The sequence below is a fragment of the Sphingobacterium litopenaei genome (assembly GCF_014692495.1).
Classification (GTDB): Bacteria; Bacteroidota; Bacteroidia; order Sphingobacteriales; family Sphingobacteriaceae; genus Sphingobacterium; species Sphingobacterium litopenaei.
In genome coordinates, this window is record NZ_JACOIJ010000009.1 from 57,672 (window position 1) to 111,345 (window position 53,674).

Genomic DNA, 53,674 nt, shown 5'->3' on the forward strand with positions numbered 1-53,674 from the left:
TAAATCAAGAAGTTGCAAATTTGACCGCTAGATACAAAACTTTGGCAATTTCTCCAGAGCATCAAAATGATTCTACTATCCGAGAAGCTTTCTCCGCTACAAATATCATTCACATCGCTGCGCATACGATATTGGATAGTATTGAAGCGCCATATTTATATTTACATCAGGCCATATCGACCAATCAACTGCGTTTCTTTGAAATCAAAACACCTTTAGTATTTCTTTCGGCTTGTAATACGGGCAATGGAGTTGCATTACCATCAGAAGGAACGGAAAGTATTCAGCGTGTTTTCTTGAGTAAAAATGTACCTTCTGTAATTTCTACGTATTGGTTTGCAAATGATGAGGTGATGCTTCAACTTACATCCGGTTTTTATGAAGAGCTTCAAAATTCTGAAAGTCCAATGCTTGCCTTAGCTCAAGCTAAGCGAAAATTTCTAAATCAAGCTTCCATATTGCAACAGAATCCCTGGTTTTGGGCAAATATAAATTATACAGGGATTGGAAACGAAGTAGGCTTGAAAAAATCTTCAAACCTACTCTTTATATTGATTGGATCAGTGCTATTGGCTTTGATTGTTTATCTGACTCGAAAAATCTATCTGGGTCGAATAAAAAATTGAAATAAATACACAAAATAGCCCTTTAGAAATTGTATTAAAGTCATGTCTTTCAAATCTTCATCCTCCAATTCAGGAGTAACTTTAGGTGATGTTTTCATAATATTTTGTTATTAATTGTATTCTAATACTTTAATTTCAGTTCTGCGATTTTCTTGATGCTGCTCTTCCGAACAATCTATACCATTTCCACAGTTATTGACCAAACGGCTTTCCCCATAACCTTTAGCTACCAAACGCGAGCGGTTAATACCTTTAGAAACGATATAAGCTACTGCTGCGTCTGCTCTGCGTTGCGATAATTTCATGTTATAATCGTCATTACCTCGACTATCAGTGTGTGATGAAAGCTCTATTTTCAACGTAGGATTTTGCTTCATAATAGAAACCACATTATCTAATACCAAAGCAGCGTCAGGACGAATGTTGCTTTTATCAAAATCATATAGAATATTTTTCAACACAAAAGCTGCATTATTTTGTAAATCACAAACGCCTAATTTCAATGTCACATACAATGTTTTGCTTCGATCTAATCCTTTTGTCGAAACCAGTTCGGTTTGAGAATATCGGCCTTGTTGATTAGCCACAACTGTAAAATCACTTTGAGCATTCAGTTGATAGATGAATTTTCCTTCTGTGTCTGAAATCTGACTCATATTTTCTCTGGTTTCTGAATTAGTAAGAACAGTATTTATACCCGAAAGGTTGCGTTCAATGTTACAATCGTATGTTTCGCCAATCAAAGTGAATCTTGGATCATCGTGATAAATCTCTCTGAAAATAACTTTCGAATTACCTTTGAAATCTATTTCACTCAGATGAAGAATAGGAGTTTTAACACCATTTTTCTCACCTACGACAGTGTAATTGCCTGGTTTGATATTTTCTAATTTAGAAGCTTGTCCATTAGCATCTGAAATAGAGCGTTCTTCTACCTCTTGACCTTCTATACTTACAGTAACACCACTTAAGGCCATATTTGTCTGCTTATCTTTCACTACAATCTGTAAATCTTTTGCGTCTACTTTGGTGTTTATAATCTCATCATATTTTGGAGACACTGGCTTGTCAGTAACTTTAGATGTTTTTTTTCCAAACACATATTTTATTCCCAAACCTGTATTTAATGTTTGATGTACGGTATATTCAATAGTTTTTGCCTCCGTTCTATAATGATCAGCATAATCTTTAACTGTAGTCGTAGATTCAATAGGATTAGCATTTATTTCTTCTAATCTTTCAGAAACAAAACGACTAGGTTTATTGCCAAACTTAGTGCCTAATGATTGTACATAATCTATATGCGCAAAAGCTCCGAAATTAGGGGTAAACATATAATTGAAGCGGAAACCGCCTAATACAACCCAAGAATTAGCTTTGTTAGAAGGATCATTTATTGTTTTCTCAATAGCGTGTGTGGTTTCGCCTCGTGCATCGCGATAAGTAATAGATGATACATATTCTGGAAAAGACTGCATCATTATACCTCCACGCAAATACGCCTCTAATTGGAATTTATTATTACTGTATTTATAAGAAGGTCCCAAGGTGAAAACCAAATCTTGAAATCTAGCTTTATTTAAATAATCTGTTGACAAATAACCATTTTCAAAATGGAATGTATCACGTTTTGCGATTGCGTTGAACATATAACGGGCGTCAATTCCTATGCCCCACGTATTGCTAGAGAAATATTTATCCATAAATAGTCCGCCATGGTAGCCTATTTGCGTATCCGTGTAGCTTTTGTACTTATTCAACGGTGTACTTGCACCTCCGAAGATTCCTATTTGAAAATCTCCGTGCTCCTTTTGTTGTGCCTGTGCTAAAAATGTAAATCCAATTAACATTAATGCGAGTAAAAGTCTTTTCATAATCTGATTATTTAGTTTTTTAGTTTTTCATTGTTTCCTTTATATCAATAAAAAACTCGCATTGTTACCCCTCTATTTAAAAAATAAGTAAGAAGCTCTAAATCTTTTTTTTTAACTTGCATTCCAACTAAAATATATAAGTGAAAATGAGCGCGACAGAACAAATTTCATTTCGCGTAGAGCCAACAAATTCATCAAGACTCTCGCAAGTAGACTTCAACAATCTTAAGTTTGGACAAATCATGTCAGACCACATGCTGGTCGCTGAATATAACAACGGTAAGTGGGAAGACGTCAGCATCGTCCCTTATGGCGATTTAACTATTAGTCCATCTATGTCTGCTTTGCATTATGGTCAAGCAATTTTTGAAGGAATCAAAGCCTACAAATTTGAAGATGGAACGGTAAGTATTTTCAGACCAGACAAAAACTGGGAACGTTTCAACAAATCAGCTTCTCGCTTACAAATGCCAGAAGTACCCGAAGAAATTTTCTTAGGAGGTTTGAAACAATTATTAGATATCGATCGTGAATGGGTGCCATCGAAAGAAGGTACGTCTTTATATATCCGTCCATTTATGTTCGCTACGGAATCAGCATTGGGTGTACACCCTTCGATTTCATACAAATTCGTAGTAATCACTTGTCCTGTTGGGGCTTATTATAGCAAACCTATCTCTCTAAAAGTGGAGACACACTATACTCGTGCTGCAGAAGGCGGTGTAGGTTTCTCTAAAAATGCAGGTAATTATGCTTTATCATTATACCCTACACAATTAGCAAATGATGAAGGTTACGATCAAATTATGTGGACAGATGCTTTAGAACATAAATACATCGAAGAAGCAGGTACTGCAAACTTAATATTCCGTATTGGTGATACGATTATCACACCGCATGGAGATACTATTCTACACGGCGTAACTAGACGTACCATCATGCAATTAGCCGAAGAATGGGGTTACAGAGCAGAGCAACGTCGAGTTTCCGTTCAGGAATTAATCGATGGAATCAAAGCTGGCCAAGTTTCTGAAGCTTTTGCTGCAGGTACAGCTGCTACGATTACTCATATTGATAGAATTGGGTTTGAAGGAACAGACTATACTTTACCTCCAGTAGAAGGCCGAGAGTTTTCTAATAAGGTTTTAGATTATTTAAATCAATTACGTTACGGTAAGGTAGAAGATCCTTTTGGATGGAACTTTATCGTATAAATTGATTTTAAATCATACAGAAAGGTCTAGGCATTATGTCTAGACCTTTTTTATTTATAGACTACCCTCGATAAAAATTCTCACCGAGAAATCCCAGAATTTCACCGACTTTCCTCTTTCATTGGTCTAAATCCCATTCTTGAACATACCTTTTCGCAATACCTTTGAGATATCAAAAGAAAATTAAGAAACTAAAACATAAACAGCCATGAAAAGAAATTTAACAACAATCGCAACAGTAGTAATGATGGTTTTATCATTAAGTTCATTCGCTAACGAGAAAGTTAGCCCGATGAAAGACTACGCAACCCGTAACATCGTATCAAACTATATTGATGCTTCGCTATTAGGAAAACAAAGTTTTGTAAAAGAGATGTTAACTGATAATTTTGAATTTGTTAATGCAGCAACTAATTCAAAAGCAACTAAAAAAGAGTACGGAAAGTTCTTAGAAAATACCAATAACCTAACTTACAGCTGTACCAGTTCATATGAAATTTTGGATCAATCAGGAGATATAGCAGTAGCTAAAGTCACTATGAAATTTGAGAATTTCACTCGTGTAGACATCGTGAATATGTCAAATACAGCCGATGGTTGGAAAATCAACAGAGTAATTAGCAACTTTTTATAATTCACAACATAATCGTTTAAAACAAGGCTTCTCCAAGATGGAGAAGCTTTTTGATTGTATTATAAAAAACTATGGCTTCTGATTGATAATTATTCTGGTAGGAATTGGCCCTGCCACTCCTTCTTTATCAAATGCTTTTTTAACAAGTTCTTGCGCGCCGAAATACACATCCCAATAATCTGCTTGTGTGGTATAAGGACGAATAGCAAGTGTAGTCATACCATTTCCCACCTCCAGTACATTTACTTCAGGAGAAGGAGTATGTAAAACTTTGGGATGTTTTAGCATCGCTTGGATGGCTATTTCTCTTTCACGATCAATATCCACATCCAGTGCTATACCTATTTTCAAATCCACACGCAGATTACCATGCGTGTTGAAGTTGGTTATCACTCCAGTTGATAAAGCGCCATTCGGAAGAATAATAGTTTTATTCTCAGGCGATAGAATTGTAGTACAGAAAATCCCTATCTCTGTTACCACTCCTGCTACACCTTGAGCATCTATAATATCACCTACTTTGAAAGGTTTAAAAATCATCAACATTACTCCACCTGCAAGATTACCTAACGATCTATTCAACGCTGCACCTATTGCCAAACCAGCACCGGCTAATAACGCGGCAAAACTTGTGATATTAACCCCAAGCATGCCTACTATCGCCAGGAACATCATGACTGTCAGCCCAACCTTAATCAAGGAAATAAGAAAGGTTTGAAGAGATACATCAAATTTGCGATGAATCATCATCTTACTACTTACATTAGCTATTCTTCCTATTATCCAACTTCCTATAAGATATACTAATATAGCACCTAGTATTTTTGGTGCATAATCCAAAGCCATATCTTTTATTTTTAATGCGTAAAGTTGGCTGCTATCGAGGATTTGATTTGCCTTTGGAAGATTTGTTTCGATTTGAAATAATTTCATAATTAAAAAGTTTAGTTTTTAATTATGAAATTATCAAATTTTAATCCAAAACGGACGGATTTCTATTCTCAATTCAGAAGCGTCCTGTTAATAAATAAACAAAAAGCTATCTGTATCTTATCCAACAAAAAAAATCATAAGAAATTAAAAAAACAGCATCTTACAATAAGATTACACTATTAGATTGGGAAATATATAATTTGATTTCTGTAGGAAATACTCTACAAAGAATTGATAATAAAATGTATTATCTCTTCAGTTTGATAAGGTTCAAACCAAGTCGTATTGCCGTATTTTTTAAACCAAGTAATTTGGCGCTTGGCATAGCGACGAGAATTTTGTTTGATTTTGCCAACAGCATCTTGTAGGGATACAGTACCATCCAGATAATCAAATATTTCTGAATAACCCACAGTGAGCATTGCAGGTTTTTGACGGTAGGCTGCTAAAGATTTTACTTCTTCTAATAACCCAGCTTCCATCATTTTGTCTACACGTAGATTAATACGTTCATAGAGCTTCTCCCTCTCCATATTCAATCCAATGGTCACAATAGTAAAAGGACGTTGTACTAAATCTTTCTTTTGGTAGAAAGAAATAGGATTACCTGTTGCTTCGTAAACTTCCAGAGCACGGATGACACGTTGCGGATTGTCAATATCCGCCACAGCATAATAAGCAGGATCAATTTCTTTGAGACGAGATTTTAGTGGTTCTAAACCCTGTACTTCAAAAGATTTATTCAAAGCTTCTCGAACACCCTCTGGAGCTTTAGGTAAATCATCCAAACCTTCACACACCGCTCGAACAAATAAACCTGACCCTCCTACCATAACAACGATGTCTTTGGTTAGAAACAATTCATCCAGTAATTTTAAAGCATCACGCTCAAAATCGCCTGCCGAATATTCTTCTTTGATAGAATGGGAATTGATAAAATGATGTGGAGCTGCAGCTAATTCATCTGCGTCGGGTTTTGCTGTACCAATAGTCATTTCACGATAAAATTGACGAGAATCAGCCGAGATGATTTCGGTATTGAAATGTTGTGCCAATAAAATAGCCGTAGCTGTTTTACCTACTGCTGTAGGACCAACGACTACGACTAAAGTTTTTTTATTTCTTTGTGTTGAAGACATCAATTAATAATCGTCCTCACCGCCACCGAACTCTTCTTTTTCACCCTCTTCGCCTTCTTCCTCTTCATCATCCAACAAATCGAAGTCATCTTCTTCATCTACACCATATTCTTCGGTTGCAGTTTCTTCAATAAAATCATCGTCTTCATCGTCATCCGTAGAAACAGGAAAATTAGCAGCAGCTATTAATTTTGGTGCCTGACCAACAGCTTTAAACAATGAAGGGTATTCTTTACCGTCTTCTTCCTTCAAGATTTTTATCAATTCCACATGAAAATCATATGGTCTATCAAAATTATAGATGTAATAAAATTTTTGATGTGGGTCATCGATAAACTTACTTAAACGAATATCTTCCATAATTAACACGCCTGTATCTTTCTTGCGGGGATTTGGAAGATGCGCTATTTCAGTACCTTTTTTCCACTGATCATTACTTACATAAAACGAAGATGAAACCTCAGCATTATAGCCCGTGCTTTTATGTATCTCATGATGTAATTCTAAAAATGTACCTTTTGAAGGCATATCTATATCGCGATACACATCTTCATAATCTTCGAAAGTAACTCTAAATCTATAAACTGCCATATATCTATAACACTAAGTGATGCTTAGTTTCTAATTATAAAATTATAAATTATTTTGTTGTCTCTAAAGACAATATTTGCTTTGGCTCTAAATTCAAGGATTTTGCCTTTTCGAGCATAAAATTATAAGCTGCCATACGTTCGTTAGGTATATCACCTTCCAATATAGCTTCGCGAATCGCATTTTTAATAATACCCACCTGCTTGCTAGGTCCTAAGCCAAAAACATGCATGATATCCTCTCCTGTTACTGGTGGCTGCCAATTGCGTAGATGATCGCGCTCTTCTACATCTTTCAGTTTTTGTTTTACCAACTCAAAATTGTCACGGTATTTCTTCTTTTTGAATTCGTTTTTGGTGGTCACGTCAGCATGGCACAATAACATCAACGCATCAATATCATCTCCAGCTTCAAACAACAAACGACGCACAGCCGAATCCGTCACAATATCCTGAGCGAGAACAATAGGTCTTAAATGTAGTTGAACCAATTTTTGAACAAATTTCATTTTTTCGTTCAAAGGCAACTTCATCTCCGCGAACAATTTCGGCACCATTCGTGCTCCTCTATCTTCGTGACCATGAAAAGTCCAACCGATACGCTTATCAAAACGTTTAGTAGCTGGTTTCGCAATATCGTGCATAATAGCCGCCCAACGTAACCATAAGTCGTCCGACATTTCCGCTACATTGTCCAACACTTCTAAAGTATGGTAAAAATTGTCTTTATGGCCTTTACCATCTACATATTCTACACCATACAGATTTGCCATCGCTGGGAATACCAATTCCAACAAACCTGTATCAAACAAATATTTGAATCCAATAGAAGGCTTTTTAGACAAAATGATTTTATTTATCTCGTCTGTAATACGTTCTCTGGATATAATTTTTATACGATCTTTTGTTTCGACAATCGCTTCTAAAGCTGATACATCAATTTTAAAATTTAATTGTGTTGCGAAACGTATTGCCCGCATCATACGCAACGGATCGTCAGAAAATGTTTCTTTTGGTTCTAGTGGCGTACGAATAACGCGGTTTTCAATATCTGCTAATCCATTAAAAGGATCTAGCAATTGACCGTACGTTGCACTATTCAACGAATAAGCCATTGCGTTTATTGTAAAATCGCGACGATTTTGATCGTCCTGCAAAGTACCATCTTCTACAATAGGCTTGCGTGAATCACGACGGTAGGATTCTTTACGAGCCCCAACAAACTCCACGTCCAGCCCGTCGTATACCAACATCGCTGTACCGAAAGATTTGTAAACCGCAACTTTGGTATGTAGAAAATCACCCAACTTAGTTGCGAAATCAATTCCCGAACCAATAACCAATATATCCACATCATTTTTGAAAGGACGACCCATTATTCGATCCCGCACATAGCCTCCAATCACATACACTTCAGTGCCTGTTTTGTCAGCTAAATCTTTGATAATAGAAAATATTGGATGTTGTAAGTCTTCAGTCATAGCGCACATATCATAGACCCTGCCGATCTATTTAGTTGGCAAAAATACTTAAATAAAAAGAAAAATGAGTCAAAAATATAAGGTAATCTCCCGATTTGACTAATCTCTGTCTTTTGAAAGTTTACGGAATGCTAGTGGATTTTCGGACAGTTCAGCTTGCTCGCGACGATTATTGACGATATGCACTGCCGTAAAAATTGCCTCTAAGAAAGACTCATGTGAAGCTAAATTTTTCCCTGCAATATCATAACCTGTGCCATGATCTGGAGAAGTACGAACAATAGGAAGACCAGCTGTATAATTTACACCTTTACGACTAGCAATATGTTTGAAAGGAATTAAGCCTTGATCGTGGTACATAGCTAATACCCCATCGAATTTTTTGTAAGCATCACCTGCAAAAAAACCATCTGCTGGGTAAGGACCAAAACAGAAAATTCCTTCTTGGTTAGCTTTTTCTAAAGTTGGAGCAATAATCGCATCGTCCTCTGTACCAATCACGCCATTGTCGCCAGCGTGTGGATTTAATCCCAGCACAGCAATTTTTGGTTTTTGAATCCAGAAATCCCTTTTCAAAGATTCATTCATCATGCGCAATTTTTTCAAAATTGCCTCTTCTGTAATTTTACCAGCTACCTCGTTCAATGGAATGTGTCCTGTAACGACTCCAATTTTTAGTTCATCACAAACCATAAACATCAATACATCTTCTGCATTGGTTTTGCTTTGTAAATATTCGGTATGTCCTGGGAAGTTGAAATTTTCGCTTTGAATATTGTGTTTGTTGATTGGCGCAGTTACTAATGCATCTAGTTTTCCAGCTATTAAATCTTCCGTAGCACGTTCCAACGAAATAAAAGCGTATTTACCACCAATTTCGTTTTCCTCGCCCAAAGTGATTTTAACATCTTCTTGCCAACAGTTTATTAAATTGGGGCGTTTGGGATTTGCTTGATCAACATCATTAATAACATTAAAACTAAAGTCATTGATGTTGTTCGCTTTACGATGAAATGAAGCATTCTTGGTATTACCGTATACAATTGGCGTAAAGAAATCCAATACACGATTGTCTAACAGCGATTTGATAATCACTTCCAAACCTATACCATTAATGTCCCCAATACTAATACCAACTTTTAATTTATCACTCATCGTTTTTAGCGTTTTTCAAATCAAAAATAGGAAAAAAATAAGAAAGAAGAAGGTAATTCCGAATTCTATCGTGCATTCAATCTCCACAATTAACGAAATCTTTTTACCACAATCTGCCATATACTTAGTAATTTTGTTGTTTAAGATAAAATATGGGTACGGTACGCGCTAAAAAACACTTAGGACAACACTTTTTGAATGATAAAAATGCAGCACAACGCATTGCCGATGCACTGGATACTTCTTTAGGCTTCACCCAAGTTTTGGAAGTAGGTCCTGGTATGGGCGTATTGTCAGATTTTTTATTGCAAAAAGAAGAATACGAGACCTTTTTGATTGATGTAGACGACGAATCCATTGAATATCTTGCAGACAAGTACCCACAATTAGGCGACAGATTAATTCACGGAGACTTTTTGCAATTGGATTTCAGCCAATATTTTGGAGACAAAATGGCTGTGATCGGTAACTATCCTTACAATATTTCTTCACAAATCTTATTTAAGGTTTTGGAAGAAAGAGACCGCGTGGTTCAAATGGCAGGCATGTTTCAAAAAGAAGTAGCCGAGCGTTGTGTAGCCAAACCAGGCAGCAAAGAATACGGTATTATCTCCGTTTTCTTGCAGGCTTATTACGATGTCGAATATTTGTTTACCGTAAAAGCAGGTGCTTTCAACCCTCCACCAAAAGTTCTTTCGGGCGTAATGCGAATGACGCGTAATAAAGTAACGGATTTGGGTTGCGATGAAGATTTATTTTGGAAAGTTGTAAAAGCAGGATTTAATCAACGTCGTAAAACTTTACGTAATTCGCTTTCTGGGGTAATTGCAAAAGACAAAATGAGCGACAACCCACTTTACGACTTACGTGCAGAAAGATTAACAGTTGCTGATTTCGTCGCGTTGACAAACGAAATTTCCGAATCTATATGATATGAACATTGAAACGGAATTTGCGATAATAGGTGGAGGCGTAGCGGGATTGACCGCTGCGATTGGTCTTCAACAATTGGGTCGTGAATTCGTCGTTTTCGAAAAGACAAAAGAACTCAAAGGTATTGGTGCTGGATTTGGCTTGGCAGCGAATGCCATGCAAGCTTTAGATTTACTAGGTCTAAAAAAAGAAGTAGAAAAAATCGGCTTTTATACCAATTCCTTTAATATATTAGACCAGCACGGAAATATTTTATTTTCTCCGGATACACAAAAACTTTCTCAGCAATACAATCAAGATAACTTCACGATTCATCGCGCAGATTTACATTTTTATCTGTTAAGCAAACTTCCCTCAGAAACAGTATTTCTTGACAAACAGGCATTACGTTTCAAACAGCATTCGAAAGATATAACCGTATTTTTCAGGAACGGAAGCACTGTGAATTGCAAATATCTTTTAATAGCTGATGGTGTCAAATCCCCTTTACGACAACAACTTCTTCCGCACTCTACACCGCGTTATTCAGGTTATACCTGCTGGCGAGCTACAATTGACAACAGCAGCATTCAATTAGACAAAGGTTCGGAAACTTGGGGTACAAAAGGAAGGTTTGGCATGACGCCATTAGTTGGAAATCGGATATATTGGTACGCTTGTGTCAACAGTAAAGCCAATAATCCAGTCTATAAAGACTACACTGTCCAGGATTTAACAAAACAATTTCAAGATTATCACGCACCGATTCCTACCATTCTATCCGAAACTAAGGATGAAGATTTGATTTGGAATGATATTATCGACATCAAACCTTTATCACATTTTGCCTACAATAATATTTTGCTGTTGGGTGATGCAGGTCACGCTACTACCCCGAATATGGGACAAGGCGCTTGTCAGGCATTAGAAGATGTAGCGGTTTTAGTCGATGAATTGAAAGATAATAAACCTATTCCAGAAGCTTTTCGTAATTTTGAACAACGCAGATTGAAACGCACCAAATATATCACAGACACTTCAAAGCGAATTGGAGAGATTTCGCAATGGGATAATCCATTTTTGGTAGCTTGTAGAAATAATATTATGAAAATTCTACCTAAAAGTGTGGCTCAGGCCGGTTTGACACAACTTCTCTCTGTGGATTTTATGAAAATAGGAAAATAAGCGAACATGAATATTCTTATCGTTGACGACATACATCTAGTCCTTTTAGAGAAATTTGATAAAGCAGGAATTTGCTACAATTACCAGCCTGATTTTGCACGTGCAGATGCAGAAAAAGTCATAAATCAATATGATGGCTTAATTATTCGTTCGAAGTTCCAGGTCGATCAAGCATTCATCGATTTAGCTCCAAACCTTAAATTAATAGGTCGTTCGGGTGCTGGTATGGACAATATCGATGAGGAATATGCATTATCAAAAGGCATCAAACTTTTCCCTGCCAACGAAGGAAATTGTGATGCTGTGGGTGAGCATATGATTGGAATGTTATTGAATTTGATGAATAATCTTAATCGTGGCAATGTGGAAATTCGTCAAGGTCAATGGAGACGCGAAGAAAACCGTGGTTATGAACTCAAAGGAAGAACGGTTGCTTTGATTGGTTATGGACATAATGGTCAGGCAATGGCGAAGAAACTTTCAGGTTTTGATGTCAAAGTCATTGCTTACGATAAATACAAAACGGGATTTTCGGATCAATACGCCACGGAAGTTTCGATGGAAGAGGTTGTAAAACAAGCTGATGTAGTAAGTTTTCACATTCCATTGACTCGTGAGACCAAAGGTTTGATCGATGAAGAATATCTATTGCATTTCCGCAAACCAATTTTCTTTTTAATGGGTGCACGTGGTGGAATTGCAAATGTTCCTGCGGTATTAAAAGCATTAGATTCAGGAAAAATTTCAGGAGCTGCTTTTGATGTATTACCTATCGAAAAATTCCCTGCTTTGGGTGAACAGGATTGGTATCAGGACTTAATCTCTAGAGACAATGTTATCTTAAGTCCCCATGTGGCAGGCTGGACTTTTGAAAGTTACTTCAAGCTTTCAGATATTTTAGCGGATAAGATTATTAGCGACTTCAATACTAAATAAACATAGGGCATACTGCCCTACTAAAAGTAAATCCAACAAGTAAACATTTAGAAAGTTGTTTTGCTCTTTAAATATTTTGGTTTTGAAAATTAGCAACACCAAAATATCACATAGTATCAAGCCTATTTTGATTTCTGTCGATGTAGGCATTGCCAAAACCAACAAAATATGCAATATCCCTAAAACGTAACAAAGGTATTTTGCTCTAATTTCTCCTAGAGCCAAAGGAACCGTTTTCAGGTGATAATAAGAATCTTGTTTCATATCCCGAATATCAAAAGGAATAGTCACTAGAAGAATAAATAAAAATTTACAACTCAACAAGTAAAGCAAACTGCCCCATGCGATGTTTTCTAAATTATTTACACTTTCCACATAGACCAATCCCACTGTACTTAAGGACCAAATCAAAGCAATATGAAACACCTTTATATAAGGTAGGTGACGAAAACTTTTCCATTGACCTTTTATTTTGAGAAGAGGAAGCGCATAGGCCAAACTTAGCACCCCAATAAATCCTAAGTACAGGAGTGTTTGAAAATGGATTTGTGCTAACGCATACAGAAGAAGCAGAATTGCTAAGACATTTATTATCCAAAAAATGGGCATTTTACCAAAAATCCACCGTGTTCGCTCGTAAGGTGATTGCTTATAATCTTTAGGTTTCGAAATCCAGATGCTTAAATTATACAGTAATAGAGTCGCCGCAAATTCCAACAAGACAATATAAAGATTGTAAGAAAGGTGAAAAATTTCATAACTCAAAAGCACCTGCGCTGCTGCTGCACTGGCAATCAACAAATTAGTAAACACGAAAAATTTCCAAATCTGTTCTAGCTTTTTCACGTCAAAAATTTATTCACTTTTACACAGATAATTAGTAACAATCTCTTTGCCTCATTCGCTTTTAATGGCAAAAAAAATTAAATTAGTCTCTAAATCAGGCATTTTACCACATTGAATAAATGAATGTCTGAATTGGATAACTAAGTATAATAAAATATAAACCTATAGAAAATTTTAGAGAAAGAGAGATGAGTTTTCAAATTAAAAGTTTTGAGGAGTATCAGGACGCTTATAAGAGAAGTGTCGAAAATCCAGAAGAATTTTGGGGAGATGTTGCAAGCAATTTCTTTTGGAAAAGAAAATGGACTAATGTTCTAAATTGGAATTTCAAAGATCCAGATATCAGATGGTTCGAAGGAGGTAAAGTAAATATTACCGAAAACTGTTTAGACAGACATATCTATCAAAATGGCGACACACCAGCCATCATTTGGGAACCGAATGATCCTACTGAAGCGCACCGTGTGTTGACTTATAAACAACTTTTAAACAAAGTTGAACAATTTGCTAACGTATTAAAGAATAACAATATCAAAAAAGGTGACCGTGTGTGTATTTATTTACCAATGGTCCCTGAATTAGTAATTGCTGTATTAGCCTGTGCTCGTATTGGTGCCATTCACTCTGTCGTATTTGGTGGTTTCTCTGCACAATCTATTGCGGATCGTATCAATGATGCGGAGTGTAAATTAGTAGTAACAGCTGACGGTGGTTTCCGTGGTCCAAAAGTATTGGAACTTAAATCCATCGTAGACGACGCCTTGATGCAGTGTAAATCCGTGGAGAAAGTTATTGTCTTGACTCGTTCTCGTACGCCAGTTTCGATGATTAAAGGTCGTGATGTGTGGTGGGAAGACGAAATTAAAAAAGTAGAAACACAAGGTAATCCAGCTTGTCCTGCAGAAGAAATGGATGCAGAAGACACGTTGTTTATTTTGTATACTTCCGGTTCGACAGGAAAGCCAAAAGGTGTAGTACACACAACTGGAGGTTATATGGTGTATACGGGCTATACATTTGCCAACACCTTCCAATATCAACCAGGAGAAGTATATTTCTGTACTGCTGATATTGGTTGGATTACAGGTCATAGTTATATCGTTTATGGACCACTTTCACAAGGTGCTACTTCATTAATGTTTGAAGGTATCCCTACTTTCCCTGATGCAGGTAGATATTGGGATATTGTGGACAAATACAAAGTCAATATTCTATATACAGCTCCAACAGCTATTCGTTCATTGATGGCCTTTGGCGACGAATATGTAGACTCTAAGGACTTATCATCTTTACGCGTATTGGGTTCTGTAGGCGAGCCAATCAATGAGGAAGCGTGGCATTGGTACAAAGACAAAGTAGGTAAAGGAAAATGTCCAATTGCAGATACATGGTGGCAAACTGAAAATGGTGGTCACTTGATTACACCTATCGCAGGTATTACACCTGAAATTCCAGGTTACGCATTATTACCTCTTCCCGGCGTTCAACCATGTTTGATGGATGAAAATGGTAAAGAAATAGAAGGCAACGATGTTTCAGGTAATTTGTGCATCAAATTCCCTTGGCCAGGCATGTTACGTTCAACTTGGGGCGACCACGAGCGTTGTAAACAAACATATTTCTCTACTTACGAGAATATGTACTTTACAGGTGATGGCTGTTACCGCAGCCCCGAAGGTTATTACCGCATTACAGGACGTGTGGATGATGTATTGAATGTTTCTGGACACCGTATCGGTACAGCGGAAGTTGAAAACGCTATCAACATGCACTCTGATGTAGTTGAATCTGCAATTGTAGGTTATCCTCACCCCGTAAAAGGTCAAGGTATTTACGCTTATGTCATTGCCAATCACCATATCGACGAAAATCAAACTCGTCAAGACATCCTACAAACGGTAACTCGTTTGATTGGGGCTATTGCCAAACCAGATATTATTCAATTTGTAAGCGATTTACCAAAAACGCGTTCAGGTAAAATTATGCGTAGAATCTTACGCAAAGTAGCAGAAAACGAATTGGGCAGTTTAGGAGATACATCAACACTACAAGACCCTACGGTAGTAGAAAAAATCATTGAGGGTGCTGAAAAGCTTAGAAAGTAACAACTACATTTAAAGGATAGCCAAAAAGCTATCCTTTTTTTTTATACTACTTTTCTTTAAAGTCAGTACATTAGCACCTATACCACCTAATTATGAGAAAGTTATATTTATTATTCATAAGCACAATCATCTTCCTTTCATGTAAAGATGATGATTACGAAGCGTTAGATTTAAACACGAGCTATAGAGAAATTATAGACACAGCTTACGGAGAACATGCAAGACATAAAATCGATTTGTACTTGCCCGAAAATAGAAATGCAAATACGAAGCTTATTGTTATGATTCACGGAGGCGCTTGGATAAGTGGAGATAAAAGTGATTTGAAAGCATCTGTAGAAGCTATTAGGCGGTTAGCACCTGATATTGCTGTGGCAAATATTAACTACCGTTATATTGATGGGCAATCTGTTCTAATTCAGGAACAACTTCATGATGTTGAAAAAGCAATTAATTTTCTAACTACAAATGCTGGTGAACTACCCATGTGCTAAAGACAAATGGGCTTCGGGCTTCACAGACTTGTGCTTTGTTGCCAAAGTCTTATTTGAGTCTCCGCCCGTGTAATCGCCAGTTCCTGACGATATTATTTTTAATCCTTCTTTCAGAATGTTTTTTGCAGCGTTTAAATCACGGTCTAAAACGTGTCCATTTTCGTAAGTCCATTCTCTTATTGAAAGATTTAAGTCTTTCTTTTTTAGTTCAGTTAACGTAGCTGCCTGTTTATAGTAATTATCAGACTTTTTATTTGCTTGATATTGCTCTTTCCTTTCATTTAAAAAGTAGTTGTAAACGTAACGGATACATCCAAAATGCTTATCCAACAACACTTTTTGCTCTTGTGTTGGCTGCAATTCAAAGTGATATGTCCGAAAAATTATCTTCATTCTACTATTAAATAGTTTTATTTTATGCAAAGATGCATTTTATTTATGCAGTCCGATACGTTTTTTTTTGTAAATATTTTCCATTTTGATTGAGAAACAGTCACAAAAAACTTCGCTACTATGTCTAAAAAAAGTAAGTACATCAGCACAAATCGTTCAAAACACTAAGTATCATTTAATCTTCCTTTGCAAGTATCGTAAAAAGTTACTTGTCGGTCAGTTAAAAGATGATATGCGTTCTTTTCTCTTAAACATTACTTCTAATTCAGATTTTGAAATTGAAGTGTTTGAATCTGATTTAGACCACATCCATTTTCTTATTCGTTATATCCCTCGTGTTTCAATTACTTCTATTGTTCGCAAGTTAAAACAAGAATCTACTTATTACATTTGGCGTTCACCACACAGGTCATTCTATTTAAACATTTTTGGAAAGAACATACTTTCTGGTCTGATGGTTATTTTGTTTGTTCAATAGGTGAAGCATCTCCTGATACTATTCGTCAGTATATTCTCAATCAGGGTTAGTCGCTTACATCCCACAGGCTAAAGACCTGTGGGTTTTACGCTCCGTTTTATAAAAAAGCTCTTCAAAAAAGAAGAGCTTAGCAGTAAAAATGGTTATTTCTTACAATAAGGATATTAAACAATTCGGATATACCCCTATTAGCACCGTAAGCAAAAGAGTGATAATCAAAACTACATTAAAACTAATTGGCACTGCAAGTTTATCATCGCCAGTATTGCTTGGATAAAAATACATACGAACCACTACGCGCAAATAGTAATAAATACCAATCGCGGCATTAACTACAGCTAATATTAACAATATAATATGATAATCCGCCATAGCACTTCGGAATAACATAAACTTCCCTATAAAACCTGCCGTCAACGGGATACCAGCTAGAGATAACATAGCAACAGTTATGACTAAAGCCAATAACGGATTAGTTTTTCCTAAGCCATCAAAAGCAACAAACTGGTCAGAACCGTGATTTCGCTTCACTAAAATCAGTCCCGCGAATGCGGCTACCGAAGCTAATGAATACGCTAAACCATAAGTCAATATGCTTGAATTCGCATTCGCTCCTAACGATATAATTGCAAAGAGCATATATCCAGCATGCGAAATACTCGAATACGCCAACATACGTTTAAAGCTTGTTTGCATGAGAGCGGTTATATTACCCAGGAATAAAGTAATAACGATCACGACGAGTAATATTGGTGTCCAAAAATCTTGTAATGGAGAGAAAACGTAACTAAACAGTTTGATAAAACCGGCAAACGAAGCCACTTTCACCACAGTACTCATATAAGTTGTAATCAATATAGGTGCGCCATCGTATACATCTGGTGTCCAGAAATGGAAGGGAGCAGCTCCCACTTTGAAAAGCAAGCCAACCAATAACAAGAGGATTCCACCATAAAACAATGGGGATACCGCTGTTGGATTCGAAACCAAATAATTTTTAACTCCTGTAATATCAAATGTGCCTGTAGCTCCGTATAATAATGTTATACCGAATAACAAAAATCCAGTAGAGAAAGCGCCCATCAAGAAATATTTCAAGGCAGCTTCGTTCGATGCAAAATCGGTTTTACGAATACCTACCAAAATATATAATGCTACCGACATGACTTCAATACCAATAAACAGCATCGCAAAATTGTGATAAGCACAAACCATCAAGGCACCTGTAAGCGAGAATAAAATCAAACAATAATATTCCGCTACATTCTTACTTATAGCACTGAAATATTCTTTAGACAATAAAAGTACAAGGCCAGTGATGACAATACATACGGCTGAAAAAGCTAAAGCAAAATTGTCAAACAAAACCATACCGTTGTAGATCGGTGCAGTTCCATTATTCCAAGCTACTATTTCAAAACCTAATGCTGCCACTAAACCCAGTAAGGATACAGGCAACAATAAGGACTTTGCTTTATATAAGCCTAAATATAAAACCAGAATTCCCAACAGAGACAGTGTAATAATCGCTCCCATAAATATGATTGTGTATTTTGACTTATTTTAAAATTTAACTGATTGAATTAATTGCGTTACCGATGCTTCTGACAATTTCAATAGTCCATTTGGCAACACACCTAGCAACACCACAAACAGACAAAGAATGACCAAAACAAACACTTCGGTTTTAGAAGCATCTGTGACTTTTACGTATTTCGAATCCAAGGCGCCTAGCATAGTTTTTTGAAATAACCGCAACATATATACCGCACCAAAAATCAATGTCAATCCAGCAAAGGCAGCATACCAAATTCCAACACTATATAGTGATTTTAATAATAAAAACTCGCCGATAAAACCATTGGTCAATGGCAGACCGACAGCACCCATCATCAGAATAACGAAAAGCGTAGCTAATACAGGCATTTTATAGGCAAGACCGCCCAACTCATCCAAACGATTAGTACCCGTGCGGGATTTGATAAGATCTAATACTAGAAATATCCCCACCACACTAATGCCATGATTCACCATTTGCATAATTGCACCTTGCAAACCTTCTTGATTCCATGCAAATATACCTGCTGTAATCAAACCCACGTGCGCAATAGATGAATAAGCAATAAGGCGTTTAGTATCTTTTTGTTTGAACGCAATTAGCGAGGCATATACAATTCCAATGATACAAAGCACCAATGCAACAGAACCGTACGCACTTGTACCGAAAGGAATAACAGGTATAAGCCAGCGAATAACCCCATAAGTACCCATCTTCAACATAATGCCAGCCAACAGCATTGTTCCTGCCGTAGGCGCATTGGTATACGTATCTGGTTGCCATGTGTGGAATGGAAATACTGGAATTTTAATCGCAAAAGCAACAAAGAAAGCCCAAAATAACCAACGTTGTGCATAGTCGCTCAAATCCAAAGCAACAAATGAAGTCCATTCAAAATCTTTATTTGGAGTTTGCTGTCCTAAATAAAGGATGGCAATCAACATCAATAAACTTCCAAAGAATGTATAAATGAAGAATTTTAAATTTACTTTTATTCTATCCCCATCACCCCAAAGTGCACAAATAAAATAAATTGGAATTAATGCCGCTTCCCATCCTACATAGAATGTAAAAGCATCTAAAGCAGTGAATACCAACAACAAACCTGCCTGCATAAAGCTAGCAAGTGCATAAAAACTATGTCTATAATCTTTGGTAAAGGTCGAAAGAATGATGAGTGGAAATAAACCGTTCGTCAATAACACCAACGGTAAACTAATGCCGTCTAATCCTACATGAAAACGGATATTCAGACTTGAAATCCAATCGAATGATTGCTCAAATTGAATAGAAGCGTCAGGTACAAAGGTGCACAAGAATGGTATTGTCAATACAACTTGAACCAAAGACAATACAAGTGCAAGCCACTTCGCCATCGAAGAAGATTTTGCGAACGCTAACAATATAGCACTTGCAACAGGTAGTAATAGCAGTATAAAAAGGTTATTCATTGATTATCTTCTATTTCAAATCTATTTAAATATTTAAAAGACCATACAGCAAAATAGCAGCTGCACCCAATACCATCATGATGATATAAAACCCGACATAACCGCTTTGTAATTGGCGAATACCACGACCGGAGGCATTTATCAAATCCGCAACACCATTTACGATACCATCAATAGTTCCCTTATCCACAATTTTATATAAGATTTTAGATAAGCTATTAAGCGGTTTTACAAACAAAGCATTATACAGTTCATCGAAATACAATTTGTTATATGAAAGATTGTATAAGGCACCCTGCTCCATACCATCCTCTTGAGGAACATCTGATTTCTTCACATATTTTTGATAGGCAACGACAGCCATAATAATAGCCGCTAAAGCCGAAACCGCCATCAAAATATATTCTGTAGAATGTTCCAAATGAACCTCTGGAAGTCTAGCATTCGTATAAGTAAAAATTGGACTTAAGAAGTTTGCCAACCAATGTCCCCCACCTAATGCCGAAGGCAAATTGATAACACCACCTACTACTGAAAGAACAGCCAAAACAATCAACGGCAAAGTCATTTGTACAGGTGACTCATGCAAATGATGTGCCTGCTCTTCCGTTCCTCTAAATTTACCGAAGAACGTTAAAAACAACATTCTAAACATATAGTAAGCCGTGAATATTGCTCCGACAAAGCCTAAGCCCCAAAGAATTGGATTGGATTCAAATGAAAAGGCCAAAATTTCATCTTTAGAGAAAAAGCCTGAGAATGGAGGAATACCTGCTATCGCGATTGTACCTATTAACATCGTTGCATATGTAATAGGCATGTATTTTTTCAATCCGCCCATTTTACGCACGTCCTGCTCATGATCCATACCATGAATAACTGAACCTGCTCCTAAAAACAGTAATGCTTTAAAAAAAGCGTGGGTCAATACATGGAAGAAAGCAGCTGTATAAGCCCCTACTCCTAGCCCTAAAAACATATAACCTAATTGGGAAACTGTTGAATAAGCCAATACTTTCTTTATATCGTTTTGCGTTACCGCAATAAATGCAGCTACCAATGCTGTCGTAACGCCAATAACCGCAATAATTTGTAAAGTAAGAGGAGATAGTGTAAACAAAATATTCGAACGAATAATCATATAAATTCCTGCTGTTACCATTGTAGCCGCGTGAATCAATGCGGACACAGGAGTTGGACCTGCCATCGCATCTGGCAACCACGTGAATAATGGAATTTGTGCAGATTTACCAGTAGCTGCGATAAATAACAATAATGTAATTAACAATAAAGTTGCATCGCCTAGAGGAAATTCTGAAGCCTTACTAAATACCTCTGCATATTCTACCGTTCCAAAAGTTGCGATAATAGCAAAGACAGCAATTAAAAATCCTAAATCTCCTATTCTGTTCATCACAAAAGCCTTTTTAGCTGCACTTGCGTAGGAAGAGTTTTTGTACCAAAACCCGATCAACAAATACGAACATAATCCTACTCCTTCCCATCCAATGAACATGATTAAATAGTTGGATCCTAAGACCAACAACAACATGAAGAAGATAAATAGATTTAGATAGGCAAAGAATCTTCCAAAGGATTCATCAGAGTGCATATAACAATACGAATACAAATGAATCAAAAATCCAATTCCTGTAACAATAAGCAACATAATAGAGCTTAGAGGGTCTAATAGAAATGAAAATTTCAAATTGAAATCTCCAACGGTCAACCAATCAAATAAATGGTAAACCGTTGCAGCATCTTCTCCTGCATTTCGCGCATTTAACACTTGGCCAAATAACGAACAACTTAACAAGAAAGAACACAAAACGGTACCGCATCCTATCAATCCTATTACGAATTTCGAAAAATTATACTGTCCTAGTCCATTAATTATAAAACCTAACAAAGGTATCAACGGTATCAGCCAGATTAGTTCCATCATATATTTAGGTTTTACTCGTTTACCAACGTAATTTACTCAACGACTCAATATCCACAGATTTCGTATTTCTGTAGACCATAATCACAATGGCTAAACCTACCGCAACTTCCGCTGCTGCCAAAGCCATAACGAAAAACACAAAAACCTGTCCACTCGCATCGCCATAATAAGCCGAAAATGCCGCCAACAATAGGTTTACAGAATTTAGCATCAGCTCTATAGACATCATAATGATAATCACATTACGACGGATCAACACACCTATAACGCCGATGGCAAATATCACACTACAGAAAATCAAATAATGATTTAATGGAATGCCTTGTATATTTTGAATAATATCTCCCATTATCCTTCTTTTGTTTCTTTTTTAGCTAATAAAATGGCTCCTACCATTGCTGTCAACAACAGGATTGAAGACAATTCGAATGGCAATAAAAATTCATCAAACAAAACTTTACCTAGATTTTTTACTAAACCTACGTCCGTATTACCTGTCACGTTTTCTTCTTGCCCGTCTAATACACGGAAAGCACCTAAGAAAGTCGCTAACAAACACATCCCCGCAATAGCACCTATAGTTTTCACCAAGGTGGATTTCATTGGTTCCGTATCCTTATTAAGATTCAAAAGCATCAGAACGAACAGGAATAAAACCATAATCGCACCCATGTACACGATGAAATTCACAACAGCCAAAAACTGTGCATTCAACAAAATGTAATGAACTGTAAACGTAAAAAACGTAATGACTAGATACAGCACACTATGTACTGGATTCTTTGTGAAGATGGTCATCAACGCAAAGAAAATGGACAAAAATGCTACAAAATAAAATATACCCATTATGCTTATCCGTTTACATTAAGTTTCGTAATATCAAATTTCGGCTCCACCAATTTATCTTTACCATAGATAAAATCCTTGCGCAAATACTCTGCTGTCACGTGTGGACCATCCAAATAAATGGCTTCCTTCGGACAAGCTTCTTCGCACAATCCACAGAAAATACAACGCAACATATTGATTTCGTATACCGCTGCGTACTTTTCCTCTCTGTACAAATGCTTTTCATCATTTTTACGCTCCGCAGCTGTCATCGTAATCGCCTCAGCAGGACAAGATAACGCACAAAGACCACAAGCCGTACAACGCTCTCTGCCTTGTTCATCACGTTTTAACGAGTGTTGTCCTCTGAAATTTTTTGAATAAGGTCTAATTTCCTCAGGATATTTTACAGTAGGAATTTTCTTGAAAAAATGTCGTATAGTAATAGAAAGCCCTTTCACAATAGCCGGCAGGTACATACGTTCCCATATGTTCATTGGCTTTTGCTCGATGACTTTTTTTCGGTTAGTTAATGATTGCATATCCCGACTTATTGAAAGTAAGTATCCTTAATTAATGTTATTACACCTGTCAATACAATATTGGCTATAGCCAATGGAATCAAAATTTTCCAGCCCAAGTTCATCAATTGGTCATAACGGAAGCGTGGCAATGTCCAACGAATCCACATGAAGAAGAAAATGAAACCAAATATTTTTAAGAAAAAGACAAGTACGCCTATAATAGTTATCCAGTTTTCGGACAAGCCCAAATCATACATGAATGGAAAATTATACCCGCCGAAATACAATGCCGACATCAGAGCTGATGAAACAAACATATTGATGTATTCCGAGAACATGTATAATCCCAATTTCATCGAAGAATATTCGGTATGATATCCACCTACTAATTCGGTTTCACATTCGGGCAAGTCAAAAGGCACACGATTACATTCTGCAAAAGCACAAGTAATGAAAATCAAAAATCCTAAAGGCTGAACCCAAATATTCCAGTTTACAAAACCTGATTGTTGCGCCACAATTTCGCCTAATTGCAACGAACCTGTCACCATCAATAGAGCGATTAAAGACAAACCCATTCCGATTTCGTACGAAATACTTTGTGAGGCAGCACGAATCGCTCCCATTAAGGAGAATTTGTTGTTTGAAGCCCAACCACCAAGCATAATACCGTAAACGCCTAATGCTATTACACCAAAAACGTATAATACACCAATGTTCACATCAGCAACTTGCAACGTGATGATTTTGCCATCAATAACTAGATTTTGTCCCCATGGAATCACCGCCGAACTGATACAAGCTGTGATAATCGCAATTACAGGCCCTAAAATAAACAAAGTCTTATGCGCTCCTGCCGGAATAATTTCTTCTTTGAAAAAGAATTTACCACCATCACAAAGAGGTTGTAAAATCCCGAAAAGACCAGCTCTATCCGGACCATAACGGTCTTGCATAAAACCCGCAATCTTGCGCTCGGCCAGTGTAGAGTACATCGCTATCACCAAAGTAACAGTGAAGACAATCACCACAAGTATAAGTTTCTCTAATATAAAAGCGACTTCCATCGAATATTATTTTAAACGTTCTGCTCTTTGCAATTGCTCCGCATTCGCAAGTTGTAATTTCTCATTCTCTTTAATCACAGGAGGGAGATTAAAGGATTCGTAATGGTTTGCACCAATAACGGATTCTTTCTCCACATCTGTCGGATGTTCCAACACCCAATCTGATGTTTTTTTGGTATCAAAACGACACGTATTACATATGAAATCTTCTACCTCGCCAAAATCATCCTTACGACCCGTAACACGCAACACTTCTTCTCCTTTGTACCATAGCGTCACTTTACCCGAACATGTCGGGCAATCACGGTGCGCATCTATAGGTTTTGTAAACCAAACACGATTTTTGAAACGGAAAGTTTTATCTGTTAAAGCTCCTACAGGACATACGTCAATCACATTTCCGATGAAATCATGATCCAATGCTTTTTCGATATGCGTAGAAATCTCAGAATGGTCACCTCTATACAAGATACCATGCTCACGCTCTTCCGTCAATTGGTTAGCAACATAGACACAACGGTAACATAGAATACAACGATTCATATGCAACTGAATCTTATCGCCTAAGTCTATACGCTCGAATGTACGACGCTCGAATTCATAACGTGTACTTTCCGAACCATGTTCGTAGCCTAAATCCTGCAATTTACATTCACCAGCTTGGTCACAAATCGGGCAATCTAACGGATGGTTGATCAACAAAATCTCCACCACGCCTTTGCGAGCTTCTACCACTTCTGGAGAAGTAATATTTTGCACCTCCATACCATCCATCACCGTCGTTCGGCACGAAGCCACAAGCTTTGGCATGGGACGAGGGTCTTTCTCCGAACCTTTAGAAACCCTTACCAGACAAGTACGGCATTTTCCGCCCGAACCTTCCAGCTTAGAATAATAACACATCGCTGGTGGCACAATATCCCCACCAATCTGACGCGCAGCATTTAATATCGTTGTTCCCGGAGCTACTTCCACCGGAATACCATCTATCGTGACTTTAAAATTTACTACTTCGTCTGCCATCATATCTGCTTCTAAATATCTATTGAACTACAGGTTCTAAAGGGTCAGCATAATGTGCCAAACCATAATTTCTAGTTTGTGACTCTTGAGGATTCAACACATGCCATTCAAATTCATCCCGAAAGTGACGAATCGCTGCCGCAACAGGCCATGCTGCCGCATCACCCAAAGGACAAATTGTATTTCCTTCAATTTTGCGTTGAATATCCCATAAAAGGTCTATATCTTCCATGGAGCCATGACCAAGCTCTATTTTGTGCAATACTTTTTCCATCCAGCCCGTTCCTTCACGACAAGGCGAACATTGTCCACAACTTTCATGATGATAGAATCGGGCAAAATTCCAAGTATTGCGAACGATACATTGGTCTTCATCAAAAACTATAAAACCGCCAGAACCCATCATTGAACCAGTCTGAAATCCTCCATCAGCTAAGGACTCGTAAGTCATCAAGCGAGGATTTCCAGTGGCTGTTTTTGTAATTAAATTTGCTGGTAAAATAGGTACCGAAGAACCTCCTGCGACTAAAGCTTTCAGTTTTTTGCCATTAGCAATACCGCCACAGTATTCATCCGAATAGATAAATTCTTCTACAGGAACTCCCAATTCAATTTCATACACACCAGGCTTATTGATATTACCCGAAGCCGAAATCAATTTCGTGCCTGTACTGCGCTCAATACCGATTTTAGCATATTCTTCACCGCCATCATTAATAATCGGAACTGTTGCAGCAATAGATTCTACATTGTTTACGACTGTAGGACAACCATACAAACCCGCGATCGCGGGGAATGGAGGCTTAATACGTGGATTACCACGCTTTCCTTCTAGTGATTCCAACAAGGCTGTTTCTTCACCACAGATATAAGCGCCACCACCTGGTTGTACATATATTTCAAGATTATATCCTGTACCTAAAATATTATTGCCCAAAAAACCCGCCGCTTTTGCTTCCGCAATAGCGTTTTCTAGAATGCGAATTTGTGGCATCATCTCCCCACGTACATAGATATACGAGGTATTCGCGCCTAGAGCATAACTCGACACAATCATTCCTTCGACCAAAGCGTGCGGAATATGCGTCATCAAATAACGGTCTTTGAATGTGCCTGGCTCCGATTCGTCACCATTACACACCAAATAACGTGGCACACCTTCTGGCTTCGCCAAAAAGCTCCATTTCATTCCCGTAGGGAAACCTGCTCCACCACGACCACGTAAGCCCGACTTTTTCACTTCCTCGACTACATCATCAGGAGACATCGTTTTCAAAGCCTTTTCTACAGCACGGTATCCCCCCTTTTGACGATATACGGCAAAAGTGTTTATTCCCGGTTCATTGATATGTTCTAATAATAGTTTACGTCCCATTGTTTTAGATATGAGATATGAGATATGAGAGATTAGACTTCAGCCTCAATGCTCCCTACTCAAATCTATTGTCCCAAACCCTTATTTTTTAAAGTATCAATCAAAGCATCGACACTTTCTTCCGTTAAATTCTCATAAAAAGTATATTCTGGACCAATTTGCAACACTGGACCAAAACCACAAGCAGCCAAACATTCTACGCCTCGCCAAGAAAACAAGCCATCAGGAGTAACTTCACCTTCTTTCACTCCCAATCGTTGTTCAATATGCCTCATTATACGTTCAGCCCCTACCAAACAACAAGGTCCTGTGCGACAAACCTCTAAAGCATACTTTCCTTGAGGTTTCAAGAAATACATGGTATAGAAAGTCGCTACTTCGTACACCTCAATAGGCTTGATTTGCAAATAAGCCGCTACTTTGTCCATAGCATCCGTGCTCAACCACCCATACTCAGCCTGTACTAAGTGTAGAATAGGCAACAAAGCCGACTTTTGTTTACCTGCAGGATAGCGACTCACAACCTCAGCAAATTTGGCTAAGAGTTGTTCAGAAAATTCAACGGGAAGGTTCTCTTGTACACTAAGCATCTAATTCTCCTGCTATTACGTTTAAACTACTCATGTTTATAATTGCATCCGAAATCAACATGCCCGCACTCATAGGAGCAAACATTTGATAATTGATAAATGAAGGCCTTCTAAAATGAAGTCTGTACGGCGTACGACCGCCATCGTGAATCAAGTAAAAACCCAATTCCCCATTTGCACCTTCTACGGAATGATACACTTCGGATTGAGGAGTTTCCCATTCGCCCATTACAATTTTGAAATGGTAAATAAGTGCCTCCATATTATTGTAAACCTGTTCTTTTGGTGGCAGATAAAATTCCGGCACATCCGCATGGAATACGCCAGCTGGTTCTTTCTTAATTTTATCCAAAGCCTGACGAATAATGCTTAATGATTGCCACATTTCAGCATTTCGCACCATAAAACGATCATATACATCGCCATTTGTTCCTACCGGAACTTCAAAATCAAATTCTTCATAAGAACAATAAGGAGAAACTACACGTACATCATAGTCTACACCAGTTGCACGAAGAATCGGACCAGACCAACTATACTCCAAAGCTTCTTCAGGTGTAACGGCTGCTACTCCCGCAGTACGCTCTATAAATATTCTATTACGAACAAATAACTCTTCAAATTCTCTCAATACTGGAGGATATCGTTCTAAAAATTCTTCTATTTTCTTAAAGGTAATCTCGTTGAAATCACGCTCAAATCCGCCAATACGACCGATATTTGTTGTCAAACGAGCACCACAGATTTCCTCATAGATTTCGTAGATGAATTCACGCTCCTGCATCACATACAAGAAACCCGAGAAGGCCCCTGTATCCACACCCAAAATACCGTTACAAATAATATGATCTGCTATACGTGCCAATTCCATCACAATTACGCGCATATATTGAACCCTTTTAGGTATTTCAATTCCTAAAAGCTTTTCTACCGTCATGTGCCAGCCCATATTATTAATAGGAGAAGAACAGTAGTTCAGTCGGTCTGTCAATGGTGTAATTTGATAAAAAGGACGACGTTCGGCGATTTTCTCAAAAGCACGGTGTATATAACCTATTGTTGAAACACCACTAACGATACGCTCACCATCAATCTGAACAACATTTTGAAATACACCATGCGTTGCAGGGTGCGTTGGTCCAATATTGAGGGTAATTAATTCGTCTTGTGGATCGTTGTCTTCAAAGACAGGTTTATTGTGTGTTATTTTGGTTATAGGATTGCTCATCTTCGTAAATTCAAGTTATCGGCCAAAATAAAAATCTTTCTTATCTACACGGTTCGGATCTTCCAATGGATGTTCCTTACGCATCGGGAACACTTCCAAATCGTCCATATTCAAAATACGACGTAAGTCAGGATGTCCATCGAATATGATTCCATAGAAATCATACGTCTCACGTTCCATCCAATTTGCTCCTTTCCATAAATTTGTCACCGTAGAAATTGTCAGATCAGTGCCATCCAAAAACACCTTGATACGTACGCGGAGATTCCGAAAAAGATTGTGAAGATGGTAAACAACAGCAAATTCCTTCTCCTGATTTGGATAATGCACGCCAGTAATATCTGTCAGATAATTAAATCGTAATGATTCACTATTTTTGAGATAGGTAAGAACTTCAATAATCTGTTCTGCCGAGGTCGATAATGTTAAAAGACCGTGAGGCTCTCCTATTATCTGTACTGCTTCACCAAATTTCTCACTTAAACTTTCTATTATATATTGATTAGTTAACTTATCCATTGTTCGTCTCGATTCCGTATTTCTCCAACAATGCTTTGTATTCTGGTGTGTTGCGTCTATTTAGCGATTCATTTTTCACGATATCCTGCAACTTCAGCACCCCATCCAATATCGCTTCTGGTCTTGGAGGGCAACCTGGCACATATACATCTACAGGTATAATCTCATCTATTCCTTGCAACACGGAATATGTATCGAAAATTCCTCCACTCGAGGCACAAGCACCTACCGCTATCACCCACCGTGGCTCTGCCATTTGAATATAAACCTGTTTTAATACGGGCGCCATTTTTTTTGCTATAGTACCCATCACCAAAAGCATATCTGCTTGACGAGGAGAAAAACTTGGGCGTTCTGCTCCAAAACGTGCTAAATCATATGTAGAACCCATCGTAGCCATAAATTCGATACCACAGCATGAAGTGGCAAAAGGTAAGGGCCATAATGAGTTAGCTCGAGCTAATCCAATCGCTTTATCCAAAGTAGTGGCAAAAAAACCGGCTCCTTCCACACCTGGAGGCGCCTCAGCTAAGGTGACCTTGCTCATAATACAGTTTATTCTTTCTCGGTTTATACAGGTTCAATTTAATGTTTTTATTCCTTAAATTGAATAAAGGAATGTTATTTAGAATGGTTCTTAATCCCAGTTAAGTGCTTTTTTCTTAATCACATAGATGAAACCTAAAAGCAATAATCCCATGAAAATAAACATCTCAATAAGACCATCAAATCCAAATTCTCTAAAATTTACTGCCCATGGATACATAAAAATAACCTCCACGTCGAAGATTACAAATAGTATCGCTACTAAGAAATATTTAATGGAAAAAGGTTGTCTAGCATTACCTACTACCTCTACTCCCGATTCAAATGCTGTAAGCTTATTTTCAGTTCTAACTTTTGGTCCTAAAAGGTGAGTTCCGATAATAGTAGTTACACCAAAGCCCGCCGCAACAAAAAGTTGAATTAGAATTGGCAAATAATCTACTGGCAAATTCTGACCTTGTAAATTTTCCATAATATAAGTTTAGTTCTCAGTTGATAGCAAATATATAACTTTTATCAAAAAATAAAAGGGGAAACTGAATTCAGTTTCCCCTTTTGAAAAGATTTTTAAAAAATCTATTTAATATAATCTTTTAATGCTTCCAAGTATTGAGTAGATACTTCATCACCAGGAGTCAAAGTAGAAGCTTTCTTAAATAAGTCAGCTGCCTTTTTGTAATCCTCTTTTAAGATGTAGTAATAACCAATTACATTATACACATCCGTTAATTTAACAACTTCGTCTTCTGTTAATTGTGTTCCTGCAGCTTGTTTATCTGTAAGAATTTTTGCTAACTCATTGAAGTCAGCTAAGTATAAACCCTTATGTAATTCTGGTTGCTCTGGATCAATCACATCTAAATTATAGTTACTATAACCTTTGATATACAATGCTGGAATTTTGAAATCTGCAGCAGCAGAATCTGTTGATTGGATAACAATATTTAAAGATTTAATAGCATCATTAAATTCTTTAGTTGCATCTTCACCTGCTTCTTTTTTCTGATTACCTGCACGGAAGTTTGCATCACCTACTAAATAATTTGCTTCATAGTACCAAGGTTCACCTTTTTGAGAAGCAGGAACGTTGAAGATAGCTGCGGCAGCATCAAATTTTTCAGCATTGAAAGCATTTCTACCATAACCATCAACTTCGTTGATTAATTCCTTATCTAATTCTAAAGCTTTACCTAAGTGTTGTAAACCTTTATTTTTATCACCAGCTTCAATATTTGCAAAACCACTAAATAAGTAGTCGATTGCGATTAAACGACTTTCTTCAGCATTTGCAAATAATTTGTCAAAGTAACCAACCGCTTTAGCCGCATCTTTATCCTGGTTGATAGCGATCAAACCCAAATAACGATAAACTTTTGCATCCACTCCTGGTACATTTTCCAATTGTTGAGCTACAGTTTTTAATTCGTCATATTTTTGACCAAATACTAAGAAGTCAGCATAACGTACTAATGCATCCGAGGATTTATCACCAGTCACTTCCAAATATTTTTTATAGCTATCTACTGCTTTTGCAACTTGAGCTTCGTATGCCGCCTTTTCTTCATCTGTATTATCTGGCATACGTTTTGCAATTTGCAATTCAGTCTCAGCAATTTCACGATATACAGGACCATAATTTGGGTACTCAGCAGCAATTGAATTATAAGACTCTAATGCCGCATCAAATGCAAATGCACGACGAGTAATCAATGCTTGTTGTACTTTTGCTTTCACCAAATTAGGATCAATATTCAACGCATCACGGTAACTGATATAAGATTGGCTGTTTTCACCTAAACCCAAGTAAGCATCACCTAACGATACCGGAACCAATGCATCTTTCGCATTCTTAGCTTTCGCTTGCGATAAATAATCTACCGCTTTAGCATAGTCAGGTTTTGGAGCTTCTACATAAGCTTTACCAATATAGTATAACGGTAAATAATCTTTTTTACCTAAATCAGAAGTTGCTTGTGTAAATTTTTGTTCAGCAGCTGATACATTATTTTTTTGTAAGTCTACAATACCTAAACCTACAGTATTTAACGTTTCTTTAGGTGCATTAGTTACACCATTATTAAAAGCCCAAGCCGCTGAATCTAATTTATCATTAGCAAGGTATACTTGACCTAAATAAAAATAGTTAGCACCATCTTTAGGTTTTTTTGTTACCAAATTTTTTAAGATGCCTTTCGCTTTATCATATTGCTCTGCATCAATCGCTGCTTGCGCATCTTTTAAACTTTGAGCACTAGCAGTACTTACGATAGCTCCTGCCGCTAATAAACTCAAAAACAATTTGCTCTTTGTCATCATTCTATTTATGTTTCTTAGTTATTTTACTAATTTATGTTATCTCTAATTATAATTTCTCTTCCTGGCATTTTAGCAGGTAATAAACCTGATTTTAACACTATACGCTGACCACGATCTCCTGTCAAAAATGCTGAAAACCCCATTCCCAACCCTAAATTTGGTTGATAGTTTAATACTTTAACCTCTCTTCTCAAAGGATATTCTCCTGTAGAAAGTGAGGCTTGAGTAGGTTTAACATACGTAGGCGACTGTAATGTGTCGTTTAGCACGCTCAAGATACGAATTTTATCTTTTTTTGTAAAGTGTCTTTCTAAAGATAAATATTGATTATAACTAATTAATCCAATATTTGAAGATCCGTCAGCCACTTCATTCAGAATTGAGTTTGCTTCCCCCTTAACTTCAATAAAATTGTTTGCAATTTTATCTATTTTGCCTACTTCACGAAAATATCTTACGAGACTTGAATTCGGATTATCAATAATCAATTTAGTCCCATCAACCGATTTGCCTCTCATCAAATCTAGAATTGTCTCCGTTTTGATTGTAGAATCTCTATTTACATTAGCTACTAAAGCTACAGCATCATATGCAAATTGATAGATTCGAGGCGTGATAGATCGTTGCTCAAAGGATTTCTTTTCTTCTTCATTCAATTCTCTAGATAATATTATCATGGCAGCTTCTCCTTTTATCAATTCATTAATAGATTGAATCTCGGGTTTAGCCAATAGATTTATCTTCGCGTTGTAATAAGAACTTTCAAAGACCTCTTTTTGTTCTTCGACAATTGGCATTAAGGTTTCATCCACTAATACCGTTATTTCTCCAGATAATATGTCATCCTTTTTATTTTTCTTTTCCCCACTCTTCTCACTACAAGAGATAAAGAAAAGAAAACTTAAAAACACATATATAATCTTATTGAACAAATTCATTACCAATATGATTTACTTAAGAATAAAAAGATTAATCCTTAACATTATTTAACGTATAAAATTGTTTTGCCATAATCTCGCAAATCGCATAAATGAATAGACAATTAGCAAAATACCAAACATATTTTTATACGTTTTATCTATCTCAATCGGAAAATCTTTCCAAAAGATAATTAACAAGCCCAACACGAAATAGAAAAAGAACATGCATAGGCCTAAAATAGACAGAAATCGCTTTGTTGGCGATTTCTGTCTAAATTTGTTATTATCATTCATTTCTGAATTATAACTCATTACATATTTGTTAAGTCCAAACGAATAGGCAGTGAATAAGCTACACGAACTGGACGACCATTTTGGATACCTGGGCTCCATTTTTTAGCCTTTTTCAATACGTTGATCGCAGCTTGTCCTGTTCCGTATGATAAATCACGTGCTACTTTGATATCTGTCAAAGAACCATCTTTCTCCACGACGAAAGTAACTTGCACAGTACCTTTCACACCCGCATCGATAGCAGCTTGTGGATATTGATAATTATCACCGATCCATTTACGGAAAGCATTCAAACCACCTGGTGGCTCTGGTTGAATTTCCACAGATTGGAAAATTTCTTCTCCTGTACCTGTACCACCTTCAACCCCTTTAGTACTACCAGTTGCAGCACCTGCTACATCTTTTGTACCCCATTTACCTTCAGTTGTGATACTACCACCTTTCATACCTTTCATAGCTACTGGACCGATAAGTTTTTTCTTATCTGTAGCTTCTTCCACTGTCGCTACTTCTTCTTGAACCGCCTTTTCTTTAGGAACCGGCTTAATCTCTGGAAGAGCAACAACATCTAGAGCAGGCTTAGATTCAGCAATTTTAGGCGCTTCCTCTTGTACTGGTGGTTTTTCTTCTTCTTCAGGAAGTTGTTCCGCCAAATCTTCTAATGTCACCTCTTCTGTAAATGCTACTTCCTCTTTTGGAGCATCATTTCCTTTGAAAGGATTCAAATCGAACACTTGGGTAGCACTAAAAACACCCACAACTGCAGCCACGATAGCTAATGCAGTGTTAGTTGCTTTAGGGCCAAGTTTACGAAGCTGGTAGGCTCCATAAGCTTTATTCCTGTTTTCGAAGACAACATCAAGCCACTCACTTTTAAATATATTTAGTTTTTCAAACATAATATTATTTTTTAATGAAACTCTCTATACGACTAGTCGTTGTAAAGATTTTCTTTTTTCAATAGCTCAATTTCGTCGCCCATGATACGGTTAGATATCATGTAACGTTTAATGTCTACAATCTTCATTTCATCCAACGCATCAATAATGTTGCGTGTAACTGATTTTTCACTTGGACGGATTACTACGATAATGTCTTTACCACCTGCTTGTTGAGGAACAAGTTTCTGCATTTTCATTAATGTTGCACGTAATCCTTCTGCGCTATAATCAATTACTGTAGGACCCTGAAGAGGTTTCTTAACATCACCTTGGTACCATACTAGTTTATCATTTGATCCTAGTACCAATGTAACACTACGGTGCTCATCTACGTCTACGTCTGTTTTTTTGTCAGTTTCAACGTTTTTGTCAGGCATCGCAACGTCCATTGCTTGTGGTTTATTCAAGGATGTTGTTAACATAAAGAAAGTAATCAATAAGAATGCCAAGTCAACCATGGCTGTAAGATCGACCTTACCACCATTTTTCTTAGATCTTACCTTTCCTCCTTTACCTTGTTTACCGGAGTCTTGATTTAATTCTGCCATTTAAATTTCTTATTATTAATCAGCCTTAAGACCAGTCACGAAACTGAACTTATTTTGTTTCTGATTACGTAATGTCTCAATTATTAAATTCAAGTTTGGAAACTTCTCATCAGCATCCGATTTGATAGCAACTGTCATCAATTCGATGTCATCAGGATCTTTGCCATCCTCAATTGCTTTATCTTTTAAAATCTTAGCTGAAGCCAAACGTGCCTGTTTTACCCACGAAAATAATTCGTTGGAAGTATTTTGTGTAGAGTCTACAGGGATACCTTTTTGCTTTTCTGCTGTTCTATCAGCTGACTCTGCTGCTAACAATGTTTTCATTGTTTTCATAGAGACACCAAAGTCTTCCAAGTTTTTGAATTTAGCGTATTCTTCTGGAGTGAATTCGATTCCGTAGATACCTGCCATACGTTGAAGTGCTTCTACACGTACATTAGGGTCACTCATTTTGAAGAACACTTTACCTTCATCACCTACTGTAATGATTGCCAAGTTACCATCAGGTAATTTAGCTTGAGAGTATGAAGGAGCCGTATCAACTGTTAAAGTCTCTGGCTGTCTAGCAGTTGCTGTAAGAACGAAGAATGTTAGAAGCAAGAAAGATACGTCACACATCGCCGTCATATCGATCGATGTACTGGCTCTTTTTACTTTTGCTTTACCCATTTCTTTTACTTTTATAAATTAACAACTCTATTCGTTTACTTAATGATGCTTTATTATCTCACTTTCCATAAAAAAGTTGAAATAATTTTTAAAACATCTTATTTGTGGTTCGCAGCATAAGTTTGTACGATTGAGAAACCAGCCTCGTCGATAGAATAAGTTAATTTGTCAATTTTAGCAGTCAAGATATTGTACATGATGATCGCGAAAGTTGAAGTAGCGATACCTGTAGCTGTATTGATAAGGGCCTCAGAGATACCGTTCGCTAATTTAGCTGAATCTGGAGCACCACCTGTTGCTAATGCTGAGAAGGCCTTGATCATACCTGTTACTGTACCTAATAGACCTGTTAATGTACCGATAGAAACTAATGTAGCTAATACGTTTAAGTTTTTCTCTAACATTGGCATTTCTAATGCAGTAGTTTCTTCGATTTCTTTTTGGATAGCTAAAGCTGATTTTTCAGCGTCTAAACCTGGGTTAGCTTCTACATCTTTGTATTTCAATAAACCAGCTTTGATTACATTTGCAACAGAACCTTTTTGTTTGTCACATTCCGCGATAGCAGTATCGATGCTACCAGTTTTTAATAAAGATTGTACTTTTCTTACAAAGTTACCAACATTACCAGTACCTGAAGCTTTACCAATTACGATGAAACGTTCGATTGAGAAAACCCATACCATTAAGAATAAGCCAAGAAGGACTGGTACGATAGCACCTGCATGGTAAACCATACCTAAATAATTACCTGGTAGTGGTTGATTTTCAGGGTTGTTGTCGATGAAGTTTGAAGGGTTACCCATTACAAATTTGTAAACGATGTAACCGATTACTAAACAAATAACGATTGCTAAACTCGCAAATAAATTACCTGAATTGCCACTTTCTTGTTTTGCTGGGCTAGTAGTTTTTGGTGCGTTTGCCATTTTTACTAAGTTTTAGATTTTTACTGTTGTTTAATTATTATGTTTAATTCTATTAAAATAATGCAAAATTATTGACATCATTCTGACCATTGTCAAAACAAATATACTATTTTGATATAAAATTCAAATTTTTCAATCCTTTTTTATCATTCTTTTTTATGGATAACGATAAGAACGATCATCGCGGCAATCCTATTCTTATGCGTGATTAAAAAATCAATATCCATCTACAGAATATTATGCAATAAAAACTATTTTTTTTTGCATATCCAAATTAATGACTGGCTAACCTTGAAAAATAAGTAACCAAACACTTACTTTTGAATTTCATCAGCTCTAGACTAAGCAAAAGATTTTGAAAATGTAGTTATCCTAATCTAAACGAATAATAAGTCATTTTATTATTACCCACCTACTATTTTAACCTGATATTCAAGACTTTTTAATAAATCGTATATCTTTTGCTTAAAATCTCCCTGTATTAAAATCTCTCCATCTTTGGCACTTCCACCCACTCCACATTTCTGCTTTAATGTTTTAGCTAGTGTTTGCAAATCGTCATCATCCCCCACAAATCCTTCTACGATTGTAACAACTTTGCCTTTTCGTGATTTTTTATCTAATAACACTTTTAGTTTCTGTCTATTAGGAGGTAAAGTTTCTACAGTCTCATGCGAATCGAATTCATATTCAAAATTTGAATCCGTAGAGAAGACTATACCTTCAAATTTTTGTTTTTTCTGCTTAGCCATATTTTTAATTTTAGCAAATTATTTTCAATGCTTTTGGTTTTACAATTATGTTTAAATCATTCGCCATATTGACTGGCTCACCATCCACATGAATTGGTCCAGCATCCAGTCTTTTAATATTTATGTCCTTTCCTGGAATAATCTCCACATATTCTGATTGATCTGCCGAACGATTGAACAAGTGAAACACCATCATGGGTAGAATATACAGCGGAAATTTATGAACGATACACACATCCAAAACTCCATCATTTACAGATGCATTTGGTGCGATGTAAGCATTGTTTCCATATTGTGGCGAATTAGCCACAGAAATCATAAAAGCTTCTCGTTCATACAGTTTCCCGTCTATAGTCAATTCATATTTACACGGTTTGTATTTACTTATTACATTAATGACCGAACGCAAATAACCTATAGGTCCTCGAATGGAGTCGTTGGCAAATCGATCCGATACAGTAGCATCAAAGCCTAATCCCGCTATATTAAAAAAGGGTTTTTCATTAATAATACCACAATCCACATCAACTGTTTCGAAACGATTAAGACGATTAATTGCGGAGGTTTCATTCATTGGGACACCTAAATAAAGTGCAAGGCCATTTCCTGACCCCTCTGGTATGATTCCCATCGGAATTCCACTTCCTACTAAGGCAGATCCTAATTCATTAATGGTTCCATCTCCGCCAACAGCGACGACAGCGTCGTAACCCTCTTCGATAGCCATTTTCCCTAATTCATAAGCATGGTTTGGTCTGGTAGTTTGCTGAAAAGTCGGCTTAAACTTTTGCATATCCAACACCTCCAAAACCTTTTTGTTAAAAGCAGTTTTCTTCTTGCCTCCCGATATAGGATTAATAACGAAAAGTATCTTTTTCTGTTCTTGCATAACTAAAATCAACTGAGTAAATATAGCCTAATTTTCAATAGGAGTAAAAATTAATATAATCCAGATCAAATTTTGGGATAATAATAAAAGTGTTGTAACTTTGCAACCAAATAATAAATGTGGACTGATTTGCATTTTACAAATCTTAAGTAAAAAGGGAGATTGCAACCACGAAAAAAAAGTGCTAAAAACCATTCATTCATTACGTTTTTCCACTTCTATCTTTTCGATAGCACCTCCTATTTATTAGTGTTAAAAACAAAAAAACAAATATGGCATACTTATTTACATCCGAATCCGTATCGGAAGGCCATCCTGACAAAATTGCCGATCAAATTTCAGATGCATTAATTGACAATTTCTTAGCTTGGGACGAAGATTCGCGTGTAGCAATCGAAACTTTAGTTACAACAGGACAAGTAGTATTAGCTGGTGAAGTTAAATCAAAAATTTATCTTGACGTACAGAAAATCACTCGTTCAGTAATCGAGAAGATTGGCTACACAAAGTCAGAATATATGTTTGAGGCAAATTCATGTGGTGTATTATCTGCTATCCATGAACAATCTGCTGATATTAATCAAGGTGTAGACCGTAAAAGCAAGCAAGAACAAGGTGCGGGTGATCAAGGCATTATGTTTGGCTATGCAAGTAACGAGACAGAAAACTATATGCCATTGGCATTAGACCTTTCACACCGCTTATTATATGAATTAGCCGCTTTGAGACGTGAAAATAATGAAATTAAGTATTTACGTCCAGACGCTAAGTCACAAGTAACATTAGAATATAGTGATGACCACAAACCGCAACGTATCGATACTATCGTAATTTCAACGCAGCACGATGAGTTCGATACAGAGCCGAATATGTTGGTAAAAATCACAGAAGACATTAAGAATATCTTGATCCCTCGTGTGAAAGCGCAATTGAAACCAGAATTGCAAGCTTTATTCACAGACAATATCAAATTCCATATCAACCCTACAGGTAAATTCGTAATTGGTGGCCCTCACGGTGATACGGGTTTGACAGGTCGTAAAATCATCGTAGACACTTATGGTGGTAAAGGTGCGCATGGTGGTGGTGCTTTCTCCGGAAAAGATCCATCGAAAGTAGACCGTTCAGCAGCTTACGCTACACGTCATATCGCTAAAAACCTAGTAGCTGCTGGTGTTGCTGACGAAATTTTGGTTCAAATCTCTTACGCTATCGGCGTGAAAGATCCAATGGGTATCTATGTAAATACATATGGTACGAGCAAAGTAAATGCTACCGATGGTGAAATCGCTCAAAAAATCGCCGAATTGTTTGATATGACACCTTACGGCATTGAAACTCGTTTAGGTCTTCGCAACCCGATCTATTCAGAAACCGCAGCTTACGGTCACATGGGTAGAACAAACAAAGTCGTAACAAAGACTTTTGAAAATTCAAATGGCGAAACTAAAACTCTTGACGTGGAATTATTCACTTGGGAAAAATTAGACTACGTCGATAAAATCAAAGAAGCTTTCTATATTTAATAGCAAAGGCGGAATTTTTGAATTCCGCCTTTTTATTTTTATATCAATCCTCTCGCTTTTATTTCCAGATACTTATTTATCGATTTTATGCTTAAATCTTCTGGTGCTGTATAAATCGTTTGCAAGCCATTTCGATTTAGTTCTTGAATTATCAAGCTCTTGTCGTAGACAAACTTTTCTGCTATAATCTTATTATAGATTTCAACTGAAGTTCGGGCTTTCTCTTTAGCCATTTCAATTAATTCCGTATTTTTGAATACAACCACAACGACGATGTGGCTTTTTGCCATCATGCGCAAATAAGACATTTGTCTATTCAAAGCATCTAAGGTTTCGAAATTACTATACAAAAATAGCAACGAACGCTTATTGACATGACGTCGCATAAAAGCATATAGATTTCCAAACTCAGATTCTTCAAAGTTGGTGGTGATTCCATACAACTTATCTGAGATGAGCTTCATTTGCTTATTATTTTTTTCAGGAGGAATATGATTTTCTACTTTACGACCAAACGTCAACATCCCAGCTCTATCCTGTTTTAATATGGCGGCATTGGATAATACTAAGGTCGAATTAATCGCATAATCCAACAATGTCATTTCATTGAAAGGCATACGCATGACGCGACCTATATCGATAAAGGAATATATAGGTTGCGATTTCTCTTCCTGAAATTGATTCACCATCAGGCGATTGTGCTTCGCCGATGCTTTCCAGTTCATATGTTTATATTCATCTCCTTTCACATATTCTCGGATATGGTCAAATTCCATTGTGCTTCCGATTCTACGAATACGCTTCACCCCCATTTCGACCAATCTATCCGTGGTTGCCAAAAGCTGATATTTGCGCATCTGAATAAAAGAAGGATAGCATGGAATTTCTAATGGCTCATCCAAGGCAAACTTTCGTTCGAACAATCCCAAATGACTGACCAGCACATTACATTTCCCAAAAGCATAAACACCTCTCTTTTTGGGATTTAGTGTGTACTCAATTTGTGTCTCTTTGCGAGGCAAAAGCTCTACTTCAAATTCATTCGCTCGGACCTGAAGCTGAATCGGTATTTCTTCCAGTACACGAGCTTTTATATTCGTCGGAAAAGCACTTCTCAAACTTATGACGAAGGGATTTTGGTCACCATTTGATAATTTATCAGGATATTGACGTTTAATCATAAGCTGATGCTTCGGAAGATTTAACATCAACAAATCCCAAAAGCAAACTCCTATAAAAACCCACAGTAAAATAGTAGTAATTATACGTAGAGGCTCTAGGTAGAAAGAAAGCGCAAAACACGCCGCCAAACCTAGCAACACATAAAAGAACCTATTTTTGATATACAGCCTCCGTAAATACTTCATTATCTTGGAATTTCTACACTTTCAACAATCTGCTGTACGATATAAGTAGGTGTAAAGCCTTCCATTTCCTTCTCTGGTGTTAACTGAATACGATGCGATAGAATAGAATCGGCTACATATTTAACATCTTCAGGCGTTACAAAATCACGACCTTGCAGGGCAGCCGAAGCTTTCGAAGCTTCTAAGATAGCGATGGAAGCACGCGGCGAGGCACCTAAGGACAAATAGGGATTCGTGCGTGTTTGCAATATTATCTGTGCGATATATTTCAATAAATCTTCATGAACGAAAACCAATTTAACCAAATGCTGGAAATGGATAATTTCATCTACCGAAATCACTTCTTGAACTAAGGCCTCTTTGTTTTGGGCTTTTTGTTCGTGATGTTCTTTTAAGATTATTAATTCCTGATTAAAATCGGGATAGTTGACATCGATTTTAAACAAAAAACGGTCCAATTGTGCTTCTGGCAAACGATATGTTCCTTCGTGTTCGATAGGATTTTGCGTAGCAAAGACAATAAAAGGACTAGCCATCGGATAGGTCTTTCCATCCACCGTCACCTGTCGCTCGCTCATACATTCAAACAGCGAAGATTGAGTCTTCGCGGGAGCACGGTTGATTTCATCAATCAAGATAACATTACCAAAAATAGGCCCCTTGCGGAACTCAAATTCATTAGATTTTAAATCCAAAATCGTAGAACCTGTAACATCCGAAGGCATTAAATCTGGTGTAAATTGAATCCGCTTGAAAATGCTGCGAATGGATTTTGCAATCAATTTAGCGGTCAAAGTTTTAGCAACGCCAGGCAAACCTTCAATCAGAGAATGTCCGCCAGCCAATATCGCCAGCAGAAGCATATTTATTACTTTATCTTGTCCAATGATGACTTTTTTGACTTCATCACGTACCGCTTCAAATTTACTTTGCAATACGCTTAGGTCTATTCTATTCTCAAAATCAGGTTGATATCTTTCCAAATTTTCTTGTTCCATCATATGAAATTGGCTTTTTGTTTAAAATCTTCAATTTTTTGATTTACTAATTTAACATCCGCGAGTGATGCCTGCTTTTTATTTTTATAATGCCCAATGAGCTGCAAAAGCGATTTGGTTTCTTCCAAATCTACGGTTGACTTTGAAGACAACTGCTTTATAAAACGTTCGTCATCTAGCTTTAAAGTATCCAATTGATAATTGTTCCGAACATCAAAAAGAAAATATTCAATTTTCTTCTGAATGATATTACCTGGATCTCCATTTTCGTAATACAAATTACCTATTGTCTGTGCAAATTCCTTTGACTTATTTGGCTCAGGGGTAATAACAGGAACTGCACGTTGTTCTCTTTTGGATTTGAAAATCATTAACATGACCAGACCAAACAATAATAAATACCACGCTTGCCTAAACCCAGGCTGTTGAAGTATGACTCGCAAAGGCGTCCTCGGTTGCGTCCAATTATAGGCGTAATCGGACAACCATATTTCTTTACTCTTTATAATGTTAAGTGCTTTAGTCACATAATTGTAGCTTTTCTCTTGCAACATATAATAGTTCCCAAAAACCGCAGGAAGCAGATGTAAATAGATGGAGCCTTTGCCATGTGATACTTTGATAAAATTTGGCAGTGCTCTTCCTCTTGCATTCAAATAGCCTAAAACAGTGGTATTATCTGGGTTAAGTTTAGAAAACACAGGCATATTAGTCACTTTATCCAGATACAGTCGAGCCGTATCTTGACCTAAGGTGTAATACACTGACCGTGGAGTAGGTCTAAACTTTGCATAGTCTAGGAGTTCAAAATATAATCCAAGCGTGTCCAAAAATTCATCGGTAATAGATTTACCGGAGAGAAACACTTCACCTCCATTTTCGACATAGCTGAGAAGACTCTTTGTATCATGCTCATAGATGCTATGAAACTCACTAATGTCAATAATAGCGCGTTGAGTGAATGCTAATGAATCAAAATTGGACAGCAATTCATATGTGGATTCACCAAAATTGGTATACGTACGATCCGTTCCTAAAATGTTCGGTATCTCTTCTCTAAACACATATGTCCCAAAAGGAATTTTATCCCTAAATAGATAAGTTTCACTCCAATCAATCGGTTTTTTGGCACTCGAATCTATGAGAGCAATTCCCAAAAAGACCATCAGCAAAAGTAAAATTCCTAACCAAGAACTTCTTTTCATGACCACCTCCTTTGAAATGCCTTAAATTGGTTCGTAATCTCCTCAAATTTTGCTGCAGTGATGGTAAATTCACCAAACCACACATAGTCGAATAAAGCAGAACATTTTTTGAAATCATTTTTCAACTCGCTCTGCTCAATTTCATCCGTTAGCTCCAGATTTGTTTTGCTTTGATCCCAAACTATGATATTTTTCTTTGCCAAAAGCTGTATATTCAAAAGCTGCTGATAGCGAATCGCTAAAGCGTAATTATTCGATAGTACAGCATTATTTATGTAATTATTGATATCAATTTCCAACAGATTTTTTTCTACAAATTCAACAGTCTGCTCGTCATCCAGCAGATCTTCTTTGGGATTGATAATAAACTGCTTTCCCGAGAAGAATAATTTGTACAGCAGAAATACGACCAATACCACCCCCAAGACGCCCAATAAGTCATAGAACCATTGTGCAGGACTCACGTTGACATCTGGGAATAAATCGCTAAAGAACTTATTAATCCACTCTTTTATCGAAGACCATACACTCAACTTGTCCGATATGCTTTCTATATATTCGAACTCTTTGCTTTGATAACTGCCTATCATCTCCTCAAAACTCTGTCCATTGGCAACACTTAATGACTCAACTTTGGGAATATTATGATAATAATCTTTTTTCCAATATTCATATTTAGGTGTATTTTGTTCAGGCTCTACTCCTTCTATAATAGCTGTTGTAGAATCCTGCTGAATGGAATAAGACGAAAGAGTGATTAACACGAAGAATAAACAAAACAAGAATTTATACATCTTTGCCTCCCAACTTTTCTATACGTGCAAATACATCTTCCCCAAACTTAAGCTCCTTTGCCGTTTCGTAAATAATGCCATAACTAATCACAGATAGCATATAGTACACCATGAATAAAAGGACTACTACAAGACTTCCAAAAGTCGCTATGCCACGTCCCCATTCGGATTCAAAGAAATCATTGTTGAAGCCAATAGCATTATAACTAATGACAAAAATAATCACAAAGGGAATGATTGTAATGATACTTAATAAGGCTTGAAAGATAAAGGAAACAATATAAGAGGCTGTACCGTATTCAAAGATTTTAGTACGGAGCAACGTAAAAGCTCCTCCGAAACAATCAATAAGGTCATAGTAATCTTCTCGGTAAAGCATAAAAGCAGTAAAAAACCACATGCCAATCATAGAAAATAAAATCCCTGTAGCAAATGTTCCTACAATAGGAATAAAAGCTGATAAAAGTGCAGCAATGGCAACAGGCAAAGCTATCAACACCCCTACCACAAGCATTGCCAAAAAGAATCGAAGATAATAGGCTATGCTTGTGCGAAATTGCAGCCACACTTCCTTTGAACCAAAATCGATTTGCTTACGATTACGTAGAAGAATAAAATATTCTATTGTAAATCCAAAAGCAAAAATGGATATCAAAAGGACCAAAAGCCCTAAACTGACAAAGCTAGCGCCGATATTAAAGTAGTCTACGTTGGAGAAATTGGCATTGAATCGCATTTGGGTCGTCAGATAATACCCTATCAACACGACAATACAAATCGGCACAATCAGTAATTTAAACAAGACCGATACTAAATGTCGATTTATTACTTTTAATAAGTTGATAAAATCCTGAACAAATTCTCCCAACTTTCGCTCACGCTTAAATTCGAAGTCTATTTGTCCCATCCGTATTTTAGAGCCATTTGTTTAGGTTTTACGATATATACATACACAATGGATAGCAAAGAAATCGCGATGATAATTAAGCACATCCATACAGACACTTGATAATATCGAGTTACATATCCTTCGAGTGTACCTGCCATTATAAAGAAAGGTATAGTGCTAATTAGTACTTTCGCTGCATGCTTTACCGTACGTTTGAAAGATTCTAGTCTAGTATATGATTTTGGAAAAAGAATACTGTTGCCCATTGCCAGCCCACATCCTCCGGCAATGACAATCACAGAAAGCTCAATGGTACCATGTATCCAAATAGCTGTCATTGCTTCGCTCAGGACATTATATTTAAAGAAAAGATAATGAAAGGTTCCGACCATAATACCATTCATCATCAGAATATACCCTGTGCCTAGGCTGAAAAAAATACCATAAATAAATGCAAAGAAAGCAACTTGCACATTATTAATCGTGATAGCCAGTGCCCCTCCCCAATTCGACCCTTGTTGATACACGCCAGCTGGATTTCCTTCTTTGATATTTTGTACTGTCATATCCACATAATGCGAACCCATGATAAATTTCAAGAAACTCTCTTCATAATGTGCCGAAATAAATCCAATAACATTTGCCAACAGAAAAATCAGCAAAGAGTACACTAATTGCTTTCGAATCTTCCAAATAGATTCAAATATCTCGTAAGTGAAAAAATGACTTAATTTGTTGCTGGAAGATTTTTGGTCTTTATAAATTAATTGATGTGCACGAATGGACAATTCGTTCAAATAATCTTTGGTTTTACTTTGGGGATAGAAAGTCTGTGCGTAAGCTAAATCGTTAGTCAGTTCTATATAATTTGAGGCCAAAATATCAGGGTCAACATTTACAATATTGAGTAAATTATTTTCAATTAACAACCATTTTTCTTTATTTCGTTCTATAAAGGAAGCCTCTCGCATACTTTAAGTTAAAATTGACGTTAACCAAATATATGAATAAGCTATTAATAAACACACCGCAAAACGTAAATTTCGAATACAAGCTAGCTCCTGTTGGTACGCGTATTATAGCTTTTGCATTAGACTATGGTGTAATGCTATTGTATATATTTTCGGTTGTACTATTCTTAAGGTCAACTAATATTTTAGATGGTTTAGACAAATGGGCTTTATACGGCATCTATTCCTTGGTTTATTTACCAGTCTTTTTTTACACTATTGGTTGTGAGATGTTGCTAAACGGTCAGACTTTGGGAAAAAGAATTATGAAACTGAAAGTGGTTAAAATAGATGGCACACGCGCTACTTTCTATCAATACTTTATCCGTTGGGTGGCAAATGCAGTCGATATATTCTTAAGTATGGGTGGTGTTGGATTGACCTCTATTATTCTTTCACAAAAAGGCCAGCGATTGGGTGATATTGCTGCTGACACCACTGTAATAAGTCTCAAAGAAACGCTTAATTTGAAGCAAACTGTTTTTGAGGAACTTGCGAGCGAACATCAAATCGTATATCCTGAGGTGTATAAAATTTCCGACCAGGAGATTAATGAGATAAAAGATATTTACAATACCGGCTATCGTCGCAAAAATTATGAAATCATCAAAGCATTAGCTGCGCAGGTGGAATTAATGATTGGAAAAAAAAGTGAAGAACTGCCCGAGAAATTTGTGGCTCAAGTAATTCAAGATCATTATTACTCTTTCAAAGACAATTAAAATAGAAAATGCGACCTTTTGAGTCGCATTTTCTATTTTAATAATATAATGTCATTATTCTGCAATAGAAGCAGAAGATGTTTGCGCTTGTCTATCTACTTTTTTCACTAAACCTTGCAACACATTTCCTGGACCAACTTCTACGAATGCTTCTGCACCGTCAGCTAACATATTTTGAACGGTTTGAGTCCAACGTACAGCGCCAGTTAATTGCGCGATTAAATTAGCCTTGATTTCTTGCGGATCTGTGTATGCTTTAGCATCCACATTTTGATAAATTGGACAAATAGGCGATTGAATGTTTGTCGCCTCGATCGCTGCTTGCAATTCAACTTTAGCTGGTTCCATTAATGGTGAGTGAAAAGCACCACCTACATTTAATTTTAAAGCACGTTTTGCACCAGCTTCCGTTAATAAAGCACAAGCTTTATCTACACCTTCGATAGAGCCAGATATCACCAACTGACCAGGACAATTGTAGTTCGCTGCTACCACTACATCTTCTACTTGTGCACAAACTTTTTCAACGGTTTCATCATCCAAACCTAAAATCGCTGCCATCGTAGATGGTTGCAATTCACATGCTTTTTGCATCGCATTCGCACGTTGAGAAACTAATTTTAAGCCATCTTCGAAAGATAAAGCTCCTGCTGATACTAAAGCTGAGAATTCACCTAGAGAGTGACCTGCCACCATAGAAGGTTGGAATTTATCCCCTAATGCTTTTGCTAAAATCACGGAGTGCAAGAAAATAGCAGGTTGTGTTACGTTTGTTTGTTTAAGATCTTCGTCTGTACCATTGAACATGATATCTGTAATACGAAAACCTAAAATATCGTTAGCTTTCTCAAATAAAGCTTTCGTCTCTTCGTTAAGATTGTACAAGTCTTGACCCATTCCTACGAATTGAGCGCCCTGACCTGGGAAAATGTAAGCTGTTTTCATGACGACTTATTTTCTTGTTAAAGGTTATTATCAAATGGAAAATATTGGGCAAATATAACAATATTGTGCAAATGCTATTCTTCCTCTGGCACAAAGCTCAAGGAAGTCAATTTAGACTCGTCAAAGAATTCCGTAGAAAGTGCTAAAATATCATTTTCAGTCACCTCCTCAATTTTATCAAAAACCTCTTGTAGAGGAATGATTTTACCGTAATCAATGATATTTTTTGCTTCCGCAATAATCATACTCATACGATTTTCTTCCGCCAACGCGATTTGACCTTTGAATTTTTGCTTTGCTTGTTTTAATTGGTAAGCTGAAATCGGTCCATGTTTGAGTTTATTTAATTCTTTGAATACTAAAGAAACGGCCTTTTTCAATTTTTCTTCATCCGTACCCAAATAAATATTGAAGTGTCCGCAATCTGTATACATCGTGAAATTGGATTCAATCGTATATGCAATACCGTATTTTTCACGTATACCAAGATTTAATATCGAACTCATTCCAAATCCACCCAACATATTATTCAATAACAGCATAGCTGTTTTTCGTTCATCAAAAATACCGAAGGTTTTGATACCTAACATGTAGTGCGCTTGATTAATTGGTTTATCGATTACGATTTGTTGTCCAATATTTTCAAAAGTAACCTTATCTTGTCGGGTACGGCTATTGGATTTTATCTTTCCAAAGATCTTATTCCCAATACGTTCTACTTGAGCTAATGAATAATTACCTCCAATTGCGATAACGATTTCATGTGTATCGTAATTGCGCTGCATAAAATCTAAGATATCCTCCTTTTGCAAGGCCTTGAGATCATCTTCCAAACCTAGAATATTATGTCCTAATCCTGTTCCTTTGAATAATAAATCCTCAAAATCATCCATAATGGATTCTTCAGGACTATCCAAGTATGATGCCATTTCATCCAAAATAACACCTTTTTCTTTCTCGATTTCGTTCGCAGGAAAGGTAGAATGAAACAATACATCTTCAAAAAGATCCAAAGCACGCTCTAAATGTGGATTCAAAAATGAAGCGTGTAGACAAGTATATTCTTTAGTAGTGTACGCATTTAAATCCCCACCTACTTGCTCTAGACGATTCAAAATTTGGTTGGTGGAACGGCGCTCTGTACGTTTAAATAATAAATGTTCGATAAAATGTGCAACACCATATTTCCCTTCCTGTTCGTCACGAGCTCCCGCATTGACGATCATGCATGTATGAGTGATGGGTGAATTTTGGTAATGCAACAATATTCTGATACCATTATCCAATTGGATAAGATTGTATTCTTTCATTTAGTTATCTATTATTTAAATTGATTGCAAAACTACACAATAAAAACAAAAACGGCTGTAAGTTCTTACAGCCGTTTCGTTTATAGTATTTTCAAATTACATTCTTGGACGACGCATGCCACCTGGACCTTGCTCCTGTTGGAAAGGATTTACTCCAGAGAATTTTTGCAACTTGAACGTAAATGTCAACATAAAGTATCTAGCCAAACGATTTGTACGACTGTCTGTCAAGATTTCACCTACAGTACGGTTTACATTTGTTTGCTCATTTAATAAGTCAAAACCTTGTAAACGAATAGTACCACGTTGACCTTTTAGTAAACGTTGTTCAATATAGGTGTTGATAATAAATGGATTTACATTTGAAGAATATCCCTTATTAAACTCTTTTGAAAGATCTAACCCAAAAATAGTAGTTGGGGTAATATTAACTGAACCGATTATGTTAGGTGTAATTTTTGACGTATTACGATTATTTAAATCAATCAACGAAGAATTTGTAATCGTATAGTTGTAACGTACCCCAGGATTAATCTCTAAATTCTCAGATGGATTATATCTAAAGAATAGCATTTGATTGATTCCAATATTATCGGTAATATTTTTCTTGAACTCAAAATTCGTTAATTCAGAATTTTGATAAACAATACCCTTATTATAAGAGATACCTCCACCATACATTAAATTATATGTTTTTTCTTTCAATGATTTTCCATAGTGATAGAAAGAGTTGATAGAATAAACTGGTTCTGATTCGTTTTGATATCCTACTTCTTGAATTGCACCTAATCCCGCTTGTGTCGTGGTCTTGTTGTAAGAAACAATCTTATCATTTGTTAACTCAGCTCGTACCATCGCAAAGAAATTTGTTCCTTTTTGGAAATCTCCCGAACGGTATCTTAAATTCATAGAGTGTCTGAACTCTGGATCCAACTCAGGATTACCTATCGTTGTATAAGTTTCACTTGTTGACACTTCAAAAGGTAATATTTGAGTCACTGAAGGCTCGTTAGATCTACCTGAATATTGTAAAGTAATATTAGATTGTCTTGAGAATTTGTATTCAAAACGAGCAATCGGAATAAAGTTTAAGTTTTTACGATTTATTAGTTCTGTTGTCGACCCATTGAAAGCATCACCTTTCAAAGTAGATGGTTGAAGTGAAGCACCCAACGAATATTTAAATTTCTCTCCATCATACATATAGCTTGCGCCTACACGATGCGTGGTGAAAGCATAATCGTAATCATAATTATAATTCAATATTCCTGATGCAGAACTTCCTTCAGAAGCTAATAAATCTTGCTTATTATGATTGTCATAATCATTATTATTCCAATCGTAAGTTAATTCGATTTTACTTTTCTCTGTTAAGGGCTCTGTATAAGAAACAGAAGCTCCTGCATTCCAACTCTTATTGCTTACTTCACGATAAGTTTTTTCAAAAACGTCCGCAGCTGGAAGATTTAAATTATTAGGATCTGTCAACCAACGTTCCAATTCACGATTATATTCAGTTTCTGTTACAGCATTGTCATAGTTAAAATTGAAGAATAAGTTTCTTCCCTTATCGTTCAACTTACGATTATATAATCCCGAAAAATTATAACGAGGAGCAGTAGATTCATTAATTTCGTTAGTTACTTGATAATTACTAAAATCTCCACCAATCAATTGTCTTACTTGATCAAGATTGTCAATATTATTATTTCCAAAACCTAATTGAGGGGAAATTTTAATATAATCTCTATCTGTAATATTCCATTCTAAATTACCTTCAAATCGGTGATTTGCTCTAATGCTATTGTTTTCTTTATCCGAATCTTCTTCAATAGCTTCTGCTAAACGGTTTGTATAAGAATTACTTAATGTATTATTATCGTCTCTACCAAAAGAATAAGAACCATAAGCTTTCAATTTGTCAGAGAAATCATGACGTATATTAACCCCTATAGAACCAACATTCGTAATACCTTCAGAACCGCCAAACATTCCTCCGCCTTGACGACCTCCGCCTCCACCTTGACGTCCACGAGCTCCACCGCCCATAGAATTAAAGTCAAACAATGGTGCGTTCATATTATTAAGGTTACCCAAAACAGAAACTTGTGTTTTATCTTGTAATCCCATCCACATACCTGTAGCTTGGTAACGTTCTTCAGTACCACCACCTACACGTATTGTCGACATATATCCTTTATTATATTGAGGATCAATTTGGATATTCAAAACTTTTGTAGACTCTCCTGATTTATTACCTGTGATATTAGCCATATCACCGTAGTCGTCTACAATTTGCATTTTTTCAATGATGTTCGCAGGTAAATTTTGAGTAGCTGTTTTGACATCACCACCAAAGAAATCTTTACCGTTGATACGAACACGTGTTACTTGCTCTCCTTGAGCAGTCACATTACCGTCCTTATCGACATCAACACCTTGCAATTTTTTCAAAGCATCTTCAGCAACAGATCCTTCTCTTAATTTAAGGTCCTTCATTGCATATTCTACTGTATCACCTTTTACTTGAACAGTAACCACACCCGCTACTACGACTTCTTCGATCATATTCGCTACTGGTGTCAATTGGATAGTAGGAACCAACATACGAGATTCTCCCGCAGGGAAAGTATACTCTTTTTCGAATGGTTCGAATCCTAAACTTGCGATTTTGATTTTAAAATTATCTGCTTTCACATTGTTGAAAGTGTAGATACCTCCAACCGAAGAACTTGTACTTAACGTATCTGTCGCAGATATGAATTGAACAGTAGCTCCTGATACAATTCTTGATAATGAATCACGCAACAATCCTTGCACAATTTTGTTGGACTGAGCCTGTGAGCTTAGGCTCAAACTCATAAAAAATACAGCTATTAAAGCGCTATAAAACCTCATATTTAATGTGTGTAACTTATTTCTATTTTATCGTATCAATAACCCAAATTTCAGTATCTCCCTTATACGGATTTTTAAGTGTATTTTGCATCATCGGTCGCCCCATCATCCCATAACCATAAGGCGAATACATATTATTATTTCTCTTTCTTGCATTCTCTGCTGCTTTTTTAAGCATAGCAAATTGCGTGTTAATTCCCAAATGAACAGCTATTTGATTCGACTTCACTCCAACTAAATCCAACGGAATCTTCGCCTCATAAACTAAACATTTATTACTGTCCACTTGTACTTTTGCTTGTATTCCGTAGTCATTGTCTAATGCTAGAACTCCATCTCTTACTCTTCCAAAACCTGTTAAATAATAACCATTAACATTATTCAAGAGCTCTTGTTCAAATTTTTTTTGATCCATTTCCTCATCGTTGGCAATAGCGCGTTTACGCTCTCTATCCCAATAAGGAAAATTTAACCTCGCTCCATCTTTCTTTTTCTCATCGTAACTGATGTCTACAAAAAGCCCGCCACGAAAAGCTTCTCTTTGTAACTGAAGATCTTTGACAACAATAGCAACAATCAATTCATTGTTTTGTTCAGTTATCCCAAATGACCAAAAATCATCGGCTACTGCGTTCAAATTGCCGCCCCAATCTTCTACATTTGCATCAATGGTTAGGTCGTTAGTTCTTGCGAAAGAATAGTTGACTTTTTTGTTTTTCTGTGCAAATGATATAATTGGCAGTAAAAAACATATCAGAAGAAAAGTTAGTTTGTTCATCAATTTTCCTACTTATTGTTACATTTGCTTTAGACACCATCAAAAAGGGATGGTTTAAAATGCGATACAAAAAAAAGAATAACTTATTGTATCCTATACAATTTTTTCACATATCACAGAGAAGTTACATATTATCTAAGCATGTTACTATCACATTTTCAAGAAGATTTAATCGAAGCCGGTTGCGATGAAGCGGGAAGAGGGTGTTTGGCAGGACCTGTTTTTGCAGCCGCCGTTATATTCCCAAAAGAATATTATAATCCTATCTTAAATGATTCCAAGAAACTTTCGGAGAAAAAAAGAATGGAACTTCGTCCAATTATTGAACGTGATGCTTTGGCTTTTGCTGTCAAACCTGTGAGTCCTCAAGAAATTGATAAAATCAATATTCATAATGCTTCTTACAAAGCAATGCATTTAGCACTAGATGCCCTGCATATACGACCTGAACTATTATTGATCGATGGTAATAGGTTCATTCCTTATCCAAATGTTGCACATCAGTGCATTATCAAAGGAGATGGCAAATACCTTTCAATTGCTGCTGCTTCTATTTTAGCAAAGACTTATCGAGATGATTATATGACAGAACTAGGAAAGGAATTTCCACATTACGATTGGGCAACAAATAAAGGCTATCCAACGGTAAAACATCGAAATACTGTCCTGGAATTAGGTTTTACACCGCATCACCGTAAAACATTTACAGTAAGCAAACCACAACTCACATTATTTTAATATAAAAATTAAGGGCTTTTCGAATTGCACTGCCCCCAAAAAGTTAGACACTTTCTGGGGGCATTTTTTATGGAAAGAAAAGTAAAATACAATTTAACGTTTAAGAAGACTTGTATTGATTTATACTTTAAATCGTCACAATCAATATTAAGTATTAGCACGGAAAATAGTGTATCTAAAAGTACTCTGAGTCGATGGATTCAGGATTATGTAAAGTATGGCCTCACGGGTCTTTATCCTAAGAAGAATCAAAATTACTCTTTTGATTTTAAGTACAGGGTGCTTCAAGTCATGGAGCGAGAGAAGCTTAGTCTTAGTGAGACTCGTTTGAAATTTAAGATTCCCAATGATTCTATCATTGTGCGGTGGCGTAATATTTTTACTAAATTTGGATTAGAAGGTCTTAAAAGTAAACCCCGAGGCCGTCCTAGAAAAATGAGTACTAACAAACGTAAAGCATATAAATCTCAAAAACCTTTAACTAGAGAAGAAGAACTTTTACTGGAAATCGAACGGTTACGTTGTGAAAATGCATTTTTAAAAAAGTTCAATGCCTTAATTCAAGCGGAGGAAGAAAAACTAAA

At 36.6% G+C, this 53,674-nt stretch carries 52 protein-coding genes and 1 pseudogene (1 of these 53 running past the window's edge); 13 read left to right on the top strand and 40 right to left on the bottom strand.

The features are described 5' to 3' along the window. On the top strand, nucleotides 1-626 hold the 3' portion of the coding sequence (locus H8B04_RS06720; RefSeq protein WP_190301841.1) for a CHAT domain-containing protein. The gene continues 1,918 nt to the left of window position 1, outside the view; only the last 626 of its 2,544 coding nucleotides appear in the window; the start codon falls outside the window, past its left edge; it ends in the stop codon at nucleotides 624-626. A 110-nt stretch (nucleotides 627-736) separates the two neighbouring features. On the opposite strand, the gene H8B04_RS06725 is transcribed toward H8B04_RS06720, so the two are convergent. After that, nucleotides 737-2,500, bottom strand: a complete 1,764-nt coding sequence (locus tag H8B04_RS06725) for an OmpA family protein (RefSeq protein ID WP_190301842.1) — start codon at nucleotides 2,498-2,500, stop codon at nucleotides 737-739. 146 nt (nucleotides 2,501-2,646) lie between these two features. Here H8B04_RS06725 and H8B04_RS06730 point away from each other — a divergent pair, with 146 nt between their 5' ends. After that, on the top strand, nucleotides 2,647-3,714 hold the full coding sequence (locus H8B04_RS06730; RefSeq protein ID WP_190301843.1) for a branched-chain amino acid aminotransferase: 1,068 nt from the start codon (nucleotides 2,647-2,649) through the stop codon (nucleotides 3,712-3,714). A gap of 208 nt (nucleotides 3,715-3,922) precedes the next feature. Continuing rightward, nucleotides 3,923-4,348, top strand: a complete 426-nt coding sequence (locus H8B04_RS06735) for a nuclear transport factor 2 family protein (protein ID WP_190301844.1) — start codon at nucleotides 3,923-3,925, stop codon at nucleotides 4,346-4,348. A gap of 69 nt (nucleotides 4,349-4,417) precedes the next feature. Here H8B04_RS06735 and H8B04_RS06740 read toward each other — a convergent pair whose 3' ends face one another. The 5 genes from H8B04_RS06740 to pdxA form a co-directional block, all read right to left on the bottom strand. Continuing rightward, nucleotides 4,418-5,281: a mechanosensitive ion channel family protein gene (locus tag H8B04_RS06740; RefSeq protein ID WP_223815310.1), complete on the bottom strand. Its 864-nt coding sequence runs from the start codon at nucleotides 5,279-5,281 to the stop codon at nucleotides 4,418-4,420. 221 nt (nucleotides 5,282-5,502) lie between these two features. After that, complete coding sequence (gene miaA, locus H8B04_RS06745) at nucleotides 5,503-6,420, bottom strand: tRNA (adenosine(37)-N6)-dimethylallyltransferase MiaA (protein ID WP_190301845.1); 918 nt, start codon at nucleotides 6,418-6,420, stop codon at nucleotides 5,503-5,505. A 3-nt stretch (nucleotides 6,421-6,423) separates the two neighbouring features. Then, the gene (locus H8B04_RS06750; RefSeq protein ID WP_165290507.1) at nucleotides 6,424-7,011 is read right to left on the bottom strand and encodes a plasmid pRiA4b ORF-3 family protein; all 588 of its coding nucleotides are present in this window, start codon (nucleotides 7,009-7,011) and stop codon (nucleotides 6,424-6,426) included. 49 nt (nucleotides 7,012-7,060) lie between these two features. Further along, nucleotides 7,061-8,491: a CCA tRNA nucleotidyltransferase gene (locus tag H8B04_RS06755; RefSeq protein ID WP_165290508.1), complete on the bottom strand. Its 1,431-nt coding sequence runs from the start codon at nucleotides 8,489-8,491 to the stop codon at nucleotides 7,061-7,063. 99 nt (nucleotides 8,492-8,590) lie between these two features. Beyond that, complete coding sequence (gene pdxA / locus H8B04_RS06760) at nucleotides 8,591-9,646, bottom strand: 4-hydroxythreonine-4-phosphate dehydrogenase PdxA (protein ID WP_190301846.1); 1,056 nt, start codon at nucleotides 9,644-9,646, stop codon at nucleotides 8,591-8,593. 152 nt (nucleotides 9,647-9,798) lie between these two features. On the opposite strand from pdxA, the gene rsmA reads away from it, so the two are divergent. The 3 genes from rsmA to H8B04_RS06775 are packed head-to-tail and all read left to right on the top strand — an operon-like array spanning nucleotide 9,799 to nucleotide 12,679. Beyond that, nucleotides 9,799-10,578, top strand: a complete 780-nt coding sequence (rsmA, locus tag H8B04_RS06765) for a 16S rRNA (adenine(1518)-N(6)/adenine(1519)-N(6))-dimethyltransferase RsmA (RefSeq protein ID WP_190301847.1) — start codon at nucleotides 9,799-9,801, stop codon at nucleotides 10,576-10,578. 1 nt (nucleotide 10,579) lies between these two features. Continuing rightward, nucleotides 10,580-11,743, top strand: a complete 1,164-nt coding sequence (locus H8B04_RS06770; protein WP_190301848.1) for an FAD-dependent monooxygenase — start codon at nucleotides 10,580-10,582, stop codon at nucleotides 11,741-11,743. 6 nt (nucleotides 11,744-11,749) lie between these two features. Then, a complete protein-coding gene (locus H8B04_RS06775) occupies nucleotides 11,750-12,679 on the top strand; it encodes an NAD(P)-dependent oxidoreductase (protein WP_190301849.1) in 930 nt (309 codons plus the stop codon). Here the strand turns inward: H8B04_RS06775 and H8B04_RS06780 are convergent. After that, a complete protein-coding gene (locus tag H8B04_RS06780) occupies nucleotides 12,641-13,525 on the bottom strand; it encodes a UbiA prenyltransferase family protein (protein WP_190301850.1) in 885 nt (294 codons plus the stop codon). The genes H8B04_RS06775 and H8B04_RS06780 overlap by 39 nt on opposite strands. A gap of 188 nt (nucleotides 13,526-13,713) precedes the next feature. Here H8B04_RS06780 and acs point away from each other — a divergent pair, with 188 nt between their 5' ends. Both acs and H8B04_RS06790 read left to right on the top strand, forming a co-directional pair. After that, a complete protein-coding gene (acs, locus tag H8B04_RS06785) occupies nucleotides 13,714-15,630 on the top strand; it encodes an acetate--CoA ligase (protein ID WP_165290514.1) in 1,917 nt (638 codons plus the stop codon). A gap of 92 nt (nucleotides 15,631-15,722) precedes the next feature. Further along, nucleotides 15,723-16,124 (top strand): alpha/beta hydrolase family protein, encoded by a 402-nt coding sequence (locus H8B04_RS06790; protein ID WP_190301851.1) that lies wholly within the window; start codon nucleotides 15,723-15,725, stop codon nucleotides 16,122-16,124. Here H8B04_RS06790 and H8B04_RS06795 read toward each other — a convergent pair. Beyond that, entirely contained in the window at nucleotides 16,110-16,517 is a 408-nt protein-coding gene (locus tag H8B04_RS06795) for a helix-turn-helix domain-containing protein (protein WP_190301852.1), read from the bottom strand. The two genes, H8B04_RS06790 and H8B04_RS06795, sit on opposite strands and share 15 nt — an antisense overlap. 120 nt (nucleotides 16,518-16,637) lie before the next feature. On the opposite strand from H8B04_RS06795, the pseudogene tnpA reads away from it, so the two are divergent. After that, nucleotides 16,638-17,045, top strand: a pseudogene (gene tnpA / locus H8B04_RS06800) (IS200/IS605 family transposase). 100 nt (nucleotides 17,046-17,145) lie between these two features. On the opposite strand, the gene H8B04_RS06805 reads toward tnpA, so the two are convergent. The 22 genes from H8B04_RS06805 to H8B04_RS06910 form a co-directional block, all read right to left on the bottom strand. After that, complete coding sequence (locus tag H8B04_RS06805; protein WP_190301853.1) at nucleotides 17,146-18,531, bottom strand: NADH-quinone oxidoreductase subunit N; 1,386 nt, start codon at nucleotides 18,529-18,531, stop codon at nucleotides 17,146-17,148. A 27-nt stretch (nucleotides 18,532-18,558) separates the two neighbouring features. Next, nucleotides 18,559-20,004, bottom strand: a complete 1,446-nt coding sequence (locus H8B04_RS06810) for a complex I subunit 4 family protein (RefSeq protein ID WP_190301854.1) — start codon at nucleotides 20,002-20,004, stop codon at nucleotides 18,559-18,561. A gap of 25 nt (nucleotides 20,005-20,029) precedes the next feature. Beyond that, on the bottom strand, nucleotides 20,030-21,949 hold the full coding sequence (gene nuoL / locus H8B04_RS06815; protein ID WP_190301855.1) for an NADH-quinone oxidoreductase subunit L: 1,920 nt from the start codon (nucleotides 21,947-21,949) through the stop codon (nucleotides 20,030-20,032). Nucleotides 21,950-21,968: 19 nt separating this feature from the next. After that, on the bottom strand, nucleotides 21,969-22,298 hold the full coding sequence (gene nuoK / locus H8B04_RS06820; protein ID WP_149914787.1) for an NADH-quinone oxidoreductase subunit NuoK: 330 nt from the start codon (nucleotides 22,296-22,298) through the stop codon (nucleotides 21,969-21,971). Further along, nucleotides 22,298-22,795 carry an NADH-quinone oxidoreductase subunit J family protein gene (locus H8B04_RS06825; protein ID WP_165291437.1) on the bottom strand — a complete coding sequence of 166 codons (498 nt, stop codon included), beginning with the start codon at nucleotides 22,793-22,795 and terminating at the stop codon, nucleotides 22,298-22,300. Before H8B04_RS06825 ends, nuoK begins: the two co-directional genes overlap by 1 nt. Nucleotides 22,796-22,800: 5 nt before the next feature. Then, nucleotides 22,801-23,319: a NuoI/complex I 23 kDa subunit family protein gene (locus H8B04_RS06830; RefSeq protein WP_165291436.1), complete on the bottom strand. Its 519-nt coding sequence runs from the start codon at nucleotides 23,317-23,319 to the stop codon at nucleotides 22,801-22,803. Nucleotides 23,320-23,327: 8 nt separating this feature from the next. Continuing rightward, entirely contained in the window at nucleotides 23,328-24,368 is a 1,041-nt protein-coding gene (nuoH, locus tag H8B04_RS06835) for an NADH-quinone oxidoreductase subunit NuoH (protein ID WP_190301856.1), read from the bottom strand. A gap of 6 nt (nucleotides 24,369-24,374) precedes the next feature. Next, on the bottom strand, nucleotides 24,375-25,394 hold the full coding sequence (locus H8B04_RS06840) for a 2Fe-2S iron-sulfur cluster-binding protein (RefSeq protein WP_394354874.1): 1,020 nt from the start codon (nucleotides 25,392-25,394) through the stop codon (nucleotides 24,375-24,377). A gap of 16 nt (nucleotides 25,395-25,410) precedes the next feature. Next, entirely contained in the window at nucleotides 25,411-26,766 is a 1,356-nt protein-coding gene (gene nuoF / locus H8B04_RS06845) for an NADH-quinone oxidoreductase subunit NuoF (RefSeq protein WP_165291434.1), read from the bottom strand. A gap of 65 nt (nucleotides 26,767-26,831) precedes the next feature. Further along, a complete protein-coding gene (locus tag H8B04_RS06850; protein WP_165291433.1) occupies nucleotides 26,832-27,356 on the bottom strand; it encodes an NADH-quinone oxidoreductase subunit NuoE family protein in 525 nt (174 codons plus the stop codon). Beyond that, entirely contained in the window at nucleotides 27,349-28,584 is a 1,236-nt protein-coding gene (locus H8B04_RS06855; RefSeq protein ID WP_190301857.1) for an NADH-quinone oxidoreductase subunit D, read from the bottom strand. The genes H8B04_RS06850 and H8B04_RS06855 overlap by 8 nt, the downstream gene beginning before the upstream one ends. Before the next feature lie 15 nt (nucleotides 28,585-28,599). Further along, entirely contained in the window at nucleotides 28,600-29,103 is a 504-nt protein-coding gene (locus H8B04_RS06860) for an NADH-quinone oxidoreductase subunit C (RefSeq protein ID WP_190301858.1), read from the bottom strand. Further along, nucleotides 29,096-29,650 (bottom strand): NADH-quinone oxidoreductase subunit B, encoded by a 555-nt coding sequence (locus tag H8B04_RS06865; protein ID WP_165291431.1) that lies wholly within the window; start codon nucleotides 29,648-29,650, stop codon nucleotides 29,096-29,098. Before H8B04_RS06865 ends, H8B04_RS06860 begins: the two co-directional genes overlap by 8 nt. Nucleotides 29,651-29,740: 90 nt before the next feature. Then, complete coding sequence (locus tag H8B04_RS06870) at nucleotides 29,741-30,121, bottom strand: NADH-quinone oxidoreductase subunit A (RefSeq protein WP_190301859.1); 381 nt, start codon at nucleotides 30,119-30,121, stop codon at nucleotides 29,741-29,743. A 104-nt stretch (nucleotides 30,122-30,225) separates the two neighbouring features. Further along, nucleotides 30,226-31,965 carry a tetratricopeptide repeat protein gene (locus tag H8B04_RS06875; protein ID WP_223815311.1) on the bottom strand — a complete coding sequence of 580 codons (1,740 nt, stop codon included), beginning with the start codon at nucleotides 31,963-31,965 and terminating at the stop codon, nucleotides 30,226-30,228. A gap of 26 nt (nucleotides 31,966-31,991) precedes the next feature. Then, nucleotides 31,992-32,903 carry a PstS family phosphate ABC transporter substrate-binding protein gene (locus H8B04_RS06880; protein ID WP_190301860.1) on the bottom strand — a complete coding sequence of 304 codons (912 nt, stop codon included), beginning with the start codon at nucleotides 32,901-32,903 and terminating at the stop codon, nucleotides 31,992-31,994. Nucleotides 32,904-33,196: 293 nt separating this feature from the next. Beyond that, nucleotides 33,197-34,078, bottom strand: coding sequence for an energy transducer TonB (locus H8B04_RS06885; RefSeq protein ID WP_190301861.1), 882 nt, complete (start codon nucleotides 34,076-34,078; stop codon nucleotides 33,197-33,199). A 32-nt stretch (nucleotides 34,079-34,110) separates the two neighbouring features. Further along, nucleotides 34,111-34,668 carry an ExbD/TolR family protein gene (locus tag H8B04_RS06890; RefSeq protein WP_190301862.1) on the bottom strand — a complete coding sequence of 186 codons (558 nt, stop codon included), beginning with the start codon at nucleotides 34,666-34,668 and terminating at the stop codon, nucleotides 34,111-34,113. A 15-nt stretch (nucleotides 34,669-34,683) separates the two neighbouring features. Then, nucleotides 34,684-35,340 (bottom strand): ExbD/TolR family protein, encoded by a 657-nt coding sequence (locus H8B04_RS06895; RefSeq protein ID WP_165291426.1) that lies wholly within the window; start codon nucleotides 35,338-35,340, stop codon nucleotides 34,684-34,686. Nucleotides 35,341-35,438: 98 nt separating this feature from the next. Next, complete coding sequence (locus tag H8B04_RS06900) at nucleotides 35,439-36,269, bottom strand: MotA/TolQ/ExbB proton channel family protein (protein ID WP_165291425.1); 831 nt, start codon at nucleotides 36,267-36,269, stop codon at nucleotides 35,439-35,441. A 404-nt stretch (nucleotides 36,270-36,673) separates the two neighbouring features. After that, nucleotides 36,674-37,021: a translation initiation factor gene (locus tag H8B04_RS06905; RefSeq protein ID WP_190301863.1), complete on the bottom strand. Its 348-nt coding sequence runs from the start codon at nucleotides 37,019-37,021 to the stop codon at nucleotides 36,674-36,676. Between the two features lie 10 nt (nucleotides 37,022-37,031). Then, the gene (locus tag H8B04_RS06910) at nucleotides 37,032-37,910 is read right to left on the bottom strand and encodes a diacylglycerol/lipid kinase family protein (protein WP_165291423.1); all 879 of its coding nucleotides are present in this window, start codon (nucleotides 37,908-37,910) and stop codon (nucleotides 37,032-37,034) included. 272 nt (nucleotides 37,911-38,182) lie between these two features. Between H8B04_RS06910 and metK the strand changes: the two genes are divergently transcribed. Continuing rightward, on the top strand, nucleotides 38,183-39,436 hold the full coding sequence (gene metK / locus H8B04_RS06915) for a methionine adenosyltransferase (RefSeq protein WP_165291422.1): 1,254 nt from the start codon (nucleotides 38,183-38,185) through the stop codon (nucleotides 39,434-39,436). Between the two features lie 38 nt (nucleotides 39,437-39,474). Here the strand turns inward: metK and H8B04_RS06920 are convergent, their stop codons facing one another. The 6 genes from H8B04_RS06920 to H8B04_RS06945 form a co-directional block, all read right to left on the bottom strand. After that, nucleotides 39,475-40,617, bottom strand: coding sequence for a DUF58 domain-containing protein (locus H8B04_RS06920; RefSeq protein WP_223815312.1), 1,143 nt, complete (start codon nucleotides 40,615-40,617; stop codon nucleotides 39,475-39,477). A 185-nt stretch (nucleotides 40,618-40,802) separates the two neighbouring features. Next, nucleotides 40,803-41,804 (bottom strand): AAA family ATPase, encoded by a 1,002-nt coding sequence (locus H8B04_RS06925; RefSeq protein ID WP_223815313.1) that lies wholly within the window; start codon nucleotides 41,802-41,804, stop codon nucleotides 40,803-40,805. Beyond that, complete coding sequence (locus H8B04_RS06930) at nucleotides 41,801-43,006, bottom strand: DUF4350 domain-containing protein (protein WP_190301865.1); 1,206 nt, start codon at nucleotides 43,004-43,006, stop codon at nucleotides 41,801-41,803. The genes H8B04_RS06925 and H8B04_RS06930 overlap by 4 nt, the downstream gene beginning before the upstream one ends. Next, nucleotides 43,003-43,800 (bottom strand): hypothetical protein, encoded by a 798-nt coding sequence (locus H8B04_RS06935; protein WP_190301866.1) that lies wholly within the window; start codon nucleotides 43,798-43,800, stop codon nucleotides 43,003-43,005. The genes H8B04_RS06930 and H8B04_RS06935 overlap by 4 nt, the downstream gene beginning before the upstream one ends. After that, nucleotides 43,793-44,707: an ABC transporter permease gene (locus H8B04_RS06940; protein ID WP_190301867.1), complete on the bottom strand. Its 915-nt coding sequence runs from the start codon at nucleotides 44,705-44,707 to the stop codon at nucleotides 43,793-43,795. Before H8B04_RS06940 ends, H8B04_RS06935 begins: the two co-directional genes overlap by 8 nt. Further along, the gene (locus H8B04_RS06945; RefSeq protein WP_165291417.1) at nucleotides 44,695-45,660 is read right to left on the bottom strand and encodes a stage II sporulation protein M; all 966 of its coding nucleotides are present in this window, start codon (nucleotides 45,658-45,660) and stop codon (nucleotides 44,695-44,697) included. Before H8B04_RS06945 ends, H8B04_RS06940 begins: the two co-directional genes overlap by 13 nt. A gap of 32 nt (nucleotides 45,661-45,692) precedes the next feature. Between H8B04_RS06945 and H8B04_RS06950 the strand changes: the two genes are divergently transcribed. Beyond that, entirely contained in the window at nucleotides 45,693-46,421 is a 729-nt protein-coding gene (locus tag H8B04_RS06950; protein WP_190301868.1) for an RDD family protein, read from the top strand. Nucleotides 46,422-46,475: 54 nt separating this feature from the next. Here the strand turns inward: H8B04_RS06950 and fabD are convergent, their stop codons facing one another. From fabD to H8B04_RS06970, 4 genes are all read right to left on the bottom strand, one after another. Beyond that, nucleotides 46,476-47,366, bottom strand: a complete 891-nt coding sequence (gene fabD, locus H8B04_RS06955; protein WP_165291415.1) for an ACP S-malonyltransferase — start codon at nucleotides 47,364-47,366, stop codon at nucleotides 46,476-46,478. Nucleotides 47,367-47,440: 74 nt separating this feature from the next. After that, nucleotides 47,441-48,676 carry a M16 family metallopeptidase gene (locus H8B04_RS06960; RefSeq protein ID WP_165291414.1) on the bottom strand — a complete coding sequence of 412 codons (1,236 nt, stop codon included), beginning with the start codon at nucleotides 48,674-48,676 and terminating at the stop codon, nucleotides 47,441-47,443. A 96-nt stretch (nucleotides 48,677-48,772) separates the two neighbouring features. After that, nucleotides 48,773-51,574, bottom strand: a complete 2,802-nt coding sequence (locus tag H8B04_RS06965; RefSeq protein WP_165291413.1) for an outer membrane beta-barrel protein — start codon at nucleotides 51,572-51,574, stop codon at nucleotides 48,773-48,775. Nucleotides 51,575-51,596: 22 nt separating this feature from the next. Then, nucleotides 51,597-52,352, bottom strand: a complete 756-nt coding sequence (locus H8B04_RS06970) for a hypothetical protein (protein ID WP_165291412.1) — start codon at nucleotides 52,350-52,352, stop codon at nucleotides 51,597-51,599. A gap of 141 nt (nucleotides 52,353-52,493) precedes the next feature. Here H8B04_RS06970 and H8B04_RS06975 point away from each other — a divergent pair, with 141 nt between their 5' ends. Together H8B04_RS06975 and H8B04_RS06980 are read left to right on the top strand one after the other, a co-directional pair. Next, nucleotides 52,494-53,090: a ribonuclease HII gene (locus H8B04_RS06975; protein WP_190301869.1), complete on the top strand. Its 597-nt coding sequence runs from the start codon at nucleotides 52,494-52,496 to the stop codon at nucleotides 53,088-53,090. Nucleotides 53,091-53,159: 69 nt separating this feature from the next. Then, on the top strand, nucleotides 53,160-53,674 hold a 515-nt coding region (locus tag H8B04_RS06980; RefSeq protein WP_190301870.1), incomplete at its 3' end, for a helix-turn-helix domain containing protein.

Coding starts and splice junctions, on each gene's coding strand:
- nuoK (WP_149914787.1), bottom strand. CDS start 22,298: ATGGGAGATATTATTCAAAATATACAAGGCATTCCATTAAATCATTAT.
- miaA (WP_190301845.1), bottom strand. CDS start 6,420: ATGTCTTCAACACAAAGAAATAAAAAAACTTTAGTCGTAGTCGTTGGT.
- H8B04_RS06975 (WP_190301869.1), top strand. CDS start 52,494: ATGTTACTATCACATTTTCAAGAAGATTTAATCGAAGCCGGTTGCGAT.
- H8B04_RS06750 (WP_165290507.1), bottom strand. CDS start 7,011: ATGGCAGTTTATAGATTTAGAGTTACTTTCGAAGATTATGAAGATGTG.
- H8B04_RS06735 (WP_190301844.1), top strand. CDS start 3,923: ATGAAAAGAAATTTAACAACAATCGCAACAGTAGTAATGATGGTTTTA.
- H8B04_RS06965 (WP_165291413.1), bottom strand. CDS start 51,574: ATGAGGTTTTATAGCGCTTTAATAGCTGTATTTTTTATGAGTTTGAGC.
- H8B04_RS06865 (WP_165291431.1), bottom strand. CDS start 29,650: ATGAGCAAGGTCACCTTAGCTGAGGCGCCTCCAGGTGTGGAAGGAGCC.
- H8B04_RS06920 (WP_223815312.1), bottom strand. CDS start 40,617: ATGATTAAACGTCAATATCCTGATAAATTATCAAATGGTGACCAAAAT.
- H8B04_RS06825 (WP_165291437.1), bottom strand. CDS start 22,795: ATGGGTATATTTTATTTTGTAGCATTTTTGTCCATTTTCTTTGCGTTG.
- H8B04_RS06730 (WP_190301843.1), top strand. CDS start 2,647: ATGAGCGCGACAGAACAAATTTCATTTCGCGTAGAGCCAACAAATTCA.
- H8B04_RS06725 (WP_190301842.1), bottom strand. CDS start 2,500: ATGAAAAGACTTTTACTCGCATTAATGTTAATTGGATTTACATTTTTA.
- H8B04_RS06885 (WP_190301861.1), bottom strand. CDS start 34,078: ATGTTTGAAAAACTAAATATATTTAAAAGTGAGTGGCTTGATGTTGTC.
- H8B04_RS06795 (WP_190301852.1), bottom strand. CDS start 16,517: ATGAAGATAATTTTTCGGACATATCACTTTGAATTGCAGCCAACACAA.
- H8B04_RS06950 (WP_190301868.1), top strand. CDS start 45,693: ATGAATAAGCTATTAATAAACACACCGCAAAACGTAAATTTCGAATAC.
- H8B04_RS06840 (WP_394354874.1), bottom strand. CDS start 25,394: ATGATGGCAGACGAAGTAGTAAATTTTAAAGTCACGATAGATGGTATT.
- H8B04_RS06770 (WP_190301848.1), top strand. CDS start 10,580: ATGAACATTGAAACGGAATTTGCGATAATAGGTGGAGGCGTAGCGGGA.
- H8B04_RS06910 (WP_165291423.1), bottom strand. CDS start 37,910: ATGCAAGAACAGAAAAAGATACTTTTCGTTATTAATCCTATATCGGGA.
- H8B04_RS06850 (WP_165291433.1), bottom strand. CDS start 27,356: ATGCTTAGTGTACAAGAGAACCTTCCCGTTGAATTTTCTGAACAACTC.
- H8B04_RS06855 (WP_190301857.1), bottom strand. CDS start 28,584: ATGAGCAATCCTATAACCAAAATAACACACAATAAACCTGTCTTTGAA.
- H8B04_RS06775 (WP_190301849.1), top strand. CDS start 11,750: ATGAATATTCTTATCGTTGACGACATACATCTAGTCCTTTTAGAGAAA.
- H8B04_RS06940 (WP_190301867.1), bottom strand. CDS start 44,707: ATGGGACAAATAGACTTCGAATTTAAGCGTGAGCGAAAGTTGGGAGAA.
- H8B04_RS06875 (WP_223815311.1), bottom strand. CDS start 31,965: ATGATGACAAAGAGCAAATTGTTTTTGAGTTTATTAGCGGCAGGAGCT.
- H8B04_RS06900 (WP_165291425.1), bottom strand. CDS start 36,269: ATGGCAAACGCACCAAAAACTACTAGCCCAGCAAAACAAGAAAGTGGC.
- H8B04_RS06960 (WP_165291414.1), bottom strand. CDS start 48,676: ATGAAAGAATACAATCTTATCCAATTGGATAATGGTATCAGAATATTG.
- H8B04_RS06930 (WP_190301865.1), bottom strand. CDS start 43,006: ATGAAAAGAAGTTCTTGGTTAGGAATTTTACTTTTGCTGATGGTCTTT.
- H8B04_RS06905 (WP_190301863.1), bottom strand. CDS start 37,021: ATGGCTAAGCAGAAAAAACAAAAATTTGAAGGTATAGTCTTCTCTACG.
- nuoH (WP_190301856.1), bottom strand. CDS start 24,368: ATGGAAGTCGCTTTTATATTAGAGAAACTTATACTTGTGGTGATTGTC.
- H8B04_RS06810 (WP_190301854.1), bottom strand. CDS start 20,004: ATGAATAACCTTTTTATACTGCTATTACTACCTGTTGCAAGTGCTATA.
- H8B04_RS06860 (WP_190301858.1), bottom strand. CDS start 29,103: ATGGATAAGTTAACTAATCAATATATAATAGAAAGTTTAAGTGAGAAA.
- H8B04_RS06755 (WP_165290508.1), bottom strand. CDS start 8,491: ATGACTGAAGACTTACAACATCCAATATTTTCTATTATCAAAGATTTA.
- nuoF (WP_165291434.1), bottom strand. CDS start 26,766: ATGGGACGTAAACTATTATTAGAACATATCAATGAACCGGGAATAAAC.
- H8B04_RS06870 (WP_190301859.1), bottom strand. CDS start 30,121: ATGGAAAATTTACAAGGTCAGAATTTGCCAGTAGATTATTTGCCAATT.
- H8B04_RS06925 (WP_223815313.1), bottom strand. CDS start 41,804: ATGATGGAACAAGAAAATTTGGAAAGATATCAACCTGATTTTGAGAAT.
- metK (WP_165291422.1), top strand. CDS start 38,183: ATGGCATACTTATTTACATCCGAATCCGTATCGGAAGGCCATCCTGAC.
- H8B04_RS06935 (WP_190301866.1), bottom strand. CDS start 43,800: ATGTATAAATTCTTGTTTTGTTTATTCTTCGTGTTAATCACTCTTTCG.
- nuoL (WP_190301855.1), bottom strand. CDS start 21,949: ATGATGGAACTAATCTGGCTGATACCGTTGATACCTTTGTTAGGTTTT.
- H8B04_RS06970 (WP_165291412.1), bottom strand. CDS start 52,352: ATGAACAAACTAACTTTTCTTCTGATATGTTTTTTACTGCCAATTATA.
- acs (WP_165290514.1), top strand. CDS start 13,714: ATGAGTTTTCAAATTAAAAGTTTTGAGGAGTATCAGGACGCTTATAAG.
- rsmA (WP_190301847.1), top strand. CDS start 9,799: ATGGGTACGGTACGCGCTAAAAAACACTTAGGACAACACTTTTTGAAT.
- H8B04_RS06830 (WP_165291436.1), bottom strand. CDS start 23,319: ATGCAATCATTAACTAACCGAAAAAAAGTCATCGAGCAAAAGCCAATG.
- H8B04_RS06805 (WP_190301853.1), bottom strand. CDS start 18,531: ATGGGAGCGATTATTACACTGTCTCTGTTGGGAATTCTGGTTTTATAT.
- H8B04_RS06895 (WP_165291426.1), bottom strand. CDS start 35,340: ATGGGTAAAGCAAAAGTAAAAAGAGCCAGTACATCGATCGATATGACG.
- fabD (WP_165291415.1), bottom strand. CDS start 47,366: ATGAAAACAGCTTACATTTTCCCAGGTCAGGGCGCTCAATTCGTAGGA.
- H8B04_RS06890 (WP_190301862.1), bottom strand. CDS start 34,668: ATGGCAGAATTAAATCAAGACTCCGGTAAACAAGGTAAAGGAGGAAAG.
- H8B04_RS06740 (WP_223815310.1), bottom strand. CDS start 5,281: ATGAAATTATTTCAAATCGAAACAAATCTTCCAAAGGCAAATCAAATC.
- pdxA (WP_190301846.1), bottom strand. CDS start 9,646: ATGAGTGATAAATTAAAAGTTGGTATTAGTATTGGGGACATTAATGGT.
- H8B04_RS06790 (WP_190301851.1), top strand. CDS start 15,723: ATGAGAAAGTTATATTTATTATTCATAAGCACAATCATCTTCCTTTCA.
- H8B04_RS06945 (WP_165291417.1), bottom strand. CDS start 45,660: ATGCGAGAGGCTTCCTTTATAGAACGAAATAAAGAAAAATGGTTGTTA.
- H8B04_RS06880 (WP_190301860.1), bottom strand. CDS start 32,903: ATGAATTTGTTCAATAAGATTATATATGTGTTTTTAAGTTTTCTTTTC.